The organism is Acinetobacter sp. YH12027 (assembly GCF_013420085.1).
In the GTDB taxonomy this organism is placed as follows: Bacteria; Pseudomonadota; Gammaproteobacteria; order Pseudomonadales; family Moraxellaceae; genus Acinetobacter; species Acinetobacter amyesii.
Genome location: NZ_VOYW01000011.1, coordinates 1 through 57671, shown reverse-complemented (window position 1 = coordinate 57671; position 57671 = coordinate 1). Strand labels below are relative to the sequence as shown.

57 protein-coding genes and 1 rRNA gene are annotated in these 57671 nt (G+C 41.2%); 34 read left to right on the top strand and 24 right to left on the bottom strand.

The features are described 5' to 3' along the window. Positions 1-66 precede the first annotated feature (66 nt). Positions 67-1476 (top strand): ribosome biogenesis GTPase Der, encoded by a 1410-nt coding sequence (der, locus tag FTT94_RS05275; RefSeq protein WP_078189606.1) that lies wholly within the window; start codon positions 67-69, stop codon positions 1474-1476. 74 nt (positions 1477-1550) lie between these two features. On the opposite strand, the gene FTT94_RS05270 is transcribed toward der, so the two are convergent. After that, entirely contained in the window at positions 1551-2120 is a 570-nt protein-coding gene (locus tag FTT94_RS05270) for a hypothetical protein (RefSeq protein WP_180170345.1), read from the bottom strand. 277 nt (positions 2121-2397) lie between these two features. Between FTT94_RS05270 and FTT94_RS05265 the strand changes: the two genes are divergently transcribed. Then, positions 2398-3039 carry a 4'-phosphopantetheinyl transferase superfamily protein gene (locus tag FTT94_RS05265; protein ID WP_180170344.1) on the top strand — a complete coding sequence of 214 codons (642 nt, stop codon included), beginning with the start codon at positions 2398-2400 and terminating at the stop codon, positions 3037-3039. 87 nt (positions 3040-3126) lie between these two features. Here FTT94_RS05265 and FTT94_RS05260 read toward each other — a convergent pair whose 3' ends face one another. Both FTT94_RS05260 and FTT94_RS05255 read right to left on the bottom strand, forming a co-directional pair. Next, complete coding sequence (locus FTT94_RS05260; protein ID WP_180007221.1) at positions 3127-3546, bottom strand: hypothetical protein; 420 nt, start codon at positions 3544-3546, stop codon at positions 3127-3129. 165 nt (positions 3547-3711) lie between these two features. Next, complete coding sequence (locus FTT94_RS05255) at positions 3712-4488, bottom strand: SDR family oxidoreductase (RefSeq protein WP_180170343.1); 777 nt, start codon at positions 4486-4488, stop codon at positions 3712-3714. 104 nt (positions 4489-4592) lie between these two features. Here FTT94_RS05255 and mazG point away from each other — a divergent pair, with 104 nt between their 5' ends. The 9 genes from mazG to yjgA all read left to right on the top strand — a co-directional run bounded on the left by mazG (position 4593) and on the right by yjgA (position 11266). Continuing rightward, positions 4593-5387, top strand: a complete 795-nt coding sequence (gene mazG, locus FTT94_RS05250; protein WP_180170342.1) for a nucleoside triphosphate pyrophosphohydrolase — start codon at positions 4593-4595, stop codon at positions 5385-5387. Next, entirely contained in the window at positions 5365-5796 is a 432-nt protein-coding gene (locus tag FTT94_RS05245) for a ComEA family DNA-binding protein (RefSeq protein ID WP_180170341.1), read from the top strand. Before mazG ends, FTT94_RS05245 begins: the two co-directional genes overlap by 23 nt. 134 nt (positions 5797-5930) lie before the next feature. After that, positions 5931-7400, top strand: coding sequence for a polynucleotide adenylyltransferase PcnB (pcnB, locus tag FTT94_RS05240; protein ID WP_180170340.1), 1470 nt, complete (start codon positions 5931-5933; stop codon positions 7398-7400). After that, the gene (gene folK / locus FTT94_RS05235) at positions 7397-7882 is read left to right on the top strand and encodes a 2-amino-4-hydroxy-6-hydroxymethyldihydropteridine diphosphokinase (RefSeq protein ID WP_180005386.1); all 486 of its coding nucleotides are present in this window, start codon (positions 7397-7399) and stop codon (positions 7880-7882) included. The genes pcnB and folK overlap by 4 nt, the downstream gene beginning before the upstream one ends. 46 nt (positions 7883-7928) lie before the next feature. Next, positions 7929-8738, top strand: coding sequence for a 3-methyl-2-oxobutanoate hydroxymethyltransferase (panB, locus tag FTT94_RS05230; RefSeq protein ID WP_180007226.1), 810 nt, complete (start codon positions 7929-7931; stop codon positions 8736-8738). Positions 8739-8741: 3 nt separating this feature from the next. Then, positions 8742-9590, top strand: a complete 849-nt coding sequence (gene panC, locus FTT94_RS05225; RefSeq protein WP_078192648.1) for a pantoate--beta-alanine ligase — start codon at positions 8742-8744, stop codon at positions 9588-9590. A 22-nt stretch (positions 9591-9612) separates the two neighbouring features. Next, positions 9613-10464 (top strand): RNase adapter RapZ, encoded by an 852-nt coding sequence (rapZ, locus tag FTT94_RS05220; RefSeq protein WP_078189595.1) that lies wholly within the window; start codon positions 9613-9615, stop codon positions 10462-10464. After that, the gene (locus FTT94_RS05215; RefSeq protein WP_067763492.1) at positions 10461-10730 is read left to right on the top strand and encodes an HPr family phosphocarrier protein; all 270 of its coding nucleotides are present in this window, start codon (positions 10461-10463) and stop codon (positions 10728-10730) included. Before rapZ ends, FTT94_RS05215 begins: the two co-directional genes overlap by 4 nt. Positions 10731-10732: 2 nt before the next feature. After that, positions 10733-11266, top strand: coding sequence for a ribosome biogenesis factor YjgA (yjgA, locus tag FTT94_RS05210; RefSeq protein ID WP_078189593.1), 534 nt, complete (start codon positions 10733-10735; stop codon positions 11264-11266). A gap of 176 nt (positions 11267-11442) precedes the next feature. Here the strand turns inward: yjgA and FTT94_RS05205 are convergent, their stop codons facing one another. Beyond that, positions 11443-13083 carry an acyl-CoA synthetase gene (locus FTT94_RS05205; protein ID WP_111884733.1) on the bottom strand — a complete coding sequence of 547 codons (1641 nt, stop codon included), beginning with the start codon at positions 13081-13083 and terminating at the stop codon, positions 11443-11445. 535 nt (positions 13084-13618) lie between these two features. Between FTT94_RS05205 and FTT94_RS05200 the strand changes: the two genes are divergently transcribed. From FTT94_RS05200 to infC, 4 genes are all read left to right on the top strand, one after another. Then, positions 13619-14899, top strand: coding sequence for a D-arabinono-1,4-lactone oxidase (locus FTT94_RS05200; RefSeq protein WP_180170362.1), 1281 nt, complete (start codon positions 13619-13621; stop codon positions 14897-14899). A gap of 57 nt (positions 14900-14956) precedes the next feature. After that, positions 14957-16108: an alanine racemase gene (locus tag FTT94_RS05195; protein ID WP_180170339.1), complete on the top strand. Its 1152-nt coding sequence runs from the start codon at positions 14957-14959 to the stop codon at positions 16106-16108. Positions 16109-16435: 327 nt separating this feature from the next. Further along, on the top strand, positions 16436-18358 hold the full coding sequence (gene thrS / locus FTT94_RS05190; RefSeq protein ID WP_078189589.1) for a threonine--tRNA ligase: 1923 nt from the start codon (positions 16436-16438) through the stop codon (positions 18356-18358). 5 nt (positions 18359-18363) lie between these two features. Then, positions 18364-18912 (top strand): translation initiation factor IF-3, encoded by a 549-nt coding sequence (infC, locus tag FTT94_RS05185; RefSeq protein ID WP_078192643.1) that lies wholly within the window; start codon positions 18364-18366, stop codon positions 18910-18912. A gap of 710 nt (positions 18913-19622) precedes the next feature. Here infC and FTT94_RS05180 read toward each other — a convergent pair. Beyond that, positions 19623-20084 (bottom strand): Hsp20 family protein, encoded by a 462-nt coding sequence (locus FTT94_RS05180; protein ID WP_078192642.1) that lies wholly within the window; start codon positions 20082-20084, stop codon positions 19623-19625. 314 nt (positions 20085-20398) lie between these two features. On the opposite strand from FTT94_RS05180, the gene FTT94_RS05175 reads away from it, so the two are divergent. Continuing rightward, a complete protein-coding gene (locus FTT94_RS05175) occupies positions 20399-21016 on the top strand; it encodes a glutathione S-transferase N-terminal domain-containing protein (protein WP_180170338.1) in 618 nt (205 codons plus the stop codon). Positions 21017-21046: 30 nt separating this feature from the next. Here FTT94_RS05175 and FTT94_RS05170 read toward each other — a convergent pair whose 3' ends face one another. Beyond that, positions 21047-21460 carry an energy transducer TonB gene (locus tag FTT94_RS05170; protein WP_180170337.1) on the bottom strand — a complete coding sequence of 138 codons (414 nt, stop codon included), beginning with the start codon at positions 21458-21460 and terminating at the stop codon, positions 21047-21049. Positions 21461-21641: 181 nt separating this feature from the next. Here FTT94_RS05170 and FTT94_RS05165 point away from each other — a divergent pair, with 181 nt between their 5' ends. Both FTT94_RS05165 and FTT94_RS05160 read left to right on the top strand, forming a co-directional pair. Beyond that, positions 21642-21926: a hypothetical protein gene (locus tag FTT94_RS05165; RefSeq protein WP_078192639.1), complete on the top strand. Its 285-nt coding sequence runs from the start codon at positions 21642-21644 to the stop codon at positions 21924-21926. Between the two features lie 12 nt (positions 21927-21938). Further along, a complete protein-coding gene (locus FTT94_RS05160; protein ID WP_180164422.1) occupies positions 21939-22367 on the top strand; it encodes a YqaA family protein in 429 nt (142 codons plus the stop codon). Between the two features lie 58 nt (positions 22368-22425). Here the strand turns inward: FTT94_RS05160 and FTT94_RS05155 are convergent, their stop codons facing one another. From FTT94_RS05155 to FTT94_RS05145, 3 genes are all read right to left on the bottom strand, one after another. Beyond that, the gene (locus FTT94_RS05155) at positions 22426-23160 is read right to left on the bottom strand and encodes an energy transducer TonB (RefSeq protein ID WP_180170336.1); all 735 of its coding nucleotides are present in this window, start codon (positions 23158-23160) and stop codon (positions 22426-22428) included. Positions 23161-23531: 371 nt separating this feature from the next. Next, positions 23532-24272: an energy transducer TonB gene (locus FTT94_RS05150; RefSeq protein ID WP_180170335.1), complete on the bottom strand. Its 741-nt coding sequence runs from the start codon at positions 24270-24272 to the stop codon at positions 23532-23534. A 102-nt stretch (positions 24273-24374) separates the two neighbouring features. Continuing rightward, positions 24375-25637, bottom strand: a complete 1263-nt coding sequence (locus FTT94_RS05145; RefSeq protein ID WP_180170361.1) for an MFS transporter — start codon at positions 25635-25637, stop codon at positions 24375-24377. A gap of 223 nt (positions 25638-25860) precedes the next feature. On the opposite strand from FTT94_RS05145, the gene rpmI reads away from it, so the two are divergent. Beyond that, on the top strand, positions 25861-26055 hold the full coding sequence (gene rpmI / locus FTT94_RS05140; RefSeq protein WP_065994397.1) for a 50S ribosomal protein L35: 195 nt from the start codon (positions 25861-25863) through the stop codon (positions 26053-26055). Between the two features lie 11 nt (positions 26056-26066). Next, positions 26067-26426: a 50S ribosomal protein L20 gene (gene rplT, locus FTT94_RS05135; protein ID WP_004647525.1), complete on the top strand. Its 360-nt coding sequence runs from the start codon at positions 26067-26069 to the stop codon at positions 26424-26426. A gap of 67 nt (positions 26427-26493) precedes the next feature. On the opposite strand, the gene FTT94_RS05130 is transcribed toward rplT, so the two are convergent. Further along, positions 26494-27468, bottom strand: coding sequence for a hypothetical protein (locus FTT94_RS05130; protein WP_180170334.1), 975 nt, complete (start codon positions 27466-27468; stop codon positions 26494-26496). A gap of 251 nt (positions 27469-27719) precedes the next feature. On the opposite strand from FTT94_RS05130, the gene FTT94_RS05125 reads away from it, so the two are divergent. The 3 genes from FTT94_RS05125 to FTT94_RS05115 all read left to right on the top strand — a co-directional run bounded on the left by FTT94_RS05125 (position 27720) and on the right by FTT94_RS05115 (position 29044). After that, a complete protein-coding gene (locus FTT94_RS05125; RefSeq protein WP_180124069.1) occupies positions 27720-28100 on the top strand; it encodes a hypothetical protein in 381 nt (126 codons plus the stop codon). A 70-nt stretch (positions 28101-28170) separates the two neighbouring features. Further along, positions 28171-28722 carry an AAA family ATPase gene (locus FTT94_RS05120; RefSeq protein ID WP_180007236.1) on the top strand — a complete coding sequence of 184 codons (552 nt, stop codon included), beginning with the start codon at positions 28171-28173 and terminating at the stop codon, positions 28720-28722. 109 nt (positions 28723-28831) lie between these two features. Beyond that, entirely contained in the window at positions 28832-29044 is a 213-nt protein-coding gene (locus FTT94_RS05115; protein WP_180007268.1) for a hypothetical protein, read from the top strand. 84 nt (positions 29045-29128) lie between these two features. Here the strand turns inward: FTT94_RS05115 and FTT94_RS05110 are convergent, their stop codons facing one another. Continuing rightward, complete coding sequence (locus FTT94_RS05110; RefSeq protein WP_180170333.1) at positions 29129-30157, bottom strand: hypothetical protein; 1029 nt, start codon at positions 30155-30157, stop codon at positions 29129-29131. Positions 30158-30316: 159 nt separating this feature from the next. Here FTT94_RS05110 and pheS point away from each other — a divergent pair, with 159 nt between their 5' ends. From pheS to FTT94_RS05095, 3 genes are all read left to right on the top strand, one after another. Beyond that, entirely contained in the window at positions 30317-31297 is a 981-nt protein-coding gene (pheS, locus tag FTT94_RS05105; RefSeq protein ID WP_180170332.1) for a phenylalanine--tRNA ligase subunit alpha, read from the top strand. Positions 31298-31425: 128 nt separating this feature from the next. Beyond that, a complete protein-coding gene (gene pheT, locus FTT94_RS05100) occupies positions 31426-33807 on the top strand; it encodes a phenylalanine--tRNA ligase subunit beta (protein WP_180020962.1) in 2382 nt (793 codons plus the stop codon). Further along, positions 33804-34100, top strand: a complete 297-nt coding sequence (locus tag FTT94_RS05095; RefSeq protein ID WP_004649746.1) for an integration host factor subunit alpha — start codon at positions 33804-33806, stop codon at positions 34098-34100. Before pheT ends, FTT94_RS05095 begins: the two co-directional genes overlap by 4 nt. 327 nt (positions 34101-34427) lie before the next feature. Here the strand turns inward: FTT94_RS05095 and FTT94_RS05090 are convergent, their stop codons facing one another. The 3 genes from FTT94_RS05090 to trxA all read right to left on the bottom strand — a co-directional run bounded on the left by FTT94_RS05090 (position 34428) and on the right by trxA (position 37019). Beyond that, positions 34428-34688, bottom strand: a complete 261-nt coding sequence (locus tag FTT94_RS05090; RefSeq protein ID WP_180170331.1) for a hypothetical protein — start codon at positions 34686-34688, stop codon at positions 34428-34430. A 412-nt stretch (positions 34689-35100) separates the two neighbouring features. Further along, the gene (gene rho, locus FTT94_RS05085) at positions 35101-36369 is read right to left on the bottom strand and encodes a transcription termination factor Rho (RefSeq protein WP_067731074.1); all 1269 of its coding nucleotides are present in this window, start codon (positions 36367-36369) and stop codon (positions 35101-35103) included. A gap of 323 nt (positions 36370-36692) precedes the next feature. Continuing rightward, positions 36693-37019 (bottom strand): thioredoxin, encoded by a 327-nt coding sequence (trxA, locus tag FTT94_RS05080; RefSeq protein ID WP_078192629.1) that lies wholly within the window; start codon positions 37017-37019, stop codon positions 36693-36695. 266 nt (positions 37020-37285) lie between these two features. On the opposite strand from trxA, the gene ppx reads away from it, so the two are divergent. Genes ppx through FTT94_RS05055 form a run of 5 tightly spaced genes read left to right on the top strand, consistent with a single transcriptional unit; the run spans position 37286 to position 42395 of the window. Continuing rightward, positions 37286-38806 (top strand): exopolyphosphatase, encoded by a 1521-nt coding sequence (ppx, locus tag FTT94_RS05075; protein ID WP_168378483.1) that lies wholly within the window; start codon positions 37286-37288, stop codon positions 38804-38806. 33 nt (positions 38807-38839) lie between these two features. Continuing rightward, the gene (locus FTT94_RS05070; RefSeq protein WP_078189570.1) at positions 38840-39664 is read left to right on the top strand and encodes an acetyl-CoA carboxylase carboxyltransferase subunit alpha; all 825 of its coding nucleotides are present in this window, start codon (positions 38840-38842) and stop codon (positions 39662-39664) included. Continuing rightward, a complete protein-coding gene (tilS, locus tag FTT94_RS05065) occupies positions 39601-40977 on the top strand; it encodes a tRNA lysidine(34) synthetase TilS (RefSeq protein ID WP_180055946.1) in 1377 nt (458 codons plus the stop codon). Before FTT94_RS05070 ends, tilS begins: the two co-directional genes overlap by 64 nt. Then, complete coding sequence (gene proC / locus FTT94_RS05060) at positions 40974-41804, top strand: pyrroline-5-carboxylate reductase (RefSeq protein WP_168378486.1); 831 nt, start codon at positions 40974-40976, stop codon at positions 41802-41804. Before tilS ends, proC begins: the two co-directional genes overlap by 4 nt. 27 nt (positions 41805-41831) lie before the next feature. Further along, entirely contained in the window at positions 41832-42395 is a 564-nt protein-coding gene (locus tag FTT94_RS05055) for a YggT family protein (RefSeq protein WP_078189567.1), read from the top strand. 150 nt (positions 42396-42545) lie between these two features. Here the strand turns inward: FTT94_RS05055 and polA are convergent, their stop codons facing one another. After that, positions 42546-45311, bottom strand: coding sequence for a DNA polymerase I (polA, locus tag FTT94_RS05050; RefSeq protein ID WP_180062973.1), 2766 nt, complete (start codon positions 45309-45311; stop codon positions 42546-42548). Between the two features lie 163 nt (positions 45312-45474). Between polA and FTT94_RS05045 the strand changes: the two genes are divergently transcribed. After that, on the top strand, positions 45475-48261 hold the full coding sequence (locus FTT94_RS05045) for a DUF2339 domain-containing protein (protein ID WP_180170360.1): 2787 nt from the start codon (positions 45475-45477) through the stop codon (positions 48259-48261). A gap of 122 nt (positions 48262-48383) precedes the next feature. Here FTT94_RS05045 and FTT94_RS05040 read toward each other — a convergent pair whose 3' ends face one another. After that, a complete protein-coding gene (locus FTT94_RS05040; RefSeq protein ID WP_180005042.1) occupies positions 48384-49307 on the bottom strand; it encodes a mechanosensitive ion channel family protein in 924 nt (307 codons plus the stop codon). Positions 49308-49316: 9 nt separating this feature from the next. Beyond that, positions 49317-50138, bottom strand: a complete 822-nt coding sequence (locus FTT94_RS05035) for a hypothetical protein (RefSeq protein ID WP_180005043.1) — start codon at positions 50136-50138, stop codon at positions 49317-49319. A gap of 100 nt (positions 50139-50238) precedes the next feature. On the opposite strand from FTT94_RS05035, the gene gspE reads away from it, so the two are divergent. Next, entirely contained in the window at positions 50239-51726 is a 1488-nt protein-coding gene (gene gspE, locus FTT94_RS05030) for a type II secretion system ATPase GspE (RefSeq protein ID WP_180170330.1), read from the top strand. 56 nt (positions 51727-51782) lie between these two features. On the opposite strand, the gene FTT94_RS05025 is transcribed toward gspE, so the two are convergent. From FTT94_RS05025 to FTT94_RS04995, 7 genes are all read right to left on the bottom strand, one after another. Continuing rightward, positions 51783-52133, bottom strand: a complete 351-nt coding sequence (locus FTT94_RS05025; protein WP_111884710.1) for a hypothetical protein — start codon at positions 52131-52133, stop codon at positions 51783-51785. Between the two features lie 173 nt (positions 52134-52306). After that, positions 52307-52699, bottom strand: a complete 393-nt coding sequence (locus FTT94_RS05020; RefSeq protein WP_180005050.1) for a DUF4951 domain-containing protein — start codon at positions 52697-52699, stop codon at positions 52307-52309. A 202-nt stretch (positions 52700-52901) separates the two neighbouring features. Further along, positions 52902-53327: an organic hydroperoxide resistance protein gene (locus FTT94_RS05015; protein ID WP_078189560.1), complete on the bottom strand. Its 426-nt coding sequence runs from the start codon at positions 53325-53327 to the stop codon at positions 52902-52904. A gap of 95 nt (positions 53328-53422) precedes the next feature. Further along, on the bottom strand, positions 53423-54247 hold the full coding sequence (locus FTT94_RS05010; RefSeq protein WP_180170329.1) for a carbon-nitrogen hydrolase family protein: 825 nt from the start codon (positions 54245-54247) through the stop codon (positions 53423-53425). A 32-nt stretch (positions 54248-54279) separates the two neighbouring features. Continuing rightward, positions 54280-54798, bottom strand: coding sequence for an anti-anti-sigma factor GigB (gene gigB / locus FTT94_RS05005; protein WP_078189558.1), 519 nt, complete (start codon positions 54796-54798; stop codon positions 54280-54282). A gap of 112 nt (positions 54799-54910) precedes the next feature. Continuing rightward, complete coding sequence (gene gigA, locus FTT94_RS05000; protein ID WP_078192616.1) at positions 54911-55879, bottom strand: RsbU family protein phosphatase GigA; 969 nt, start codon at positions 55877-55879, stop codon at positions 54911-54913. Positions 55880-55977: 98 nt separating this feature from the next. Then, positions 55978-56934: a VacJ family lipoprotein gene (locus FTT94_RS04995; protein WP_180170328.1), complete on the bottom strand. Its 957-nt coding sequence runs from the start codon at positions 56932-56934 to the stop codon at positions 55978-55980. A 537-nt stretch (positions 56935-57471) separates the two neighbouring features. Here FTT94_RS04995 and FTT94_RS04990 point away from each other — a divergent pair. Further along, positions 57472-57671: ribosomal RNA gene (locus tag FTT94_RS04990) — 16S ribosomal RNA — on the top strand; the annotation flags it as partial.

Below are 57671 nucleotides of genomic sequence, written 5' to 3'. Positions count from 1 at the left end.
ATTCTTCCTAAGCTTTCTGATGTTCAGACCAGACCAAACTGGCTGATCTGGAATAAAGGTTAATCTATGAAACCCGTAATTGCGCTCATTGGTCGTCCGAACGTCGGAAAATCAACGTTGTTTAACCAGATAACCAAGAGCCGTGATGCTCTCGTTGCTGACTTTGCCGGTCTGACTCGTGACCGTAAGTATGGTGACGCGACTTATCAAAATAAATCCTTTATCGTCGTTGATACTGGGGGTATTGGCGAAACTGAGGGCGGTATCGACTCGTACATGGCAGAACAGTCAAAAACTGCCATTAATGAAGCAGATATTATTGTCTTCGTGGTCGATGCGCGCGCAGGCCTATTGGCATCTGATGAGCAAATTGCACGTGACTTACGTACGCTAGGTAAAAAAGTTTATCTTGTTGCCAACAAAGTTGATGGTGTACATGCCGAAGCAGCTTTAGTTGAATTCTTCAAATTGGGTATGGGTGAACCACTTCAAGTGGCTGCCAGCCATGGTCGTGGTGTTCAGCAAATGCTTGAAGAAGTGTTAGCTGAAGTGCCTGAAGATGAAAGTGAAGAACAACACGATAAAGACACAGGCTTACGTTTAGCGATTATTGGTCGTCCAAACGTGGGTAAATCGACTCTAGTGAACCGTTTGTTGGGTGAAGACCGTGTGGTTGCATTTGACCAACCAGGTACTACACGTGACTCGATTTATATCCCATTTGAACGTGATGGCCGTAAATACACATTAATCGATACTGCGGGTGTACGTCGTAAAGGTAAAGTGGACGAAATGATCGAGAAATTCTCGATTGTGAAAACTTTACAAGCGATGAAAGATGCGCATGTTGTGGTTATTGTTGTCGATGCACGTGAAGGGATCGTTGAGCAAGACTTGCATTTGATCGGTTATGCGCTTGAAGCAGGCCGTGCGATGGTGATTGCCATCAACAAATGGGACAACATGTCTGACTACGACCGTAAACAATGTAAATTAGATGTTGAACGTCGTTTTGACTTTATTCCATGGGCAAAAATTCACTTAATTTCTGCACTTCACGGTACAGGTGTTGGTGATCTTTATCCATCGATCCACCGTGCTTATGATTCTTCGCATTTGAAAGTATCACCTGCGAAAATCACTCAGATCTTGAATGATGCAACTGATGCGCACCAACCACCAATGGTTCAAGGTCGTCGTATCAAAATGCGTTATGCGCATATGGGCGGACAAAATCCACCGACGATTGTGATTCATGGTAACAAAGTTGATAAAACGCCAAATGACTATCGTCGTTACCTAGAAAACGTGTTTCGTAAAGTTTATAAACTTGAAGGTACGCCAGTCAAAATTGAATTTAAAACCTCTGATAACCCATTTGAAGGTCGTAAGTCGCAAATCGATGAGCGTACGGCGGCACGTAAACGTCGTTATGTTCAGAAGTTCAAAAAAGCGGAAAAGAAATTCAAACGCTAAGTTTAGATGAACAAAAAAAGCCTGCAGATATGCAGGCTTTTTTTTCACTTTATTTATCTAAAAAGATGTAGAAATTAGTTTTTGCACTTTTTAGCTTGGCGGTAAATATCAATATTATCCAGGTTGGCTTGAGCAACTTCCATGGATTGCTGTGCGCTGCTGCTATCCTGTTGTGTATTTTTATTGCCAGAAAAAGCTGTAGCAAATTGTCCCATACGCGCCGCTGTTTCAGATTGACCTGAAAATGCGGATAGCGCGTTGCCAGCAAGACCTGCCCATTTTGAAACTTGATTATTTTGCTGTGCAGACGCTTGGCTTAATGCCAGTTGCGATGCTTCTAAAGTACGTTCAAAGGTTTTACGCTCAACGCTCAGGTCAGTGCAATCTAAGGTTTTTAAATAACTGGTACTATAAACACTATTGTTGGTTTGGCTAGCTTGATTGAAATTTGAGGCATAGCCACGGTCTGCTTGAGCCACGGCATTGGCAGCTTCTTGACGGCTTTGATTCATACGCGCTTCAGCTTGGTCCATAATCGCGCCATTTTTGGCACCCATCACTGCAACAGCTGCATCCAATAAACCTGCTTGAGCGAAACATGGTAGGACACAAAGTGAACTGATTAAGGTGATTTTTCTTAGCATCTGGTTTACCCCGAGTTTTAAATTAAAGTTATAAGAATCTAGAGTATTTTATCTAATTGAAGATGTATTTGAAATATTTATTATACTTAAGTATTTGAATATATTTATAATATTAAGTATTTCTTAAGTGGTTAGAAATATTTTTAAACTGAGTTTTAAAATCTCGACGAGTCAAAGGACCGATGCGCTCATCTGTAATGTGGTGTATTTTGTGTCGGAGTGTCGCATAAAATATAGCGTCATGGACGTAGTGTAAAAGATATTGGATCAACAACTTATGGCGAAAATTCAGCTTGAATATAGTGCAATTACTGACTTCTTTGTGGAGCCGCATGGCTTGAGTCGTCAAGAGGTAATTGCCGTGCGTAAACAAGCCATTTACCAATATCGCAATCAATTACTTGCGCAGCGGCTAAATAGGTCAGTTGAAAATTCAGATTTTTCAAAGTCTGCATTTGGTAAGCCTTTTCTTCCTGATTTTCCACACTTTCATTTTAATCATAGTCATAGCCAGCAGCATTATGTTTTGGCCAGCAGTGAAAAAATCGCCAATATTGGTGTGGATATTGAGGATTTAAATCGAAAAGTTCGTTTTGATGCGATGGCTCAACACAGCTTTCATCCCGAAGAATTGCTTAATTGGGACAGTTGTGAGCATGATCCTGATTTTTGGTTTAAAGTTTGGACCACTAAAGAGGCGGTACTTAAAGCATCAGGTTTAGGGATCCGAGTGAACCTGAATGAACTGAATACGCAGTGTCATCCTGAGCACAATGGTGGGATGTGTAGCCATCCAGCAATTGGCACTTTTGCTTATCAGAATATTCAACTACCGCATGTCATGTTGACGGTGGCATGGCAAAGTGAACAATCTTGCCGAGGCTTTCATTTGCCTAATATTGAGTTGAATGTCTTATAAATCGGTATGAAATAAAATCATCATGAAAAAAGCCCTGTTCTGGCTGAACAGGGCTTTTTTTGAAAATCAATCTAAACTGGCTTTAGATTAGATTTTGCATTTTTTAGAACCTTGGTAGATACCAATGTTGTCGATGTTTGCTTGAGCAGCAGATTTGTTCGCTTGTTGAAGTTCAAGATTACCTGCTTCTGAAGTATCTTGCTCACCAGCCAAGCTGTTTGCAATGTTGCCTGCACGAGCAGCTTTTTCAGAGTTACCACCGAAAGCAGCAAGTGCTCCACCCGCTAAACCAGCAAATTTGCTCAATGATTTGCCTGGCGCTTGAGCAGATGCTTGGATGTTTGCAATGTTTTTGTCAGCAGCTTCTAAAGAGCGCTTAGCATTCGCTTTTTCAACAGCAAGAGTTGCACAATCCATCGCTTTTAATTCTGAAGATGCGAATTGAGTTGTAGCAAAAGCAGAAATTGAAATAGAAGTAACAGTTGCAAGGACAAGTAATTTTTTCATGAAATAATTCACTTTTATTGTTAGAAAATAAACGCCCGAAAGTAATGGGCGGGTGAATATTATTCAAAAAAAGGAATTTTGTCCTGTTAAAATGTGACAATTGTGTAAGTTTGTGTAATTTGCGTACAAATATGATTGCAAAATTAAATGATTAGTAACACGTTGCTATTTGGGTTTTTGTGCAATCCAAATATTACTTAAGCGGTTGACAAATTGCGGGCTAAACTTCGATAAATTAAACAAAAATTTAGCTTTCATCCCCACAGGTGTATGTGTGGCCATTAAGACCGTATCCTTTTTTTGTACCAAGGCATAAATTTGCTGAGCGACATCGCTCGGTTGAAGATTGATGCCCATTTTCTTAATGCTTTGGGCATCCATGTCTTGCACCATCGCGGTTTGAACAAATAAAGGCATCACATCTAAAACGCGAATATTGTATTTTTGCCATTCAATATCCAAGCTTTCAGTGAACCCACGTACAGCAAATTTAGATGTGGCATAGCTGGCTAAATCAGCTTGTCCATAAATTGCTGAAGCTGAAGAGAGGTTAATCACACGAGCAAAATTGCTTTGTTTTAAATAGGGAAATGCCGCATAGCAACCGTTTATCACCCCTTTGACATTGATATCAATCGTACGGTGGTGTGCAGACAGTTCCGTATGTTCAAAGCTACCTGAATACAGAATTCCGGCATTATTGACTAAGATATTCAGCTGACCTGCCCATGCAACAAATTCAGCTAAAGCGCTTTGCCATTGCTCTGGTTGTGTTACATCTAAATGTCCAGCTTTGGCATGGCTACTGAGTTCGGCAGCTAAGGAGGTAACTTGAGATTGGTTAATGTCGTAGAGCCCAACTTTATAGCCTTGTTGTATGAACAGTCGTGCAATTGCTGCGCCAATCCCTTGTCCTGCACCGCTAATAAAAATACTTTGCATGTTATGCTTCCCTGAATTGAGTTGCTCATTCCTTGAGTGAATTTTGAGCATATCAAATTCTGTAATCGAAACAATGTACTGATGAGTAAATAGCTGGAGTTCACATGGAACAATTATTAGCAGTGATGAAAGAATTACGTGAAAAATGTCCATGGGATCAAAAGCAAACCCCAGAAAGTTTGACTCGTTATGCCATCGAAGAAGCCTATGAAGTTGAAGCGGCAGTTCGTTCAGGTCAGAGTGATGATGTACGAGATGAACTGGGGGATTTATTACTACAAGTGGTTTTTCAGTCGCAGATGTATAGCGAACAAGGCGCATTTGATTTTCAAGATGTGGTGCAAGCCATTACAGATAAATTAATTCGCCGTCATCCCCATGTGTTTCAGGCAGAGCAGTTCTCAGCACTCAATGCGGATGATGTGGCAACACTATGGAAACAGATTAAACAACAAGAAAAAGGAGGGAAATTAGCATCAAGATTAGATGAGGTTAAACATGCTCCTGCATTAAGCCAAGCAGATGAAATCCAAAAAAATGTGGCGAAAATTGGCTTTGATTTTCCAGATATTGAAGGGGCTTATGGCAAGCTTGAGGAAGAGCTAGGGGAGTTAAAAGAGGCCTTAGCAGGCAAAAAATCCGACGAAATATTTGATGAATTTGGTGATTGCTTATTTTCTCTAGTGAATGTTGGACGTAAGATTGGCATCTCAAGTGAGATGGCACTGTTAAGTACCATTCATAAATTTAGAAGCCGTTTTGCTTATATTGAAGCACAGGCCACATTACAACAAAAACATGTAGAAGACTTGTCCCTGACTGAAATGGATCAGTTATGGGAACAGGCAAAACAACAATTAAAACAACAGGCTGAATATGTACCACATCCTAAAGAATAAATACTCTACACAATTACTTGTCTTGGTTTTGAGTTTAATGGCAAATTTGACTTATGCTCAAAGCCCTTCGGGCTACGCGGAATGGAAAGCCATGCAGCAAGCTCAAGATCAGCAATTAAAAAAGCAATCTGAGGCCTCGAAGTCCAAAGTGGCAACTGCACCGAGCAATGCCAACTATTATTTGTCACGACCCAGCACCCAACAAAATAGTCGAACAGATCAGGTACGTTTAAATACAGCCTCAGTCGATGAACTGCAGACATTGCATGGAATTGGTCAGAAAAAAGCAGAAGCAATTGTGCAATATCGCAAAAGTAATGGCTTATTTAAAAGCATTGATGATATTCAACAGGTTAAGGGAATCGGTCCTGCGCTGTTTGCTAAAAATAAAGCAAAATTGGCACTTTAAGTGAAGTGTAAAAAAAAGAATTAGGTTAAGCTCAGCTTGAGCATCGAGATAATCAAATTGCCCTTTGATTGTGTTAGAGATATCATTAGCGACATCTTAAGAATTTTACGTTCAGACGTAGGAGACAGCGTCTTTTGCAAACTTTGCGCGCGTCCAAATGTGGTTTATCAACCACACAATTACCTTCTTCCATTTTAGATGTGATTGATGCCTTAACTAAGGCAGGCTATGAAGCTTATATCGTGGGTGGCAGTGTCCGCGACCTAATGTTGGGGCATGCACCTAAAGATTTTGATGCCGTAACTAATGCGACACCAGCTCAGGTGAAAGAAGTCTTCGGGCGACGTTGCCGAATTATTGGTCGTCGTTTTGAGCTGGCGCATGTCTACTCAGGACGTGAACTGATCGAAGTTGCGACCTTCCGTGCGCCGCCTAAAAAAGCCGTGACTTCTGCTGCGGGCATGATTTTACGTGATAATAATTGGGGTACGATTGAGCAAGACTTTGCACGTCGTGACTTCTCGATCAATGCAATGTATTACCAACCACGCAAAGGTGAAGTGCTAGATTTTTGTCATGCAGTAGATGACATTAAGCATAAAACGTTGCGTTTATTGGGTGATCCACAATTACGTTTTGAAGAAGATCCTGTGCGGATGCTTCGGACTTTACGTTTTGCAGCCAAATTAAACTTTAATATTGATCAAAAAATTCTGGATGTCTTTACTCCAGAACTTACTCAATTGCTGCGTGATGTGTCTCCACATCGTTTATACGATGAGTCACAAAAACTCTTTACTATGGGGCATCTCAATCGCGTCTTACCGATGCTGATCGATTTTGGTATTTGGTATCAATTATTTGCAGATATCAAACCAGTCGTAACCCCATTTATTGAGTTGGCTGCAAAAAATACCGATCAACGTATTTCGATTGGGAAAACCATTAACCCTGCATTTTTCTATGCTGTGTTATTGTGGATTCCGTTCCAAGAGCGTTGTACGTTCTATTTAAATAAAGGTGTTGTTCCTGCTGAAGCGCGTGCTCAAGCAGGCTTAGATGTATTGAAACGTCAGGCTACACGAACCATTATTCCTCGCTTTGCCGAAACATTTATTCGTGAAGTTTGGGAAATGCAAACCCGTTTGCTGAATCCAAAACCACAGCAAATTGAAGCACTTTCAGGTCATGCACGTTTCCGTGCAGGCTTTGACTTCTTGCTGCTGCGTGAAAAATCGGGTGATACAAGCACGCAAGGTATGGGCCAGTGGTGGGATGCTTATCAGCAGATGAGCACTGACGAAAAAGAACGGGCAATTAGCCAATACAATCGTCAACGTGCCAAGAGTCGTCGTAAAGCGGCGCATGAAGATGTGGAAACGAAAACTTCTGCACATCAGCAAGTTGAAATTGAACCACTTGTGAATGAACCAGAAAGCAGAAGTCGCCGTCAACGTAAGCCTAAATCACATGCCAACAGTCCAGCGACAGTATCAATTGTTGCAGCGTCAGCCAGTGGTGAAATTGGTGCAGATCATCCGATTTTAAAACGTAAACGTGTGAAACGAGATCTGACTCAGGTTATTTTTGGGCCAACACAATGACGCTGACATATATTGGTTTAGGCAGTAATTTAGGTGATTCCCTGCAGATCCTCAGTGAAGCGGTGCATAAACTTGCGACACTCGGTACTGTAAAAGTCTCACAACTGTATCAAAGCCCACCAATGGGGCCACAAGATCAGCCGAATTATTTAAATGCAGCGGTTGCATTAGAAACTGATCTAGCACCTTTAGCCTTGTTGGATGAATTACAACGCTTTGAACAAGAGTCGGGGCGTGTACGCCTACGCCATTGGGGCGAGCGTACACTGGATTTAGATTTACTGATTTACGGTGAACAGCACATTCAAAATGAACGTTTAACGGTGCCTCATGTTGGTGTTTTAGAACGTGATTTTGTGTTGAAACCTTTATTGGATTTAGATGAGAATCTACAGATTAAAGGACAACCATTAAAAGATTTACCTATTTTGAATAATCCAAATTTAACTGTATTGGATGCAGGAAACTGGGCCCATCTTTAATTTTTGTATGACCACTTGAGAAAGCCGTCATCTGAGGAATATTGAAATGATTAGTCTAAGTGACTTGAAAAAATTTAAAGCGGAAGGCCGCAAATTCTCCTGCTTGACTTGCTATGATGCGAGCATGGCAAAAGCAATGGAAGTTGCTGAAGTCGATAGTATTCTGATTGGTGATTCATTGGGGATGACCATTCAAGGTAATGACTCAACCTTACCTGTCACTGTTGAAGATATGGCATATCACACTGCGGCAGTGCGTCGTGGCAATAAGCATGCGTTTATTCTGACAGATTTGCCATTTATGACCTATGCCACTTTGAATGATGCTTTGGTGAATTCAAAGACCGTAATGCAAGCAGGCGCGCAGATGGTCAAATTGGAAGGTGGTGCATGGTTGTCAGAAACAGTTGAAGTATTGACTCGTAATGGTATTCCAGTGTGTGTGCATTTAGGGTTAACTCCGCAATCGGTTCATGTGTTTGGCGGTTATAAAGTGCAAGCACGTACACGCGAAACTGCGGATCAACTCATTGCAGACTGTAAAGCTGTGGTTGATGCAGGTGCAGCACTTTTACTTTTGGAATGTGTTCCTGCCCAAGTGGGTAAAGAAATTAGTGAATTGTTCCCAAATACACCTGTGATTGGGATCGGTGCCGGTGCAGAAACGGATGCTCAAGTCTTGGTTCAACAAGATATGCTGGGACTGACGTTTAGTCACGTGGCGAAATTTGTTCGCAACTTTATGAAAGAGCAAGCAGGGGAAACGGCAATTGTGGATGCGTTTAAGGCGTATCATGCTGCCGTACTAGATGGTAGCTTCCCTGCCAAAGAACATACATTCCAAATTGAGCTGTAAGACATGAAAACTGAAACAACGATTCAAGGTTTAAGTGCATCGCTAAATCCAGCACGTGCTGCGCGTAAAATCATTGGTTTTGTACCAACGATGGGGAACTTGCATGAAGGTCACCTCAATTTAGTTCGTGAAGCACGTAAACTGTGTGATGTCGTGGTGGTGAGTATTTTCGTTAACCCAATTCAGTTTGGTCCAAATGAAGACTTTGACAACTATCCACGCACTTTGGAACAAGATCAGCACTTATTGGCTGAAGTGGGTTGTGACATCGTGTTTGCACCGACTGTTGAACAAATGTATGGCAACAAACCGCGCTTAACCAATATTAGCGTGGGCGGCATTACCAATGATTTGTGTGGCGAACAGCGTCCGGGTCATTTTGACGGTGTTGCTGTTGTTGTGACAAAACTCTTTAATATTGTTCAACCGAATTTTGCATTCTTTGGGCAAAAAGATTACCAGCAACTTGCAGTGATTCGTCAGTTTGTACGTGACTTAAATATTCCACTAGAAGTGATTGGTGTGCCGATTACTCGTGCTGAAGATGGTTTGGCATTGAGTTCACGCAATGGTTATTTAAGTGCGGAAAATCGTGCGATTGCACCAACGATTTACCAAAGCTTGAAAACGGCTGAGGCAGAATTACATGCTGGAACTCAACTTGCAGATGTGTTAGCGAATATTAAAGCAACATTGACAGCGGCGGGTTTTGTTGTGGACTATGTTGAAGCACGTACACCTGAATTACAGAAAATTGAAGAATTTGATCAAGACGTGGTGTTGTTTATTGCGGCTAAATTAGGCGCAACACGTCTTATTGATAATATGCAGGTTAAATATACTGCAGTTTAAAACGGCTATGGGGTAGCAAGCGATGAAGCGCATTTTAATTGTTACAGGACAATCTGGATCTGGAAAGTCATCTGCATTACAGATACTTGAGGATTTGGGCTATTACTGTATCGATAATTTGCCATTGGCCTTACTCCCCGAAATTGTTGAAAAACTCGATTCAGAAAATAATCTTGAACAATTGGCACTGGGTGTGGATGTCCGCAGTACACGTGCAGATTTACAAGAGTTCGATTTGGTTTTTCAACAGCTACAACGCCATGGCTCAGTCGATATTATTTATTTGACCACGCGTGATCAGGAATTGATTGCGCGATTCAGTTCATCTCGACGTCCCCATCCGTTGGCAAGTCGTTTCAAAAGTTTAAATGAGTGCATACAGGAAGAAAAATCTTTACTGTTGCCGATTCAATTACGCTCGACAGTACATATTGATACTACTGATAAGAGCGTACATGATTTAAAACATACCTTGCTGTCTAAACTCGGACAGGCAGATAATTTAATTTTGATCTTACAGTCTTTTGGCTATAAGCATGGTATTCCACTCGATGCAGATTATGTTTTTGACGTCCGTCATTTGCCCAATCCACACTGGGATATGGAATTGCGTAAGTATTCAGGATTAGATGAGCCAGTTCGTCAGTTTTTACAACAAAGTGAACAAACCAATGAAATGTTCCAAGATATTTATAATTTTTTGGATAAATGGCTGCCGGCATTTGCCGAAGGGCATCGTCATTACATGACGGTGTCGATCGGGTGTACAGGTGGGCAACACCGTTCGGTATATATCGTAGATAGACTAAAAAAAGCACTTGAGGCAAAATGGTCTATTCAGGTTCTACATAGAGAAATGAAGCACTGGTCATGATCGACACAACTGTTGACGTAATTAATAAACTGGGTTTACATGCGCGTGCATCTGGCAAGCTAATCGAAGTCACGACCAAATTTCGCTCGTCGATTCAAATTGGTAAGGGTGGAAAATTAGTAGATGCCAAAAATATTATGTCTTTGCTGATGCTTGGCGCAGGCAAGGGCACAACTTTACGCTTAGTGATTGAAGGTGCAGATGAAGAAAAAGCTTTGTCTGAAATTCAAGCACTGTTTGCAGCAAAATTTTACGAGGCAGATTAAACGTGGCACGTCGACCGAACCGCTATACCGAAGAAGACTTTGAATCCTTAGAAGGACGTGCAAGTAAAACTGAGCAAAAGAAAGCTGTACAACGTATGGCTGCTTTGGGCGAGGAACTTGCAAAACTGAATCCTAAACAGATTAAAAATCTTCCTGTAGAAGAGCGTCTGATCGAAGCACTACTTGATGCACAAACCATTACTTCACATGAAGCGCGACGCCGTCAGTTTCAACGTGTAGGTAAATTACTGCGTAATGAAGATGAAACCATGATTTTATCTTACTTAACCCCGCAGCAAGGTGCGAAAAAAACAGCGCAGCTTCAACGCTGGACTGAACGTATGATTGCCCAAGGTGATCCCGTCATTAAAGAGTTCATGAAAGCACATAATGCTGCTGAACATCATCCTATTCGTCAGCATATTTTGCGTATTCAACGTGATATAGCAAAAAATGTAAGCGAAGAAGAACTGACTGCGTCAAAGTTGAAATTGTTTAACTACATTCAACAAGTGGCTTTATTATCTGATAACTAATGCATGATTAGATAACCAGGTACTTAGATAGCTCAATGATCAGATAATTCAACATGATCTGATCATTGAAGCAAAACGTGAAGTTATAGACTTCACATCAAAAAAAGCGACCTGATTAGGTCGCTTTTTTTGGCTTGAATTTTTCAACATTCAAGCTTGGCTTTTGAGTTTGAATATTAACCAAATTCACCAACAGCGCGCTCTTTAGCCCATTCACGGAGAACGAATTTCTGAAGTTTACCAGTTGAAGTTTTTGGAATTTCGGTAATCACTACATCTTTAGGTACTTTGAAACGTGCAAGATGTTGCTTACAGAATTCGATCAGTTCTTCAGGCGTTGCTTCTTTACCTGCTTTTAATTCAATAAAGGCACAAGGCACTTCTTGCCAACGAGGGTCAGGTTTTGCAACCACTGCAGCTGTCAGTACAGCAGGGTGCTGATATAGAATTTCTTCTACTTCGAGCGATGAAATGTTTTCACCCCCTGAAATGATCACATCTTTAGAGCGGTCAGTAATTTTGGCATAACCGTCAGGTTGGCAGACGGCTAAGTCGCCGGTATGGAACCAGCCACCGGCAAAGGCTTCAGCCGTTGCTTCTGGGTTTTTCAAATAGCCTTTCATTACGATGTTGCCACGGAACATGATTTCACCCATGGTCTGGCCATCATGCGGAACAGGTAACATGGTTTCAGGATCAATGACTTTCATGCCATCTTGTAGCGGGTATGGCACACCTTGGCGAGAATGCAACTGTGCTTGTTCTTGAATGGAAAGATCAGACCAACCAGCTTGCGATGCGCAAAGTGCTGATGGACCATATGTTTCAGTCAAACCATAGACATGTGTGACATTAATACCAATATTACGCATCCCTTCAATAATCGCAGCAGGTGGCGCTGCACCAGCAACCATCACTTCAACGCGATGGTCAAATTGCGCTTTTTTCTCTTCAGGCGTATTGATCATCATTGAAAGTACGATTGGCGCACCGCAGAAATAATCTACTTTGTGTTCTGCAATCAATTTGAAAATCAGTTCAGGGTCAATTTTACGTAGACAAATATTGGTTCCGCCATTGGCTGCCATTGTCCAAGCAAAGCACCAGCCATTACAGTGGAATAGAGGAAGCGTCCACAGATACGTTGCACGTGGCGTCATGCCGCAAGCAATGATGTTACTCGCTGCATTGATATATGCGCCGCGGTGATGATACACCACGCCTTTTGGATTCCCTGTCGTGCCCGAGGTATAGCTTAAACTAATCGCATCCCATTCATCTTGAGGTAAGTGCCATTCAAAGTTGGCATCGCCTTGCGCCAACCAGTCTTCAAATTCGATTTGTCCAATCGGTTGTGCTGTACCTTCAAATTCAGCATCTGCAACATCAATGACATAAATGTCTTGATCGATCAAAGCCAAAGCTTCGGTGGCAACTTGAGCAAATTCAGGGTCAACCAACAGGACTTTGGTTTCTGCATGTTCCAGCATGAAGGCAATAGTTTTTGCATCAAGGCGTGTATTTAGCGTATTCAATACTGCACCCGCCATCGGTACGGCAAAGTGTGCTTCAACCATAGCCGGAACGTTCGGTAATAACACAGACACGGTGTCGTTTTTGCCAATGCCTAATTGTTGCAACTGATGTGCAAATTGACGACAGCGGTTATACGTTTGGCGCCATGAAATATGACGATTGCCGTGGATAATGGCATCCTGATCAGGATAAATATAGGCTGCACGCTCTAAATAACGTAGAGGCGAAAGTGCCACAAAATTTGCCGGGGTCCGTGGCAATTCATCGTATGCGCTAACCATCGTGGTACTCCAAGTCCATGTATATTTGTTTTAAATCTGACTTAACAATAATTCAGTCCGTAGCTTCTCTGCATTTATGCTTTAGTCGAGTATTTACACTAAATTTTTAAGTGATTGAAATTGAATAAAATAAAAACAATAGTCTGACGAAAATGAACCCTGTGGTTCTCAAAATTGATTTTTTAGCATAAATAATTTAGTTGAAAAATATATAGGTGTTGTTGGTTTTTTATACTTATTTGGCAGATATTTCCGTGTGTGATCTTTTTTATTGGTTCGGTTTGAATGACGCTTAACGAATAATGTAGAGCGCCTTGAATAGTCTTTGTGGCTATATAGATGAATTATTTTCTCTTTAATTGATCGTGGCTTATTTGCTGTTTTATAACAATAAACTTAAATTTGAGAAGATACAGAACTTCGTATAATCTAAGTAAAAAATCAAGATGGCTTGTGCATTAACATTGCAAAAGCGGAAATCAAAAATAAAACAATACGGCTAAATACAATAAAAAGTATGGCGACAAGGATGAATATGACAATTCAACACGACATTGCATGGGAAAATTGGTCAGGTGTTCAGAAGTCGATCCCGAAGTCATTTATACAACCGCAAAATCTTGAGCAATTAATGGATGTGGTGCAATCCCATCCTAAGATTCGTATGGTTGGCGCAGGGCACTCATTTAGCCCTTTGGCAAAAACCACAGATACCTTAGTAAGTTTAGATCATCTCAAAGGCATTCTAGATATCGATGCTGAACGCTGCCAAAGTACCGTCCAAGCTGGCACACGATTATTTGATTTGGGTGAGAAGCTTGCGTCTTTTGATCAAGCACTGATTAATCAAGGAGATATTGATCGTCAAAGTTTGGCTGGGGCTATCGCAACAGGAACACATGGTACCGGACTCGAATTACCGTGTTTATCGGCGCTGGTTACGGGTTTCGAATTATTAACCGCGCAGGGCGAATTAATACAATGCAGTGCTGAACAGAACAGCGAAATTTTCCAAGCAGGGCGTGTTTCACTCGGGAGTTTAGGCGTGCTGACGCATGTACAGCTGCAAAATCGGCCGATGTATAAACTCAAAGAACAAACGCGATTATGTCCGCTGAAAGATGTCTTGCAGAATATGCAGCAATGGCAATATGAACATCGACATATTGAGTTCTGGGCATTTAGTCATGCCGATCAGGTTATTTTAAAAACCTTAGATGAGACGGAAGATAACCTTCAACCGCGGAAAGAACAGTGGTTAGATGACGACGTATTACTCAAATTTTGTGCAGAATTGACGCGAATTTTTCCACCACTGAATCCATGGTTACAAAAATTATTGGGTGTTTTTGTCAAACCTTCGATGAACGTAGACTGGTCAAGTCGAATTTTTCCTTCTGCACGAAATACCAAATTTAATGAGATGGAATACCAGATTCCGTTGCAACACGGGATGAATTGTTTAGATGAAATTTTGCATACCCTTCGACGTCATAAGGTGCCGATGTTTTTTCCGCTAGAGTATCGGCTTGTACAAGGCGATGATATTTGGCTCAGTCCGTTTTATCAGCAAGATTCGGCCTCAATTTCGGTGCATCAGTTCTATAAGCAAGATTATCACGCCATCTTTAAGCTCGTGGAGCCGATATTTTTTAAATATGGCGGGCGTCCGCATTGGGGGAAATTGCATAGTCTAAATGCACGGCAGCTTCAAAATGTGTACCCCAAGTGGCAGGATTTTTTTAATATTCGACAAGAATTAGATCCGAAGCAAAAGTGGCTCAGTCCAGAGCTACAGCAATTACTGATTGAATAAGCATCGTGGAAAGTTAAACGTTGAAGACCAATTGAACGATATGAAAAAGGGGATGGCATGGATGTATATTTTCAACAGTTGAATACGCTGTTAAAACAAAATGGTACGGGGATGCCCCAGTTAATCGTGGATGTTGATGCATTAAATCACAACTTGGTGGTCACTCAGCAGCAAATACCACAAAATCTACATACGCGTTTGGTGGTGAAATCCTTGGCGTGTATGGCAGTGCTTCAACACTGTGCTACACAGCTCAAGACACAGCGTTTCATGCTATTTCATTTTGCACATCTAAAAACACTTTTTGAATCGATTCCGCAAGCCGATGTGTTGTTTGGAAAACCGATGCCGATTCAGGCCTTAAACCATGCAGACAAGGCATTTTTGCAGGCAACGCAATCGCAAGTGCAATGGCTGATTGATAGTGAACAGCGTTTAGCCCAATACCTCAAATTTGCTGAGCAGCATCAACTGTGTCTACGCATCAATATTGAAATCGATGTGGGGCTACACCGTGGAGGCCTGAAAACGATCAATGAGCTAAAGGCTGTTTTGGATGTAATCGTTCAACATCCCCAACATTTAAAATTTTCAGGATTGATGGGCTATGACGCACATGTGGCGAAGATTCCACGGCTGATCCAATCTGCTGAACAGACTTATCAACAGTCCCAGCAAAGTTATCAACAATTCAAAGCTTATGTACAACAGCGCTACCCAACCTTATGTGATGAATACACCTGTTGGAATGGTGGTGGTAGTCCTAGTTTTAGTTTTCATTGTCAGCAGAGTGTCTGTAACGAAGTCTCGTTTGGCTCGATGTTATTAAAACCTGCAGATTTTGAACTGAAAAATTTACACGCTTTCCAAAGTGCCTTGTGGATCGCCACACCCGTGTTAAAAGTGTTGCCAAGGACAGAATTACCACAGTTAGAATGGCTCAGTCGTTGGGCAAAATCTCAGGCTGTGTTTATTTATGGAGGCTATTGGCGAGGGGACTATGTTTATCCTCAAGGCAGTCAGCCCCATGCATTATATGGTCGAAGTAGTAATCAGGAACTTGTGCAAATTCCGCAGACAAGCAGCATAGATGTAGATGATTATATTTTTTTACGCCCTACCCAGAGTGAAATGATCATCCCTCAATTTGCACAGCTTTGGTTGTATCAATCAGATCAATTGATCGCCTTAGAGACATTCAGAGAATAAAAAAGCGTCCTTACGTTCTTTGGTTCAATTGTTTCGCAATTTTTTTTTACGTGCGTAACATCAGTTATGAATGAGAACGTGATTATTATGTTGACAGCATAAAGCGCATTTCAGTTGAAATCTGCTTGAATTATCAGGAGTCTTGTAAAAGGAGGCAGAAAAATCAACTTCCATGGGATTAGAGGTTTATTAAAGTTGGCAGGGCGTGTAAAATTTAGGTCGAATTTTATTTATCCACCGTTTTTATCTTTTGGGGGGTCTCCCTCGATCATAATCTCGCGGTGACATGCTCCATTGTACGGGGCATCACTCCTTAAGGATTTTTATATGCCAATTATCACTTTGCCAAATGGCGATCAAAAAGAATTTGATCATGCCGTGTCTGTGATGGAAGTTGCTCAAAGCATCGGTCCTGGTCTAGCAAAAAATACAGTTGCGGGTCGTGTAAACGATCGTTTAGTTGATGCGTCTGATTTAATTACAGAAGATGCTAGCCTACAAATTATCACGCCTAAAGATGAAGATGGTATTCACATCATTCGTCACTCTTGTGCGCACTTGGTGGGTCATGCAGTTAAGCAATTGTTCCCAGAAGCAAAGATGGTCATTGGTCCTGTCATTGAAGAAGGTTTCTACTATGACATCTGGATGCCACGTCCCTTTACTTTAGACGACATGGCAGCAATCGAAGAGCGCATGAAAAAGCTCATCGACCAAGACTACGATGTCATCAAAAAAATGACTCCACGTGATGAAGTGATTAAAGAGTTCACTGCACGTGGCGAAGAATACAAACTGCGTCTGATCGAAGACATGCCTGAAGAAACTGAAATGGGCTTGTACTATCATCAAGACTACTTGGACATGTGCCGTGGTCCGCACGTTCCAAATACTAAATTCTTAAAATCGTTCAAGTTGACTAAAATCTCTGGTGCTTACTGGCGCGGTGATGCGAAAAACGAACAACTGCAACGTATTTACGGTACAGCTTGGGCTGACAAAAAACAGTTAGCTGCGTATATCAAACGTATTGAAGAAGCTGAAAAACGCGATCACCGTAAAATTGGTAAAGCGTTAGACTTGTTCCATATGCAAGAAGAAGCGCCGGGTATGGTGTTCTGGCATCCAAACGGCTGGACGATTTACCAAGTGCTTGAACAATACATGCGTAAAGTTCAACAAGCCAACGGTTACCAAGAAATCCGTACACCGCAAGTGGTTGATTTCACGCTTTGGGAAAAATCAGGTCACGCAGCAAACTATGCTGAAAACATGTTTACGACTCACTCAGAGAACCGTAATTATGCAGTAAAACCAATGAACTGCCCATGTCACGTGCAAGTGTTCAACCAAGGTTTAAAATCTTACCGTGACCTTCCAATTCGTTTGGCTGAGTTTGGTTCATGTCACCGTAACGAACCATCAGGTTCATTACACGGCATTATGCGTGTACGTGGCTTTACGCAAGATGATGCGCATATCTTCTGTACCAAAGAACAAATCGGTACTGAAGTTGCAGACTTTATTAAACTGACATTAGATGTATATAAAGACTTCGGCTTTGAAGAAGTACAAATGAAGTTGTCTACACGTCCAGAAAAACGTGTGGGTGATGACAAACTTTGGGACATGGCGGAAAAATCTTTAGCAGATGCTTTAGATGCTGCAGGCCTAGAGTGGGAACTTCAACCGGGTGAAGGCGCATTCTACGGTCCGAAAATTGAATTCTCACTCAAAGACTGCTTAGGTCGTGTATGGCAGTGCGGTACAATTCAATGTGACTTTAACTTACCAGAACGTCTTGACGCATCTTATGTGACTGAAGATAACGACCGTGATCAGCCTGTAATGTTGCACCGTGCAATTCTTGGCAGTTTCGAGCGTTTTATTGGTATACTTATTGAACACTATGCTGGTTTCATGCCACCTTGGTTGTCTCCAATTCAAGCATGTGTGATGAACATTACCGATTCACAAGCTGAAGCATGTGAGTCAGTCGTCGCTAAACTTAAAGAAAGCGGTATCCGCGCGATTTCAGACTTGAGAAATGAGAAAATCGGCTTTAAGATTCGTGAACGTACTTTAGAGCGTATTCCTTACTTATTGGTTCTTGGAGACCGTGAAGTTGAGGAAGGTACTGTAAACGTCCGTACTCGCTCTGGAAAAAATTTGGGTACTATGTCAATTGATGCATTCGTTGACCTAGTAAAAGCAGCCGTAGCCGAACGCGGCCGGTACATTGTGGAGTAAAAGCGATTAAACAGCCTGACCGTAATCAACAGGGCGGAAAATCAAACCGTCCTGCCTTGAATGATGAAATTCGTGCAAAAGAAGTCCGTCTAGTAGACGAAAATGGCGAGCAAAAAGGGATTGTATCTCTTGCTGACGCTTTGCGTGCTGCAGAAGCAGTAGATCTTGACCTTGTTGAGATTGTTGCTAATGCTGAGCCACCAGTCTGCAAAATCATGGATTTTAACAAGCATTTGTTTGATCTAAAACAAAAGCAAAAAGAAGCGAAGAAAAAACAACATCAAGTACAGGTGAAAGAAATCAAGCTACGCCCTGGTACTGATGTTGGTGACTACAACGTTAAACTACGTGCCATTATCAAGTTCCTTGAAGAAGGCAATAAGGTAAAAATCACGCTTCGTTTCCGTGGTCGTGAAATGGCACACCAACAGTTAGGTTTGGCTCAATTGCAAAAAATTGAAGCTGACGTGGTTGACTATGGTGTTGTTGAACAAACCCCGAAAATGGAAGGCCGTCAAATGGGTATGCTGCTTGGTCCTAAAAAGAAAAAGTAAGTATCCATTAAAAAAGCACTGCATTTGCAGTGCTTTTTTTTGCCTATATTTTGGTTTTTTAATCTCAATGATGTTCAAGGGCACCAATAATTTTTGCTGCGTATTGATTGGAAAATAGAGCAAAATTCATGAATGCGAACTTATGTCTGATGGTATTAAGTAAGTTTCTTTAAGAAAGACAAATTTGATTATATTTTAATTGATATTCAATCGTTGTTTCGATTCAGACGTTTTGAAATGCTTTAATTTAGTTTTAATGTAGGTATAAAGTGAGCAAAGCTTTTTATTGAGCTAACTATGTGAGATCTATTTACATAACACCGGCCGTGAGATGGGGATTTTCAGTACCCTCTAATAGATCTTTATCTTGGTTATATTAGGTCGTATATTCCATGTCATAAAAGCAATCAGAACAAAGTACATTTCATATAAATAGATAGTAATACAGAGTAGGATTATTTTTTGCAAGATACGCCAAAATTTAAAAAGAGTAGATGAACAGCTTGTAAGCCAGACCCACCAAGGATTCATTAAAAACACCTATGGGTAAGATTAAGTTGAGAATAGATAAAAAACGAAACATATAAATTGGAATCGAGACACTATATTCTTGAGATGGCATGATTTTTTATTCTTGTTTGTCATGTTTTGAATCTAACTAATTTTCTTAATATAAAAAAGACCCCGAAGGGTCTTTTTTTTATGAGGGTTTACTCAGCGATATTTTCTTGGACAGGACTTTCTATCAATGCCTTTTTGCCAATTGGAATTTGGCGTGGTAGTTTTTCTTCAGGAATAATACGCTGTAAGTCCACTGTCAATAAACCATTTTCATATAGGGCTTGTTGCACTTCTATATGTTCATCTAAGCGTAAAGACAGTTTAAATGTACGACGAGCAATGCCTTTATGCAGGAATTCCACAGTTGTATCTTGCGCTTCAGTTGGTTTACCTGAAATGCTTAGCACTTGATTTTCTAAGTTTAGCGAAAGTTCATCTTCTGTAAAACCTGCGGTTGCCACCACAATGCGATAGCTATTTTCAGCCGTTTTTTCAATATTGTATGGCGGGTAATTTGGTGTGTCGCTTTGCATGGCATAATCAAATAAATCGTTGAAACGATCAAAACCAATGCTACGACGGAAAAGTGGGTTAAGATTTAAACTACTCATAATTAGAACTCTCTTTAATAAGCAAAGTTGTAACAATAAGAAATGTTCAGTGATGCTTGGCATCCACTGTTCACTAACAAGATCGTTTGATCCTTGTACATGTATCAATATCGGTCTGTGCTGATTTTTTTCAAGGGATTTTTATAAAAAAATTATATTTTTTGAATTTTGTACCTTAAGTGATTTTAAAAGCAAAGTGATAATTCACATTTTAACGTTACTTTGCAGAAAAACTGACAAGCTTTCACTGGATTAAACATGTTATACATAAAGCAAAATGAGATTGCCTTACTGAAAATTAAAAAGGAATATAGATGATTGATCTCTACTATTGGGGTACACCCAATGGACATAAAATTACCATCGCTTTAGAAGAAATGGGTTTGGAATACCAAATTTTTCCGATTAATATCTTGGAAAATGATCAATTTCAGCCAGACTTTTTGAGAATTTCTCCGAACAATAAAATCCCTGCAATCGTGGATCAGAATGGCCCACGAGGAGAGTCGATTTCAGTTTTTGAGTCTGGTGCGATTCTGCAATATCTTGGACGTAAAACAGGTTTGTTTTATCCAGAAGATGAGTTTGAGCGCGTTGAAGTTGAACAATGGTTGATGTGGCAAATGGGTGGTTTTGGGCCCATGTTAGGACAAAATCATCATTTTAGTCGTTTTGCACCTGAACGTATTCCGTATGCAGCTGAACGTTATGTAAATGAATCTAAACGCTTATATAAAGTTTTGAACCATCAGTTGATTGGTCAAAAATTTGTGGCTGGAGAGTATTCGATTGCAGATATGGCTATTCTGCCTTGGGCGCTGCGTCACGAATGGCAGCAAATTCAGTTGGAAGATTATCCATACGTGAAAGACTATATTGATCGACTGACGGCCCGTCCAGCGGTACAAAAAGCCTTAGCAATACACGTTTAAAAAAAAGAGCAGGGAAACATGCTCTTTTTTTTATGAAATGAATAGAAGCTTTTTCCACCAAGGTCTTTGGTTTTCTTTCAGGGTCTTGAGTGAGAAGGGCTGTAAGGCAACAAAGGGGGAGGCTACACCATTTTCGATATAAGGTTTGAACTTGGCACGTAAAAGTGACTGCTCAACCCGCTTATCAATGTGTGTAAGTCCAGAGCTTTTGATTAATTCAGCTTTTTGAACTTCGCCGGTGGCTAAAACATACAATTTAAAACTAAGGTCACGATTTTGATTGCCCAGATCGTCATTGTTGAAGTTAAAGATAGGTCGCTTTTGCCAAATCATTTGATCTTGTGTAATCACGTGTTGTTTGGCAACTTCAGAAGGACTTTGTGCATATAAAGCGGTCAAAATTTGTAATAACACAATAAAACTTAAGCAAAGAGTTTTTTTCATAAAGTGAGTTAAAATTATTCAATATTTGCGTGGCAGATTAGAAGTCTCATGTATAAAAGTAAAGTGCGGAAAGACTCACCTTAAGATTTTAGATAGGACTGAAGAAAATTCTAACGCTGTGTTAGAATGCGGCGCTGCCGAAAAGAACGCGTTGTTGACGGCTTAGTTGGACGATTTTGCGATGAAAGACTTTTTCTTAAATTTTACCCGTATTGTTGAAAATAACCCAAGAATCTATTGGAGTATTATTTTTGGTATTGCAGGCTGCTTAGTGCTATTTGTCGCTGAAATTGTGCATGTTCAAAATATTCTTGCAGATTTACATACCAAAGATCAAAACTTGATGCGAGCTGCGATTGAACCGATTTCTTCACAATATAAATGGTCGAGAATCGTTGTAATTGTTGCAGCAGTGCTTTGGTCAAATTTTGAATATTTGAAGTCGAAGAAAAAATTAGGTCTCTAAGCATTCGTTTCGATGTGGTCGTTTTTAGTTTTATTCTTCGCGGCATTTGGGGCTGCGACCTTACTTCCTTTACAGTCCGAAGCCGTATTGCTCGGCTTGTTGAGCTATGGTCAACATAATCCATGGCTGCTGATTATGGTGGCCAGTATTGGTAATATTCTCGGTTCTTGTGTGAATTGGTGGCTCGGTTTAAAAGTAGAACATTATAAAAATAAAACATGGTTTCCCGTGTCAGAGTCGAAAATGCAGCAGGCACAGGGTATTTATCACAAATATGGCTATTGGTCTTTGCTACTGAGTTGGCTGCCGATTATTGGAGACCCAATTACTTTAATCGCGGGTTTAATGAAAGAAGACTTCTGGCGCTTTGTGTTCATGGTTACCGTGGCGAAAACAGGACGTTATCTCTGTATTTATCTTATATTTTTAGGTTTTTTCTGAGATAAAAAAACAGGGCATTGAAAGATTCAATCCCTGCTTGAAATGTTGCATCTATTATTTATTTACAGCCGTTCACTTTAAACTGAATTTCATCTTTAAAGTTCGACTTTTTGTAGACCCATAGGGTGCTCGCAGTACGTTTAACCGAGATTTGACTATTTCTCAATGCTTCAACGACTTTCTGATCGAGTGCATAAATGCCAGAGCCTTGCTTGATCTTGACCCTTTTCACTTGTCCGTGTTTATCCACTTTAAAGTTAAATTTGACTTTACGATCATGCTGTTTCAACTCATGACTAGTGAGATCTAATTTTGGTTGAGATACATATTGGAATGGCGTTTTCTTATCTGCACTTTGTGCATTCCAAACTTTTGAATCAAAGTTGAAATCACATTCAGGCGTATTGCCTTTAACTCTCAAATTAAACGCTTGATAGCCAATAATGGCTTTGGCTTCACCATTTTCTAAATGTGGTTTGACTTTAGCTTTTTTGACAGCAGAAATTAAGATTCGGTCGAGTTGATCGACACCTGTACTTTCTTCAACACTTGCATCGGTAATTGTACCTTTTGCATTCGCTGTGACACGAATAATGGCTGCGCGATCACGTTGCTTGAGGTCTTCATTGGCATATACTGGTTTTGGAAAAACCGACCAATTTAAACGCGTGGTTAAATGCGCAGGAGCAACTTCAATATTCTGTGCCGGAAGTTGGTGGGTTTTGGTAGAAGCACTAAACGCTGTAGAAAATGGAGCGCAGGCCAAAAGGGTTAAGCACAGATATTGTTTCATAAGTCTATTCTAAGATCACAAAGTGAGTGATGAATGCGTCGATATTGCTGCGCAGTATTTCCTGTATTGGAAATACTGGCAAGGTTTAAATGGAAAATATGCCATTATTTTTTTGACTGATGGGTAATGTCGATCCCAAACAAATCACGTGTTTTTGCCCAACTGATCGCAACTACAGCCATGGTCATACAGCCACCACATAGGAAGATTGGTCTTTGCCGATGAGCTGGATGCTCATGATTCGCGATCCCATGAGGTTTATAGCAGGCATAGTAAATGAAAAAAATGGCGACTTTTATTCATGGTCACTCTAGCAAATGCAGGTAGATATATTTTTATCAAGCTACATTTTATAGGCTAATTTTAATGATTTAATTATTTTCACAATCACTGCTATCGAGACGAATTTGATCTGTAGCTGTCATTTTAAAAAATGGAAACCATGATTTTTTAGATTGAACTGCTGTATGGGAAATGATTTGTTTGATTTGTTCATCGATATATTGATTACCAGAACTTTCTATCAGTGTAATGTCTGGAGTGGTTACTGTATTTTTTTTCATTGTGAATGTTATGGAGATAGACGGACTAGTTTTAGTGAACAGACTTCGATCTAAATAGATAGATTGCAAAGTTCGTTGATATTTAAATGCGGTTTTTGCGCCTTTGTCTTGAGCTTCATAAACATTTGAATGAAGTTCTATTTTGCATTGAGGTGAAATACGACTTGGGGAATCAGTATTTTCTTCAATAGTTTCTAGTTTAATAGGTAGGTCAGCAACAAATGAAGTGGCTTGACCATGCTCTATATAAGGCTTAAATCTTGTATATCTTAAGGATACGCTGATTTTTCGATCCAAAGAATCTAAGCCTGTACTTTTGAGAGTTTCGACTTGAGTCACTTTACCAGTCTCATTTACATATAAACGTACAAGAAATTCACGTGACTTACCTTTTAGATCATTTGCATTAAAGTCAATTCTTGGTGTTCTAAGCCAACTAACATCACTAGATTTTAATTTAACTTCTTTGGGCATGGTGTTTAGGTTAGTATCAGCATAGGAATAGCCACATAAAATACTGCTCAGTAAAATCAATGTTTTAATTTTCATAAAATAAATCTTAAATTATTAAAATAAAGGAGAAAAATAGAGTGTAAATCATCCATAAAAAAAGGGCAAAATGAATATTTGCCCTTAATATGATCGGTAAATTTATTTTTTTAAATTTTCATTACTTTGGGTGATATCTACTTTAAATAAATCATGTGTTTTTGCCCAGCTGATTGCAACAACAGCCATGGTCATACAACCACCAAAAAGTGTCGCCATGATCGTGCCCATGTATTTTGCTGCAAGTCCCGATTCAAAAGCTCCAAGTTCATTACTGCTAGAAACAAACATGCCATTCACCGCAGCAACACGACCCCGCATATTTTCAGGTGGATAAAGTTGCAAAATGGTCTGACGAACCACCACAGACACGCTGTCACATGCCCCGGTCATTGCTAGTGCAAAGAGTGATAACCAAAGATTGCTTGAAAATGCGAATAAAATGGTAAATACACCAAAACCCGCTACAGCCAATAACATATTACGCCATGCATGATGAGTTGGAGGGAATTTGGTCAATGCAATCATAGTGATCAGGGCGCCAATAGACGGTGCTGCCCGTAAGTAGCCTAAACCTTCAGGCCCCACTTTTAAAATATCTTCGGCAAAAATCGGTAAGAGGGCAATCACGCCACCAAAAAGCACAGAAACTAAATCGAGTGAAATCGCCCAAAGGACAATTTTGGTTTTCCAGATAAATCGAAAACCTTCACTTAAACTGTCTTTTAAATTGTCAGATTCAATTTTAGGGAAACTGCGTTTACTGAGCAGATTAATGAGGACGAAGCAGACCGTTAGTAGTGCTGCAACACTGAGCAAACTGGTTTCACGGCCTAAAAATGCCAACATAAAACCGCCAAGCATTGGCCCAATAATCACCCCACTTTGCCAACCAATCGTTGTCCATGTTGCACCATTGGCATAGAGCTCCCGCGGGATTAAAAAAGGTTTAAGCGACGTTGCCGAGGGATTATAGAAACCACGGATCGTTCCAAGCCCAAAAATGACCGCATAAATACCCCAAGACAGTTGGGTGACATCAATTTGGCCGAGACCGTATTGGTGAAATAACCCCCAAAGAATCAGTGGCATCGGTACAGAAAAAAACAGACAAATTTTCATAATGGTCTGTTTATTGAAACGATCTGCAAAGTATCCTCCCCACAAAGAGAGAGCAATAAAAGGAATTGCTTCGGCTAAACCAATTAAGCCCAGTGTTAGCGGGTCTTTAGTGATTTGATACAGTGAGTAAGCAACAATAATTTCTTGAATCAAAATGGCTAAGGTCAGACAAAATTGATTAAGCGTAACAATCGAGAAATCCCGATAACGTAGGGCTGCAAAAGCATCCTGTGCAGGTTTCATAATGGACATTAATAGTTGGCGTGCCGACATTATATAAGCCTTATTGGGCATCGCTTATAAAATCATCGGAAAATCTATATCAGAAAATTAATTAAGTTCGATATTCGGTAGAAAGATTCGCTTTTGTTTTGAGCAGAGATGCTTTAGAATACTCGCTCCCTTACCTGCAGGGCGTCTTTGCAATGGTGCAGACGTGCCGAACAGGTGTTCAAAAGAGGTTCTTATGCCTAAGATGAAAACTCGCCGTGGTGCAGCTAAACGCTTCAAGCCAACTGCAAACGGTTTTAAACGTCACCAAGCGTTCAAACGACACATTTTGACCAAAAAATCTGCTAAGCGTATCCGTCAATTACGCGGCTGTGTAATGGTTCACGTAAGTGACGTTGCTTCAGTTCGCCGTATGTGCCCATACATCTAAGGAGATTATAAATGGCTCGTGTTAAACGTGGTGTACAGGCTCATCGCCGTCATAAAAAAATTCTTGCTCGTGCTAAAGGTTACTACGGCGCTCGTTCACGCGTATATCGCGTAGCGTTCCAAGCAGTAATCAAAGCAGGTCAATATGCTTACCGTGACCGTCGTCAAAAGAAACGTCAATTCCGTGCTCTATGGATTGCGCGTATCAATGCTGGTGCTCGTCAAAATGGTTTGTCGTACAGCCGTATGATCGCTGGCTTGAAAAAAGCTCAAGTGATTATCGACCGTCGCGTACTTGCTGACATCGCTATGCATGACGCAGTTGCGTTTGCTGCTTTAGCTTCTAAAGCTAAAGATGCATTAGCTGCATAAGTCTTTATGACTTAAAAAAAGACCGCTTTTAGCGGTCTTTTTTTATGGACGAAGTTGATTAGACATCTTATTTTTTCGACCATATGGCTAAAAACACAATGATGCCAATTGTGATTGCGGCAAATTTTATAAACTCAAATTGTTTAAAAAGTAAATAAAAGCCATAAAGTAAAGCGAATAGCATGGCAAAAATTAAAACTAAAGAAAAAAATACAACCCATGGTTTTTCAGGCTCTTTATCTGTTGAAGTGTTGGTGGCGGAAAGAGCTTGATCAGATGTTGACTTGAAATAATTAACTTTGGGGTATTTTTTCTGTAGTTTTTTGAGTAAAGCTTTCTCTTCATCATTGACTAAACTTTCGCGGTTGAAATGATTGGCTGTATAGCACGTGACATCTACAAGGTGTTCTGACAGTTTGTACTCATAATCTAATAGTTGTGCATATTCTTCGGTTGTAAATAAATGGATCGGTGAGCTTTCGTTTTTTACATGTTTTAAATTTTGGATAGCAGCTTCGATTGAATTGAGCATTTCAAGCAGACTTAATCCAACTTGAGGTGAAGCTTGATGATTCTCCAAAAGAAGAGGGAGTGAATCATCCTGAAGGTCATAATAATACAAATTATGGATTAGTTTAAATTGAGGCTGAATGTGGGTAGAAAACGGATGTTCAAATAAATCCAGTTGAATGCTATTTACTAAACTGCTCCAACTCGATTTTTTATCAAAGCAAAAGCATTCGTTCCGCTGTTGTTGATTGAGCTCAATCAATGTAAACAGCCCGAATGCGTCATGAAATTGTGTGGAACTTGCACCCCAAAACTCCCGAGGATCACCAATAGGGCTGATATCTAAAATTTTCGTTTCAGATTGGATTTGAACCAGTGCAAAGGCTTGATTTAAATTGTTGTGGAAAACAGCAAGAGGGTAGTTGGTTTTTACAAAGTCAAAATGAGGATGTTGATTAAGTTTTGCATGCTCAAAAAGAAGATCAAATGGATAAAGTGAGCATGTTCTAATCCGCTTTTCAGCCATATACATGATCAAATGATCCACTGAGTCATGTAGTAATGCGTTGGTTTTAAAATCGCGAATCAAGAAAATGTTGCAAGCTTGGCCGCACCATGGGTGCAAAATCTCGTCATAGTAAATCTTCTGGTCAAAAAAGCGTTGAGCGTTATATTGCAAACCCAGAATAAATTGCTCGTAATGATCTAGCATAATGAATCATTTTTTTATTTTTCAATTGTAAGTTATCTTAGCTTGAATTTGATTCAAAAGGTAACGGCCTGGTGCGCAAACAGTATCACTTCCGCCAAGTAGGTGATGATACGTATATTTGGGATGTACATCGTTTAGTAAAACTCAGTCAAAATTTTAAGATTCAGCAAATCCCTGTAAATGACATTCAAGAGTTAAATGAAGCATATTGGTTTCCAAAATCTGTACCGACCACACAGCAAATTATTGAACATCTGCAATTGGTAAATGATGCAGACTTAAGTTATCCCATTATTTTATGTGCCAGTGGTCGAGTGATGGATGGGATGCATCGAGTCGCGAAAGCCTGCATTTCTAATCAGTCACATATATTAGCCGTTCAATTTGAACAAACCCCAAAGCCTGATTTTATCAATATCGATGCAGATCTTTTGGATTATCGTAAAGAATAAAAGTTAACCTACAGATCCAATGCTGTTATCTTGGAGTAGATTCACCAGACTCAAGTAGATCATCATGGCAATGAAAAGAATAAATGTAGTCGGTACATCGGCCACTGGAAAATCAACCTTTTCCAGAGCTTTGGCGGAAAAATTAAGGTTACATTATATTGAACTGGATAACCTATTTTGGCTGGATGATTGGCAGGAGTGTCCTGACGAAATCTTTTTTGCACGTATCGAAGCTGAAATTGCCAAAGCGAAAAATGGTTATGTTATTGATGGCAACTATACTCGGGCGATTCCGGTGAAATGGTCTGAAATAGATACAGTGATATGGCTCGATCTACCATTTCCAGTCAATTTATACCGCTCTGTAAAGCGCGCGATTTCTCGGGCTAAGTCCAAACAAGATCTTTGGCCGGATTCAAATAATCAGGAAAGTTTGTGGCGAATGTTTGGTCGAGATTCAATCGTTTGGTGGATGATTAAAACCCATAAAAAAAATCGTGAAAAATATCTACAGATGATGACTGCACCTGAATATCAACATATTCAATGGATTCGATTAGAGACACCAACTGCAGTTGATGCGTTTTTAGAACAATTGGGCTCTTATGTTTTTGATGTTTAAGTTTTATATTGCAAAAATAAAAAGTGCAGCCAAGTTACAGAAATAATCTTTATACCAAGCTTTGCGCCATGCCTAATGTATGGATAGAAAAAAACAAAAGGAAAATAAAATGTTGGCTGAAATTGTTGGAATGGGTCAAGGCAACATCACAGTAGAACTCGAAATGATTCCCCGCAAAGGTGAGGCGGTCAAAATCATGTATGGTGCAGATGCCGAGCTTGAGGGGGAAGTAGTCTCTATCAGTCATTATATTAATCAACATGCCGATCAACATCGCGTTCGATTAGAAATTCGTCCGTTTAATTATTTAACTACCTCATAATTTTGAGGTCTTTCATATATAAGCATGTTCATAAAAAAGCCCTTCCATGAGAAGGGCTTTTTAGTATTGATCACATTTATACAGTTAAAGTCCGAAGTAATAAGCCAATAAGCAAATCACTACCGTAATAATAATTAAAGTAATCACTCCACCTGCACCGGGTTTATGGGTTGGATTTGGCGTGTGTGCATGTTGAGGATTTGATTTTCTTTGTTCAGTTTTAAAACCATCCAGAGGAGAGCTTTCAACCACAGGAGTTAAGCGTGCAGTTTTATAGTGATTGGCGACTTTCACAATAAATTTTGCCGTTAAATCTTCAGTTTTTTGAGCAAAATGTCGCAAATTTAACTGTTCTTCAGGTGTATAGATGCTGCCATCTGCGTGATAGGGATGCTGAATTTTAGACTGAATATGGCGGTTTAATGCTTCTAGGCGATGTAAGCTGTCATGTGCGAAATCCGCTTGTGCATCCGTTGGCAAGAGTGCAAGTTTTGCGGATTCATTCGATTCGCTGCTTAGATCAGGCTGCGTACCATAATAAGGTGTGCCTAACACCTCCGGCTCAATAAAACCTTCCGCCGGTTTTTGCAAAAATAATTCTGCTTCAGTGAAGTTATGAATATCATCCCATTTTGGTAACTGCATATCCGCTTCGATGCGTTTAATGAGTTTATGGTTCAGCTCATAGCGCCAAAAAGTTTCGCGACGTATTTGTAGTTGTTGGGATACAGGTGCTTCATAGTCATTTTCTGCGTTATACCACTCGGCAAGTTCTTTACCAAAAATCCATGCCTGCTTTTTATTTTTTTCGTGGCTTACAATAAAATGGGCAAAGGGAAGAAGTTCAACGTTAGCATTCGGATTTTGTTCATCATTCAGCAAGCTGGAGCTATGTAAACTTAAGCGTTGTACCCCTTGTTTTTTTAAGCCTTCTAGCCAAATTTGGAAATGTTGAGCCAATAAATGCTGTGATAGCAAATCACGAAAATGGAAACTGTGCTGATCAAAAATGTGGTGATTCAACCAACGTTGAAAACTCAAACCTTGGTTGAGAAATTCATTGCCATAAGTGACGAGTGTGAGCTGTTGTTTCCAGATTGGATCGAGTGCCATAAAGATTGGATCCCATTGATATTGTGTTTATCTTATACTTTTTTTAAAACTTGATGCTAATGCAATTTTAACTTGTGAATGCGCTTCATCATAACGGCTAAAAACTGTTAGAATAAGGGGTTTATATTATTTTTTTAAATTGTTGCTTTGAGAGTTACTATGTCACTGGAAGCCCTGACCACTGAAGCGCTCGCTGCGATTGCAGCAGCAGAGGACCTTGCTACACTCGACCAAGTGCGAGTGCAATTTACAGGGAAGAAAAGCCAGCTCGCGGAACAATCGAAGTCGCTCGGTAAAATGGGCCCAGAAGAACGGAAAGTTTTTGGTGCTCAAATTCATGCCGTTCGTGAATCGATTACTGGCGCACTGACTGCTCGTCAAGCTGAATTACAAAAAGCTGCATTAGAACAAAAGCTTGCTAGCGAAACGATTGATATTACTTTACCCGGCCGTGGTCAAACGGTGGGTAGCATTCACCCTGTGACTCAAGTTCAAGAACGTATTTGCCAATTCTTTACCAAAGCTGGCTTTACTGTTGCGACTGGTCCAGAAGTTGAAGATGATTATCACAACTTTGAAGCATTGAACATTCCGGGTCATCACCCTGCACGTGCGATGCACGACACTTTCTATTTTGATGCGAATCATTTACTTCGTACGCATACCTCAGGCGTGCAAATTCGTACGATGGAAAATCAGCAGCCTCCAATCCGTATTGTGTGTCCTGGTCGTGTTTATCGCTGTGACTCGGACCAAACGCATTCTCCAATGTTCCATCAAATCGAAGGTCTGTATGTGGCTGAAAACACTAGCTTTGCAGAACTTAAAGGTTTGTTAGTGAACTTGCTAAATGAATTCTTTGAAAAAGATTTGAAAGTACGTTTCCGTCCATCTTATTTCCCATTTACAGAGCCAAGTGCGGAAGTGGATATCATGGATGAACGTGGTAAATGGTTGGAAGTTTTGGGCTGCGGTATGGTGCATCCAAACGTTTTACAAGCCGCTGGCATTGACCCAGAAAAATACAAAGGCTTTGCCTTTGGTTTAGGTGTAGAACGTTTTGCAATGTTGCGTTATGGCATTAATGACCTACGTATGTTCTACCAAAATGATGTGCGTTTCTTACGCCAATTTGCTTAAACAGTTTTATACCTCTCCCTAACCTCTCCTGAAAGGAGAGGGGTTGTCCATCATGACTTAGGGTTCGTCTTCTTTCTCTAAAGGGGCGCTAGAGGGGATTAGAAATTTAGATATATAGGTTTTTATAAATGAAAATTAGCGAAAATTGGTTGCGTACATGGGTTAACCCAGCCATTGATAGCGATACACTTTCTGACCAACTGACCATGTTAGGTTTAGAAGTTGATGATTTATCTCCTGCTGCAAAACCATTTACTGGTGTAGTAGTCGGTGAAGTTTTAACAGTAGTTCAACATCCCGATGCTGACCGTTTACGTGTCACTACTGTAAACATCGGTTCAGGCGAGCCGTTACAAATCGTTTGTGGAGCTCCAAACGTACGTGTAGGCATGAAAGCTCCTGTAGCAACCATTGGTGCAGTACTTCCGGGCGATTTCAAAATTAAAAAAGGCAAGCTTCGTGGTGTTGAATCACAAGGCATGCTGTGCGGTGCGTCTGAAATTGATCTTGAAGATAAAATCGACGGTCTATTAGAGCTTCCTGCCGATGCACCTGTTGGTGTAAATGTGCGTGAATATTTAGATCTTGATGACAATGTGATTGATATCAGCATCACGCCAAACCGTGGTGACTGCTTCAGTATTCGTGGTATTGCACGTGAAATTGGTGTGATTAATCAACTCCCTGTGACTGCCCCTGAAATTAAAGAAGTTGCTGCAACAATTACTGATGAGAAGAAAGTTGTTGTTGAAACTGATGGTTGCCCACGTTACTTAGGTCGAGTGATCAAAAACGTCAATACCAAAGCACCAACTCCTGAGTGGATGGAGCGTGCATTAGCTCGTGCAGGCATCCGTCAGCACAGTATTTTGGTCGATATTACCAACTACGTTTTAATGGAATTGGGTCAACCTTTACATGCATTCGATGGCGGTAAAGTTGAAGGGGCAGTTCGTGTACGCCAAGCAACAGCAGCAGAAAAGTTAACGTTGTTGAATGAACAAGAAGTTAAATTATCTGAAAACGTGATGGTGATTGCGGATGATCAAAAAGCCTTGGCGATTGCAGGGATCATGGGCGGTCTAAGTTCAGCCGTTTCTGACGATACCACTGAAATTTTCCTTGAGTCGGCGTTCTTTGATCAACTCTATATCGCAGGTCGTGCACGTAGTTTTGGTTTGCATACCGATGCATCTCAGCGTTATGAACGCGGTGTAGACTTTGAATTGCCGATGACTGCAATGCATCGTGCTTCTCAGCTTATTGCTGATTTAGCTGGTGGTGAGTTTGGTCCAATTACTGTTGCTGAAAAAGTAGAGTTATTACCAAAACGTGAAGCCATTGAACTGAACCAAGCGCAAGTTGATCAACTGCTCGGTTATAAAGTTGAATCTGCATTTATTACGGATGCTTTAACGCGTTTGGGTTGCAATGTCACTGTGAAAGCAGAAGGTGAGTGGACTGTTTTACCACCATCACATCGTTTTGACATGGCGATTTATCAAGACCTCATCGAAGAAGTAGCACGTATTCACGGTTACGACAATATTCAAATTAGCTTGCCGGTGATTGATGTCAAACTAGCGAAATACCAAGACCAATTTGAATTGGTTCAGTTACGTCAAACTGCAGTGGCTTTGGGTTATCAAGAAGCGATTAGCTTTAGCTTTGCTGATGCGAAACTTGAGAAACAATTGAATCCACAGGTTCAACCACTAGCGCTTGCAAACCCGATTTCTAGTGATCTTGCAGTGATGCGTTCAACCTTATTATCAAGTTTGATTCCATGTGTGCAATACAACGTGAACCGTCAGCAAAATCGTGTTCGTTTCTATGAGCTTGGTCTACGTTTTGATTATCAAGGTGCGAACAGCATTCATGATCTCAAACAGATACCAACCTTTGCACTAGTTGCAACAGGTTCGCGTACGACTGAATCTTGGCATGGTAAAGCACAGCCAATGGATTTCTTTGACTTTAAAGGCGATGTAGAAGAGATTTTAAATTCTGCACGTTTAAATGTTGAATATGTACGTTCAGAGCGTACGTGGTTGCATCCAGGTCAATCTGCTGAAATCTTAGTCAATGGTCAATCAATTGGTTACTTCGGTCGTTTACACCCATCTTTAGAAGATGAGTTGGATTTGGCAACAACTTGGGTAGCTGAGTTGGATCAATCGGCTGTTTTGCAAACTTATGTATCTAATTTTACAGAATTATCACGTTTTCCGTCGGTTCGACGTGATATTGCGCTTTTAATTAGTGATAAGATTAATGTTAGTGAAATTCAGCAACTTATCGAAAAAACCGGCGGTGAGCTTTTAGACGCAGTTTGGTTATTCGATGTGTACACTGGTCAAGGTGTCGAAGAAGGCAAGCGCTCATTGGCATTTGCAATTCAATGGCAACATCCAACACGTACATTAGAAGATGCTGAAATCAAAACCGGTATGGATAACATACTTCAGGTGTTGGAAAACACTTACCAGGCGACATTGAGGGCTTCATGACAGCATTAACAAAAGCAGAAATGGCTGATCATTTAAGTGAGCTCACGAGTTTAAACCGTCGTGAAGCAAAACAAATGGTCGAGTTATTCTTCGATGAGATTAGCCAAGCGCTAATCTCTGGGGAACAAGTTAAACTCTCTGGTTTCGGTAACTTCGAGTTGCGTGATAAACGTCAACGCCCAGGCCGTAACCCGAAAACGGGTGAAGAAATTCCGATTTCTGCCCGTCGTGTAGTGACCTTCCGTGCGGGACAAAAATTCCGTCAACGTGTTGGAAATGAGCAGATCGATTGATCTGCTTTTTTTTGCCTTTGATTTAGGAGGTGCAGTGTTCATCATCTATCGCACAAGTCATGTTGAAGAATATTCGTTTTAAAATGAGACGATATAGTTGAGTTGAGTTGAGTTGAGTTGAGTTGAGTTGAGTTGAGTTGAGTTGAGTTGAGTTGTCGTAGAGGTTGATTGTGGCTTTCCTTTAGCTAAATTGTCAGTTTTTATTTTTCAATAAGCATGGGCTTAGTATTTTGAATTTTAGCTCTTTTTATGAACTAGGGTTTAAAGTTTGAAGCAATAAAAAAGAGAGCCATAGGGCTCTCTTTTTGTGCTGAATAATCGGTTAGATTATTGAGCTTCAGAAGCAGCAGCAGTAGCTTCAGAAGCAGCAGCAGTAGCTTCAGAAGCAGCAGCAGTAGCTTCAGATGCAGCAGCAGAAGCTTCAACAGCAGCAGCGTCAGACGCAGCTTCAGCTTCAGAAGCAGCTTCTACAGCTTCAGATGCAGCTTGGTTAGCGTCAGCAGCAGCATCTTCAGTTTTTTTAGCACAACCAACGAAAGCTAAAGTAGTAGCAACTGCAGCAGCAATAGCGATTTTTTTGAATAACATGGCATCACTCTCTAAAATATGAGATTAAAAAATAACCTGCGTTAGTCTGTTGTGTGCTTTTATTATGCCTAATTTGAATAGGTATTAAAAATGCATAGAGCAGTCTAACTGGTCTGCGTGTATGCTATCACTGAGTATTTTGAAATGCTACTAGTGACTTTGAAAAAACCGTTAAAAATAGGTGAAAAACGGCCATTTTTTAACAGAAAATAACAATTAAGAGAAAGTTTTATATTGGCGAAATAGCAAATAAACTACTAAAAAGAATAGGGTTTTTTAAAATATATTTTTTATAATCAGAAGCTTGAAAATAAGTTTACATGGAAATCCATCAAATGTTTCTTTGTGTAACCAAAGTCAACCAAATAAAAAGGCCATCGTTATAGATGGCCTTTTCAGTCAAACATTCAACTTAGTTGGATGCTTTACGTTTCATTTGATCAAAGAAATCATCATTGGTTTTGGTTTCTTTCATACGATCAAGCAAGAATTCCATCGCTGCAAGTTCGTCTTGTGTATGAAGCAATTTACGTAAAATCCAAACTTTACGGAGGTTATCTTCAGACATTAGGCGCTCTTCACGACGTGTACCTGATTTTTTGATGTTCATCGCAGGGAACACACGTTTTTCAGCAATACGACGGTCTAGGGTAATTTCTTGGTTACCTGTACCTTTGAATTCTTCGTAGATCACTTCATCCATCTTACTGCCAGTTTCAATCAACGCAGTTGAGATAATTGTCAGTGAACCACCTTCTTCAATATTACGTGCTGCACCGAAGAAACGTTTTGGACGTTCTAAAGCATGGGCATCCACACCACCAGTAAGAACTTTACCAGATGAAGGGATTACAGTGTTGTAAGCACGTGCTAAACGAGTAATTGAGTCAAGCAAAATCACTACATCTTTTTTGTGTTCAACAAGACGTTTAGCTTTTTCAATCACCATCTCTGCAACTTGAACGTGACGAGCTGGTGATTCATCGAATGTTGAAGCAACCACTTCACCACGAACAGTACGTTCCATTTCTGTTACTTCTTCAGGACGTTCGTCAATCAGAAGGACAATCAAGAAACATTCAGGATTGTTACGAACAATCGACTGAGCGATGTTTTGTAACAACATGGTTTTACCCGCTTTTGGCGGTGCAACGATAATTGAACGTTGACCTTTACCAATCGGAGCAACCAAGTCGACCACACGCGCAGTTAAGTCTTCTGTTGTACCATTACCTAATTCCATTACCAATTGTTCGGTTGGAAATAAAGGTGTTAAGTTTTCGAAAAGAATCTTATTACGTGAGTTTTCGGGTGTGTCGTAGTTAATTTGATTAACTTTTAATAATGCAAAGTAACGTTCGCCTTCTTTAGGTGGACGAATCGTACCTGTAATAGTGTCACCAGTACGAAGGTTGAAGCGACGGATTTGTGATGGGCTCACATAGATATCGTCAGGGCCGGCTAGGTAAGAACCCGCTGCAGAGCGTAAGAAACCAAAGCCGTCCGACAGAATTTCTAGAACGCCATCACCAAAAATCTCTTCGCCGTTCATTGCGTGGCGCTTTAAGATGGCAAAAATAATATCTTGCTTACGGTTACGAGCCATTCCTTCGAGGCCCATAAACTCGGCAATCTTGATGAGTTCGCCAATCGGTTTTTTCTTGAGTTCGGTTAAGTTCATAGGTGGTCAGATAGAATCTAAAATTCTGAGGTACAGGTTGGAAAAGGGAGCAACAAATGTGCCGCGATCATGCAAGAAACGATAGCAATTGGTTTGCACAAAACAATTCAGAGATCTGATTCGTTATATGAAGAGAGATGTGAAAAACAATTCTGTTGCCGAGCGGCATTTTATGTGTTGTGTTGTAAGAAAATGACAGGATTTGAGATCCTTAATTTCTTGAGTAAACAATATAAGAGAGAACACAGCATTTGTCAATTTATCAACCAAAAAAATACGCTGTGTAAAACAGCGTATTTTCGAGTGTTATTATCGAAAAAATATTAGATGTTTTCTTCGATGAAAGCTGTCAATTTAGATTTTGGTGCGGCACCGACTTGGGTTGCTACAACTTCGCCGTTTTTAAACATTAATAATGCAGGAATGTTACGGATGTTGTAGTTTACAGCTGTTTGTTCGCAAGAAGTTACGTCTACTTTAACGATTTTAACTTTGCCTTCAAACTCAGTTGAAAGTACTTCAAGTACAGGTGCAATGGCTTTACAAGGAGCACACCAACCTGCCCAGAAATCTACAAGTACAGGAGTATCAGACTCTAGTACATCGGCTTGGAAGTTTTCATCAGTTGTATTTACGATATTGCCAGACATGGATTTTGCTCCGGAATTAATTTTTAAGTTGACTCTATGTTTATAAGTATTACATAGCCAACTATAACAATGTAGGGGGTTATGTAAATTTTCGACCTGAATGGTCAGTTTGTCTAATGGATGATCACGATGCCGATGATCGTGTATGACTATCATTGCTTCAGATAAAAAATCGATAAGTTCCGCCCGAACTACTCATAAATGGCTTTTAAATTGCATGTATGTGAATTAATCTAAGCACAATTCTGAACAGGTTTTTTTGAATAATGTCTGATTTTTTGATTGATGAAGAATTACTTGCTGCTATCGATATGGGATCGAACAGCTTCCACTTGGCTATCGCACGCGTAGACCATGGTGAAGTGAAAAAAGTTGCATCAATGTCAGAAAAAGTACAGCTTGCCGCAGGTCTAGACGAAAATAAAAATTTGACTGAAGCCGCACAGCAACGAGGATTAGCCTGCCTAGCACGTTTTGTGGGGCGTTTAAATCCTGTACAAGCTAACCGTTTACGTATTGTGGCGACTAATGCCTTGCGTCAAGCAAAAAATGGTCATGAATTTATCCAAAAAGCCGCTGAAATTTTACCAAAACCAATTGAAATCATTGCTGGTCGTGAAGAAGCCCGTCTAATTTATTTAGGGGTTTCACATACTATGGCAAATAGTGGTCGCCGCCTTGTGATTGATATCGGTGGGGGTTCAACAGAGTTGATTATTGGTGAAGAGTTTGAACCGATTCATACAGAATCTGTGCAAATGGGCTGTGTCGCTTTTACCAAAGCGTTTTTTGCTGATGGTGAAATTAACCTGAAAAGTTTTGATAAAGCGGTAAATGCTGCTCGCAAGGAAATCGCAGGCATTGCCAACACTTATAAAGCTGCGGGCTGGGATACTGTTGTCGGTTCAAGTGGCACGATCAAAGCATGTCGTCAGATTTGTGTCAATATGGGCTGGAGCAACGATCAGGAAGAACTGACACGTGACGGTTTATTTAAACTCAAAGATAAATTGCTTAAATATAAGCATGTCAATGAAATGGAATTTGATGGTCTAAAAGAAGACCGTCGAGCAGTTTTGCCAGCCGGCATTGCCATTTTGTATGCAGTCTTTGATGTGCTGAATATCGATAAATTGGTTTATTCTGATGGCGCGTTACGTGAAGGCGTGATGTACGACCTCTTGGGACGTTTCCAACATGAAGATGTTCGTGACCGTTCTGTACATGCGTTGATGGGGCGCTACAACGCAGATATGAAACAAGCTGAACGTGTGGTCAATACCGCTCAACAACTGTTTAATGGTGTGGCGACCGCACTGAATTTGACCAGTGATGACAGTGATTTACTGCGTCGTGCAGCGTATTTGCATGAAATTGGCTTAGCGATCAGTCATAGTGGATACCATCGTCATGGTGCTTATTTACTGCAACATTCGGATATTCCGGGTTTCTCACAAATTGATCAAAATCATTTGTCGCATTTAGTGGCGCATCATCGTCGTAAGTTACGCAGTGATGCACGTGTCGATGTGATGAAAGTCGGTGGTAACAAACTTGTTTACTTATGTCTATTGCTTCGTTTAGCAGTTTTATTAAATCATAGTCGCAGCGATGAGATGCTTCCTGCCATTGAATTAAGCGTGGACAATGCGCAACAATGGCAACTTAGTGTTTCTGGTGATGCCAAACAGTGGCCTTTGTTGGTTGCAGACTTGCATGATGAGCAGGTGCAATTTAAGCATTGGGATATTGAACTGAATATCCAGTCGGAACAATTTATCAATTAACAGACCAGTTAAGTTAGGGATAATGATCGACCTATGAAAAATAAAGCAGCTCAATCTAAAGCCTGGACTACGGTTCAGATCGCACGTCATCCTGAACGTCCGCAGTTTTTGGATTATGTTGGCGAAATTTTTACAGAGTTCGATGCTTTGCACGGTGACCGCCTATTTGGTGATGACGGCGCGATGATTGGTGGTTTGGCTCGTTTAGATGGTCAGCCTGTGATGATTGTAGGTCAGCACCGTGGTCGTAGTACACGTGAAAAATTACAACATAATTTTGGTATGAGTAACCCCGAAGGTTACCGTAAAGCACAGCGTTTATTGGATATGGCCGAGCGTTTTAATCTGCCAGTCTTTACCTTTATTGATACCATGGGTGCGTACCCAGGTGTGGGTGCAGAAGAGCGTGGTCAGGCCGAAGCGATTGCAACTAGCTTAGCTCAGCTTTCTTCACTCAAAGTGCCTGTAGTGGCAACGGTATTGGGTGAAGGTGGTTCGGGTGGTGCGCTCGGTATTGGCGTGGCTGACCGTGTGATTATGCTATCTCACAGTATTTATTCAGTGATTTCACCTGAAGGCTGTGCATCTATTTTGTGGAAAACTGCAGAGAAAGCAGAACAAGCAAGTGAAGCATTGGCATTGACGGCAGATAAATTGCAGAAGATGGGCATTGTGGAATACGTGGTGGACGAAGCGGAGGGCGCACATTTAAACCCTGAAAAAGTCATGCAGGATTTGAAAGTGGTCTTGAAGCAAGCTCTAGAAGAACTGCAACCAATGGATGCAAACGAACGATGCGAAGCGCGTTATCAGCGTTTAATGAAGTTTGGCAGCGACAATTTAGGGCTGACTGCTTAAGTCAAATTCAGGCGCTGCCTGAACAAAGCCGATTTTTAATAGGATGTAGTGGTGGCATGGATTCCATGTTGCTGCTGCATCTTATGTCGTTTTTGTGCCCTGAAAAAATACGGGTGATTTATATTGATCACCAACTACAAGCGTGTAGTCATGCTTGGGGCGAGTTTGTACGCGCTCAGTGTGCAGCGCTGAATCTTCCATTCATCATACAAAAAGTTCAGGTTGCGCAAGGTAACCTTGAAAATCAAGCCCGCTCAGCCCGCTATCAAGCCTTTGTCGAACATTTACAAGCAGATGAAATATTGGTACTCGCGCATCATCAGCAAGATCAAGCTGAGACACTGATGTTGCGGCTACTTTCAGGTGCCGGTGTCCATGGCCTTGCTGCCATGAAAAAATTCGATGTGCGTGAAGATTTTACATTATGGCGTCCGCTATTAGATCTTTCACGTGAGCAAATTTGCCAATGGGCAGCACAGCTGCATGTGCAAAATATTCAAGACCTCACCAATTTTGATACCGACTATGACCGTGCGTGGAGTCGTGAGATTTTGTGGCCGTTACTCAGCGATCGATTTCCTAAAATGCAGCAAGCCTTGAGTCGAACCAGTTATTTGATGCAAGATGCTGATGAAATTTTATATGAGGTGTTGCAGCAAGATTTAGCGGCCTGTGGTTCATCGCAAATGTTATCTTTGGCTGCTTTACAACAGCTCAGTCAGGCACGTCAGCGTCAGTTGTTATCGCACTGGATGAAAGGTGAGGGGCAATATCGTCCAAGTTTTGAAATGGTACAGCGTTTATTTTCAGAAGTGATTGGCTCACGCGAAGACTCGCAAGCGGCATTACACTGGAATGGGTTTTATTATCTGCGCTTTCAACAGCAACTTCATCGGATTGCCAAAGCGGATTATCTTCAAACTGACCCCATTCAAGAGGTTGAGGTTATAACTTGTGTTGCAGGTCAGTGCCACAAGTTGCCTGCCGGACATTTTGTGATTCAACCCTCAGAGGTTGGCTTATCACCTGAATTATTGGGGCAGCAACTGCAGATTCGCCCACGTCTTGGCGGCGAAAAAATTCATTTGTATGGTCGTGTCGGAAGTTGGCCGTTGAAAAAAGCCATTCAGCAGGCGCAAATTTTTCCATGGCAGCGTCATACTATTCAAATATTAAGCCGAGATAATGTTATGCTAGGCGTCTTTACGCCTCAGGGCTTTTGGTTGGCACAGTCTGAATTTTGTACTCAAGCTGGCTGGCAACCGACATTATCTCTTAACGCTAAATCTGCAATATCGGATCTTCAATCATGAGCGCAATTCTAAATTGTAATATCAGTTTCATTGGTGGCGGCAACATGGCACAGGCTTTAATTGGTGGCCTAATTGCACGTGGTGTCCCGACGACACGTATTACAGTTTCAGATCCCGTAGAAAAAGTACGTGAGCTTTTGGCTGAAAAAGATTTGCATGTGACCGATGATAATGTTGCGGCAATTCGAGATGCTGATATTGTACTTTTTGCCGTTAAACCTCAGGTGTTGGCAAAAGTTTTGGCACCATTACAAGGGTTGCTAGAAGGGAAGTTGGTGATTTCAATTGTTGCAGGTGCAGAAATTGCAACGATTTCAAAACTATTAGGCACAGAGCGTATTGTTCGTGTCATGCCAAACACACCTGCTTTAGTTCAAACCGGTGCGCATGGTTTGTATGCAGGTGAAGCGGTTTCGGCTGAAGATCGTGATCTTGCAAGTCAAGTTTTGGCTTCAACGGGTTTAACACTTTGGGTAAACTCAGAAGCGCAAATTGATGCGGTAACAGCTGTTTCTGGCTCAGGTCCTGCATACTTTTTCTATATGATGGAAAGTATGATCCGTGCAGGTAAAAATATGGGCTTGGATGAAAAAGTAGCTACAGCACTCACCTTGCAAACTGCATTAGGTGCCGCACAAATGGCAATTACCAGTGCTAACAGTCCTGCGGAGTTACGTAAAAATGTAACCTCTCCAAACGGTACAACACAAGCCGCGATTGAAGTGTTTGATCGTGCTCAGATTTCACAAAATATTCAGGCCGCTTTAGCCGCAGCGCAAAAGCGTAGCCAAGAGTTGGCACAAGAGTTAAGCGAAAGCACCAAATAATTCGATTTGATTTAGGAAAGTTCAAGTATGGGCTCTGCTCAAATTTTTGGAATCATTATTAACGTTGCAATTTTGCTCGTATTTTTCCGTTTTTTAATGCAGCTTGCTGCGGTCAGTCCATATAATCCTGTGGTTTTGGCTACAGCAAAAGCAACAAAAATTGTCGATATCTTTAGCCGAATTTTCCCAACTTTGGCCAAAGGTCGAGTCAATACCGCAGCTTTGGTGTTGGTGGTGATTCTGTATTTGTTAAAAATGTTTGGTTTGATGTATTTGTCTGGCGTGGCAGTGAATAGTCCATTCCATCTGATCATTATGACCTTTGTGACCATGATTCAGGATTTAATCCGTTTCTGTCGTTACTTAATTTTTGCATCGATTATTTTGAGTTGGGTCGTGATGTTTAGTCAGTCACGTTCGCCTTATATTGAAGTGGTTCAAGAATTGGCAGAACCGCTACTTGCACCATTCCGTCGTATTCTTCCAAATATGGGGATGATTGACTTGTCGCCAATTTTTGCGATTTTGGCATTGTTGGTTGCGGAAACCATTATGAAGCAAGTCGCAATTGCATTATTGACTGGTCTTTAATCTGAGCTAAGACGAGTTGAATAAAAAAGGACGCCGAGGCGTCCTTTTTTGTGGATTTAAATTGAGGTCTAAAACAAGAAATTTCTTATTTAGTAGCAATATCTCACCTCCATCCAACCTTCCTCCTAGAGGGAGAAAGGCGTGAATGAATTAGTGCGCTTCGTCCCAGTTATTGCCTTGACCGACTTCCACGATCAGTGGAACGGAAATTTTCAACACAGACTGCATCACTTCAGTCAGTTGGGCAGAGAGTTCATCGGCAATTGCAGCATCAACTTCAAACACCAATTCATCGTGTACTTGCAGTAACATTTTGGCTTGATCTTTCGGTAAGATTTTATCGACGGCAATCATGGCCAATTTAATAATGTCCGCCGCAGAACCTTGTAGCGGCGCATTGATCGCTGCACGTTCAGCACCTTGTTTCACCATTTTGTTGCTTGCCATAATGTCTGGTGTATACAGACGACGACCTAAAATGGTTTCCACAAAACCTTGTTCACGTGCGACTTGGCGAGTACGTTCCATATATTCCAAAACACCTGGGTAACGTTGGAAGTATTTACCAATATAGTTACGCGACTCTTCACGAGTGAAACCTAATTGACGAGTCAAACCGAATTCTGACATGCCATAGAGCAGACCGAAGTTCACCGCTTTGGCTTGACGACGTTGGTTGCTGGTCACTTCGTCGAGTGGAATACCCAAAACTTCTGCCGCAGTCCGTTTATGTACATCTTGCCCATGATTGAAGGCATCGACCAAGGCATGATCTTGCGAGAAATGCGCCATTAAACGTAATTCGATTTGCGAGTAATCGGCTGCCAATAAAATGCGACCTTCAGGTGCAATAAAGGCTTTACGGATTTGACGTCCAATATCTTCACGGACAGGAATGTTCTGTAAGTTTGGATCGGTAGATGACAGACGACCTGTAGCCGTTAAAGCTTGGTGGTAACTGGTATGCACACGATGTGTGTCATTATTCACTTGTTTTAACAGACCATCGGTATAAGTGCTTTTCAGTTTAGAGAGACCACGATATTCCAAAATTAAGTCGGTAATCGGATGGTCGATTTTTTCTAAGACACTTTCACTGGTACTGTACTGACCTGTAGAGGTCTTCTTACCGCCTTTTAAACCTAATTTATCAAACAGAATCTCACCAACTTGTTTTGGTGAGCTGACATTGAAGCTTTGACCCGCAAGATCGGTAATTTCTGTTTCTAAATTTTGAATGGTATTGGCAAATTCCACACCGAGTTGGTCGAGGAAGTTCATATCTAGCTCAATGCCGTTTTCTTCCATAGAGGTTAGAACACGGGCAACCGGCATTTCAATATTGTGCAAAATATTGATCAGTTCCGGATGGGCTTGTAACTTTTTATCGAGTACTTCATACAGACGATAGGTCACATGGGCATCTTCTGCGGCATAATGGGCTGCAGTTTCAAGCTCAATTTGGTTAAAGGTCTTTTGTTTTGCACCTTTGCCCGCCACTTGTTCGAACGTCGTTGTGAGATGACTTAAATACAAACGCGCGACGTCATCCATTCCATGACGAGTTGCCACAGAGTTGAGGACATAAGAGGCTAACATGGTATCGAAATACCAACCTGCCAAATGAATACCATGATTTTCTAAGACATGTGCATCATATTTGAGATGATGACCAATTTTTTGTACGTCATTATCTTCAAGTAAAGGTTTGAGTTGATTCAGAATTGTGTCGCGATCAAGTTGTTGCGGCGCACCTTCATAATCATGCGCAAGCGGCACGTAATAGGCATCATGTGCATCTAAAGCCACCGAGAAACCTACAATCTGCGCCACGCGGTAGTCAAGGCTAGTGGTTTCGGTATCAAAGGCAAAACGCTTTTCAGTACTTAGACGCTTGAATAACACATCCCAATCTTCTTGGGTCAATACTGTGTGATAACGTGCTTCACCGAGTAAATCATCAACACTGGTTTTGTCCGCTTGATCTTCCACTTCGGGTGCATTGGCTACAGTCGCCGTGGTGTTGATGGCTTTGGCTGCTTGTTTGTAGGTTGCACCATTTGGGTTGTTCGGATGATCTAATGACTGCAGTTGGTTACGGAATTCTAGTTCAGTATATAAATCACGAAGAGCTGGAATATTTGGATCAGCAAGTTTCAAATCTTCGTATTTAAGGCCCATGTCGAGGTCGCAAACAATGCTCGCCAGTTGGTGGTCAAGAGTAATCCCTTCGACATTGTCTTTAATGTTTTGACCGACTTTACCTTTAATACTGTCAACATTTTCTAAAATGCCGCCAATCGAACCGTACTCGGTTAAAAGTTTCGCTGCTGTTTTTGCGCCAACACCGGGCACACCACGGATACCATCAGAGGCGTCGCCCATCAGCGTGAGGTAGTCAATGATTTGATTCGGCCACACCCCAAATTTTTCAAAAACGCCTTGAACGTCCATCGGTTTGTCTTTGAAGCTGTCTTCTAAAGTGACACGCTCAGTAACGAGCTGCGCCATGTCCTTGTCACCGGTGGAGATCAAAACTTGATGACCGGCTGCTTCAGCGCGTTTGGCTAAAGTTCCGATAATGTCATCGGCCTCAGCGCCCGGCAACATATGCAGCGGAATCCCTAGAGCACGAATTAATGCATGAAGATATGGAATTTGTTGTGATAATTCTTCGGGCATACTTGGACGGTCACCCTTATAAATTGGGGACAATTCATGACGGAAGGTTGGTTCAGGTGTGTCGAAAATAACGGCCATATGCGTCGGTTGGATACGACGCATTAATTTTTGGATGGCAGAAATGGCACCTCGGATTGCATTGGTATGCAAACCGGTTGAAGTGGTTAATGGTGGCAGTGCATGGTAAGCACGAAATAAAAAGTATGAGCCATCGACCAAGACAAATGGTGGCATTGATAATTTCCTAATCCTAAAAACGGTTTTATTGTACGTGATTTTTTGCCCGCACGCAGAGTCTAGATTGTATATGTAACTTACCGAATCACTGATGAATAGTTTTAATCCATCCGTCGGGCTCATGTATCATCAAAACATTCAGGAAAATGACGAAGCAGGTATGCTGAAACAGAATAATGAACTCAAGATGATTTGGTTGATGACGCTGATTATGGTAGGGATCGGGGCATGGTACTTAGACATCCGTATCTTGAGTTATATCAGTGGTATCGGTTTTATGCTCAGTTTGATGAATTATGTCGATGATTTACAGCACGGCGCTGATGCACTGAGTTCATCAAAACAACCATTCCAAGTGACATCAAAGGTTCCGTTATATATTGCATCGTTATTAACGGTCGTTGGGCTGTTAACAGAACTGGGATACTTGGTTGCGATTGGGATTAGCCTGTGGGTTTATTTTTTTCTGCGTTGGCTGAAACGATTAGAACGTCAGCTGCATTTATTGCAAGGACGTGCGCTCCAGTCGCAATCGATTCATGCAGCTACTTCAATATCAGCGCCTACAATAGACCGTCCTGAAAATTTTGATTCTGACGATACACCATCTGTACATCCCGCGACGGAAATTGGTACAGCTAGACATCAGGCAACATTCAATTCATCGTCTACTAATACACCATCCAAGATTGCGCCAAATCTATCTAATCAAATTCAGCAATGGCTTTTTCAAGGCAATCCCGTGTTGAAAGTGGCGGTATTGGTCTTGGTGATTGGCGTGGTGCTCTTACTTAGATTTGCCACAGAGCATTGGCAACTAAGCTTGGCCATGAAATTGCTGATTGTGAGTTTGAGCAGTGCTGGTGTTGTCGGACTGGGTTTTTGGCTACAAACCAAAAACCGCAGTTTTGCCTTAGCGCTAGAAGGTCTAGGTCTTGCAGCGCTGTTTTTGACTTTATTTTTTGCCTATTACAATGCCGTGATTCCGGGCTTTGGCATGGCCTGTGTACTGTATGCTGCACTTATGGCATTGACGATTTGGCTCAGTCTGAAACAACAGTCAGTTGAACTGGCGATCATGGCAATGCTGATCGCCTATCTTGCGCCATTTACCTTGCCTGTTCGTGATGCAACTGCAACGGAATTCATCGCCTATTATCTTGTGATTAATATTGCTGTTGCGGTCATGAGTACATTAAGACCGTGGAAATATCTGAATCAAATCGCTTTTTTGATGACGGTAATCATGGGTGGTGGATATGCTTTTTACCACGGATACACCACCGAACGTCAGATGATGAGCGTGCTGGTTTTAGCCCATGCCGCGATTTTTATCTGGCTTGGTTTTCGTTTTAGTCAGTTATTGGCGAAACAAGATCTTGCGCATTTTCAGCTTAAACCTGCCTTGGATATTGCACTGATTTTTGCTGCACCAGTGCTTGCTTATCTGGCATTGTATTTGATGTATTTTGAGGAAACCGTATGGCAGGCGGGGTATAGCTTGCTATTTGCAGCGCTTTTTGCCGCACTGTATAGCATCAGTAAACGTAGTGCTGTGATCCCACTGATTGCACAAAGTTATTTGAGTTTGACCTTAATTTTCTTGGCATTGATTCCACCGATAGTATTGAAAGAGCAGTGGAGTGTGGTCGGTTGGGCAGTTGAAGGTGCATTGATATTTATATATGCCCTATACAAGCAGTCCAATATCAGCCGTTATTTAGGCATGGCGCTCTTGGTGATGGCGGGTTGTTCAAGTCTGTATTATTTGGTTCAACTGCCACATTTCCCTGCACAGATGTATTGGGGCGTGTGTTTGAGCTATTTGGCGGCCATTATCGTGACGCATGCTGTTCCTGCATTTCATAAACAGCTTTCAAGTTCGAGTATTGCCTTTCAATGTGTGCAAATGCTCTCAGCAACCACCATGTTCATCATGTTGCTCTTAGATTGGCTGCAGACTAGCCATCAATTGGCCTTGAGTCTATTGATCGTCAGTGTGGCTTATCTGTTGGTGAATGAAGGCTTGTTAAAACGAAAAGCTTCGTGGAGTTGGTCCATCATTAAATGGACGGGTCTAGTGCCTGTTTATGTGATGGGGCTGTACCAAGTTATTTCAGTGAGTGAGAACGGTCAGTTACTTTGGCATTCAACGATGGAGCAGATGTATTTTGCATTCGCTGGGCTGAGCTTGACGCTGCTTTGGCTACGACCATTACTCGGTGTGCGTGAAGAAAAAGAGTGGGTCAGTCTCGGAATTTTGAGCAGCTTGGCGTGGACCAGTCTGACGCTGATACCCGGTATGCCGTATATCAGTGTGGTAATTTTGCCGCTATTATTTTGTGCATGGTGTTATTGGCAAGCCAAAGAACCTGTCTGGAAAATGTTTTGGCAAGCGCGTAGCAGTTTGTTTTTGGCTTTGAGTTGGATCATCAGTTCGCAATTATTTAGTCAGCAGGCTTTTGTGGGATATATCTTGCCGATACTGAATCCTTTTGATGCAGTGAGTTTGCTGTTGTTAGCGGCTTTTTTATGGATGTTGAATCAACAGTTAAAAGCCGGTTTAGATCGTAGCTTGGCTGCCGTGTTGAGTGTTCTTGGGCTACTTTGGTTAAGTAGCTATGTTGTGCTCCGCGCCTTACATATATATCTGGATACGCCTTATAACAGTTTAGACATTTGGAGCGATGCGACCATTCAGCTGAGTTTTACTGTGCTGTGGGTGTTATTGGCTTTGGTGAGTATGCGCTTTGCCACTCAGCGCCAATTACGTTCAGTTTGGCTACTTGGTGGCAGTATTTTGGTCTTGGTGACGTTGAAATTGGTCTTGCTGGATTTATCTCATGTCGGCACTCTCATGCGAGTGATTTCATTTATGGCCGCAGGTTTTGCCATGCTTTTGATTGCCTATATTGCCCCCATGCCGAATGACAAGATTGAACCATGATGAAGTTCTTAAACGTACTAGATCACTAAGCTGTAGAGGTCGTTGGCTATAAATAGTAGATAATAAAAAAGCCCTGCACATTTGATGATATGCAGGGCTTTTTATATCAATTCTATAAACCATTATTTGAGTTGAGGCTCTCGTTGGATTTCTTGTGTATTGGCATATTGATCGACGTCAGCATCGCTTGCTTGTGTAGAAAGCGGGTGGTCAACAAAACCCATTTTCGGGACAGGGATTTCAATTTTATTTTCGACAAAGGCATTTCGAATCCGTTCCTGCATTTCATCACGGACTTTCAGGAAATTCTCTCTTTGACACCAAATAGCAAAAAGCAGCTCAATGGAAGATTCACGAAAGGCAGTGACGGTCACGGCAGGTTTAGGGTCGGCCAAGACCAATGGATATTTACTGACGGCATCTAATAGAACTTCGCGAACTTTGATGATGTCTTCATGAAAGTTAATCGCAAGGGTAATTGGAATTCGCCGTATTGGAAACTTAGACAAGTTATGCACAGGTGCCCGAATCAGTTGTTCATTCGGCAAACGGACATAGACATTGTCTTGCGTGAGTAATTTGACCGACAGTAAATCAATCGAGATCACTTCACCTTCAATGGTATGCCCGCGAATCAGTGTTAATTGAATGGTATCACCGACTTCAAAAGAACCTTCACCGATCAAGAACATCCCGCTGATCAGGTTGGATGCGGACGTTTGCGAGGCAAAACCCAGTGCGACCGTTAAAATACCCGCTGCACCCAAGAACACGCTGAGTTTAAAGCCGGCTTCTTTTAAACTGGCCATCACAAAGATTAAAAAGATGAAATAGAAAATCCCGCGACGCCAAACCAACTGCTGATGGGCATTGAAACGCATACCTACAGTACGAATAAAGGTATTCGAGATAAAACGGGCAATCAGAAAGCCGATGACTGCCAATAATACAGCCACCAATAATTCCGTCAGCCGATCAGTATTGAGATTGGCGACCATTCCTTTTAGGCTGCTGGTAATTTCTGTCGAAATATTTAAATCTGCCATGGCTCACCGTTAGAAAAATGAATCAAACATATTGAACAGCACATTGGCTGACTCGCGTGGCGGATGCAGATAAGTCACGTCACCGGCTTGTGGCGGTGTACGGTTTTCAATTTTGACCCGCGGCGGTTTGTCATGACCCTCATGCACGACCCGAATTTGTGAAGTCCATAAACGTCCTGTACTTTCACTATAAAATAATGGCAAAGCCGGTACAGGGACATTCATACGGTCAAAGCGAATCTGTTGATTACTCACGTTATGAAACTCAATAGGGGTTACAGCACGAAAAGCACGAGGTTTGAGTTGTTTAAGTTCTGTACGACCATCAACTGCTGTGGCATAGCAAATTTCACCCATTCGATGATTCGGACCAAACCAGGTATCTTTTGGTAGAATAACAGGTATATCAAACAAGGGTTCTCTAAGACCTTCGACAAAGCCAGCAATCCACAGCGGTGTGCTTATATACAGTGTTCCGCGCTGTCCCGCAGGAATATAAATCGGATCGACCGGTTTAATCACCACAGAACGATCGGCCAAACGTGGCATGATTTGAATTTTGTCATGCGTTTGGCGGAACATATAACGTTCCATTTTAATGGGTTGTGGAAAACCAAATTCAGGGTCTTGTATCGGATGCCATTGTTGCTCATAGTCAAACTGAAAGGTCGGGCGATGATATTCCATACGCCACTCTTGCATGCCGCGCGTCACACGAAACAATAAAGACCCAAACTGCCAACTGCGCGGGTGATTCAGTTCAAATTGATATTCCCCCCACCATTTACGTTTTGGGGATTCCTTTTCAGTTAAATCATTTTCTAATGGCAATGCGTATATCCCTTGTCCTGATAAATCCTAAAAACAGACTTCACGCTGTCAGATGCTTAGAGTACACTCAAAACAACTTTTTTCATCATTATAATGCGTGATGCAAGTACTTAAACAATTACAAATACCATATAGTTTTGCCAAACGTCATGGCGTATTGCTTCGATATGAGGGTGATCAAGCTTTTATTGTACGTCGTGACAGCACGCCACTGTTGGCTTTACAGGAAGCACGTCGCTATTTAGGGCATCCTGCACAATATCAATTATGTAGCGAGCAAGAATTTAATCAATTACTCAGTGCAAGCTTTGCCGGAGACACCGGTGAGTCTCAACAAGTGGCAGCGGGTCTGGAAGATCATCCTGATTTACTTAGCCTTGCGGACTCTGTACCAGAAGCTGAAGATTTGATGGATCAGGAGGATGATGCGCCGATTGTACGGTTAATCAATGCCTTATTGTCTGAAGCGATCCGTGTCGGGGCTTCAGATATTCATATCGAATCTTTTGAAAAAAAGCTGTCTGTCCGCTTACGTGTCGATGGTCAGTTACGTGAAATTGTGCAGCCACGTCGTGAACTAGCACCACTGTTGGTGTCACGTATCAAAGTCATGGCCAAACTCGATATTGCAGAAAAGCGAATTCCACAAGATGGTCGTATTTCACTACGTTTGGCGGGCCGAGAAGTTGATGTTCGTGTATCAACCTTACCATCTTCCTATGGTGAACGTGTGGTGATGCGTTTACTCGATAAACAAGCTGGGCGTTTAAACATGACCCATTTGGGCTTGATGCAGCATGACTATGATCGATTGAAACAACTGGTACATCGTCCGCATGGCATTATTTTAGTTACGGGACCAACGGGTTCGGGTAAAACCACAACCTTATATGCGGCATTGTCTGATCTAAATGATGGTTCAAAAAATATTTTGACTGCGGAAGATCCAATTGAGTATCAACTTGAAGGGATCGGGCAGACGCAGGTCAATACCAAAGTGGATATGACCTTTGCTCGTGCATTAAAAGCTATGCTTCGCCAAGACCCAGATGTGGTGATGGTCGGTGAGATTCGTGATTTAGAAACTGCTGAAATTGCAGTACAGGCATCATTAACAGGCCATTTAGTACTTTCAACGCTGCATACCAATACAGCAATCGGTGCAGTGACCCGTCTTAAAGACATGGGGATTGAACCTTTTCTACTTTCAAGCTCACTGATCGGTGTGGTGGCACAGCGTTTGGTTCGAACCTTGTGCCGTCACTGTGCGACTTGGCATGATGCCGATGATTTTGAAAAAGACTTATTTAAGCATCTCGATACATCGACCGAATTAAAATTGCCACAACCTAAAGGCTGTGAACAATGCTCGCATACTGGATTTACAGGGCGTACCGCAATTTATGAAATCGTTCCAATTGATGAGCAAACACGTCGCCTCATTCATGGTAATGCTGCTGAGTTTGAGTTAGAAAATCATGTACGTGCAAATGCGGGTTCAATACGTGATGATGGATTGCGTAAAGTTTTGGCAGGTAAAACCACCATTGAAGAAGTGCTCAGAGTGACGAATGAAGCGGCTGAATAGTCAGTGTAAAATATAAATAAAGCCCCGAAGCCTGTGCATGGACTCGGGGCTTTGCTTTAGTTAATCTTTTCAAAATGAATAACAGCATCGTATGCTTTATCTGTCAGAGTGAGGTGAGTTGCATCACTGAGTTTCATTTCAATGCTATTGCTCTCTTTATATTTCAAAACATCATGGCTCACTTCGGCCATACCTGATGTAGTACTAGAAGTGCGCTCAGTATTATTTTTATCGAGCCAAAATTCGTCTTTAATTTGGTAGTCATCGCCTTGTTTGCTAATGGAAAGTTTGCGTAGGCTCTCCGTGTCAGGTGTTTGTTTCCATTCTCCTGAAAAATCAGGCGCAGGTGTTTGGCTACATGCGGCTAAGGCCAAGCTTAGAAAAAGCATCGAAAAGTATGTTTTCATTGTAAAGTCCTGAAAATGATTTTAATTTTTTTATGGATGTATAGTTAATTATAGTTTGAATATTAAACATTTTTTTAATTTTATTCATTATTCTTTCTATCGAATATCTCATGATTTTTTATTTCTAATTTGACTAAAAACAGCCCAAAAATATGGGCTGTACAGTCTTTCACTTACCACAAACTGACAATTTTCTTCATTAATTCAGCACGAATGGGCGCGGTTGGGTTACCTGCATTGCGCTGCGTTTCATTTTCATAAAACTTTTGCCAAGTTTGAACTATCTCTAAAGTGACATCTTGAGTTTTAAGCTTTTCAACGTCGGCTTTGGTGATATTGGCTAAGCGCGCTGCAGCACCTTCTGGGCCTGTACCCCAACCAATGATGCCTTGACCATAGGCAGGTAAAGACATGTTGTTCGGTGTTGGCGGTAGCGCAAGACGTTGAATATCTGGATTGACCAAGGATTTAATTTGAGGACGGACTTTTTCAGACAGGGTTAATTCGGCAAAACTTAGTGTGGATGCGCTGATTAGCAATGTACCGATAAGGAGAGATTTAAGCATCATAGATCAACAAATGAATGTAAATAAGAATCGTTATATATTTTAGCAAGGTTTTGGCGGCTGAATAAGAATATTTAAATGTATTGGAAATGGATAAGATTTTATTTTGAGCTCAACTGTAGATTTGTAGAAGTCAAAAAGTTCAAAGCACTATTTTATAAGAAATTAAAACAGTGCTTTGTATAGATAGCTGAAAATGGATTTAAGTCAAAACATTTAAAGTGACATTAATATTGTTTCGGGTCGCATTTGAATAGGGGCAAACAATATGTGCAGCATCGACCAATTTCTGTGCCTCGCTTGCATCCATACCCTCAAGATGAATATTAAGCGTCACTTCAATACCAAATCCTGTTGGAATAGGGCCGATACCAACATCACCTTCAACATAGGCAGCAGGGGCAATCGAAATTTTATCTCGGTTAGACACAAATTTCATTGCACCTAAAAAACAGGCTGAATAACCAGCGGCGAAGAGTTGTTCGGGATTTGTACCATTACCTGTACCCCCCATAATTTTCGGCACAGCCAATTGAACATCTAAATGACCATCGGACGTCGTTGCACGACCATCACGACCACCAGTGGCTTTTGCATGGGCTGTATAAACTGCTTTTTCTAAAGTCATTTTTCTAATCCCTCAGATGATGGTTCAAAATCATATCGTGGGGGATTTTGTTTAAATAATATTCAGTTTTTTTGTAATTTTATACAGAGTGAAAATCAATATTGAACCAAAACACGGTGCTGCATCAGTGGCATTGATGCACGAATCTGCTGCTGTTTGTCTAAGTCAAAGGGAACCGTAAGTAGTTGAGCGCCTTCTTCTGCGGTGATTGCTAAAATTTGACCACGGCTGTTGCTTGCTCCAGCATGCCCCCAAGTTTGACGTTTTTCACCATGCCAACCTTGTTGTGCGGCTCCTAGTACAGCACATTGGCTATCCATAGCACGGGCTTGCAGTAAGAGCTGCCAGTGCATTTCACCCGTGGTATAAGTAAAAGCTGCAGGCGCCGTTAAAATATTTGCACCTTGGCTACGAAGTTTCAAAGCCAGTTCAGGAAAGCGCAAGTCGTAGCACACCATCAGGCCAATATTGCCAAAAGGTGTTGTTGCAACTACGGTTTCAGTACCAGGTTCAAAAAATTTTGATTCTTGATAGCCACCGACAGCGTCACCAACTTGCACATCAAATAAATGAATTTTGTCATAACGTGCTTCGGTACGTTCAGGGCTGATACACAGGCTGACAGTACGGACACGGCCATCTTGAATGATTGAACCATCTGGACGATAAGGGCATGGGAGTGTGCCCGCAACAATCCAAAGTTGATAACGATGTGCGAGTTGTTCTAGTCGCTGCTGAATACTTTCAAATTGCGCCGCGGTTTCACGTTGTTTACCTGCGGCAAAGCAGACAAAATTTTCGGGGAATACAATGAGACTCGCACCTTGAGCCTGACTTTGTTGCATCAATGATTCGATCACTTTGAAGTTATCTTCAATGTCATTTTGAGAATTCATTTGTGCAACGGAAAGTAAAGTCATGCGAAGAGGGTCTCTGCTGTGATTAACCTAAATTAGACATTTTGCTGCTTGGGTTGCTCTAGATTGTCCTGCTCTTTTTGCAGTTGTTTGACCAAAGGCTCAAACATATTTTGGTTGCTATCATTTAGTTTCATCAGCGTTTTGTGTGCATCTAAAACCGTATTCAGCATATTGCTATGGGTAATGTGTTCTTCCATAAGTGCGCGAGTGCATACACTTGGATCACCACAATAATTCAAAATAACAAACACCTGACCTAAACCCATGCTATTGGCAAGCGTTGTGATATCAGAGTTTGTAGACAACATTACCGCTTGGATATGGTGAACTTGTTTGAGCTTCAAACCCAGTTTAGCCAAAATGCCAAGGACAGTACTATCGATAAATGTCGTTTGGGTTAAATCAACGATTGCACCGACGACATTTTGTTGCTGTTCAATTTTGTTTAATAACTTGTCTAGACTAATACAAGATTGGGCACGCACTTCGCCAATAAGCTTAAAAATATGCGTTCCGTTCAAGCTTGCATATTCAACATGACCTGTTGACATATAAATGCCATTTGCAGAGAAGGATAGTAAATTATCCCATAGGGGCACAGCTTACTCAAGTAGCCGAGTATGATCAGAAAGTCGTATTCGGTTTAAGTGATTGATTTCGTGATTAATTGATTCGACGTAAACTTAGGATGGCAATATCATCAGCAACATGGTCTGGTGCTTGAAATGATTGATTTTGCAAGTGATAAACCAATTGACCTAGCTGTTCATTCAATCCACCGTCAAAAGGTTCAAGTGCGCCATCCGAGCAAATTACAAAGCGAGAATAACGATTTAAGGTAAATTCAAACTCTTCAACTTCTAGATCTTCAGTTAAGCCGAGTGGGAAGCTGCTGGTATTTAAAATTCGTGCGGGAAGACCGGGTTCAAATAAAATGGCCGGCGGATAATGGCCTGCACTAGACCATTTCAAGACATGCGTATCGAGATTGAGTATCCCCGCAATCATGGTAATGTGCTTTTCAATATTTTCTTGAACCAACATGCCATTGAGCTTTTTGATGAGTTCTCTCGGGGTTTTTGAACGACCGTGGAAAGCAGCCATCCAAGAGGTCAGTAAACTACTCGTCACCCCATGACCAGATACATCTGCAAGATAAAACATGATTTCTTTATCGCTGATTTTCCAGTAATCGTACCAATCACCGGATAAATAGGCTGAAGGCTGGAAGAATGTTTCAATTTTATAGTTGTGGAGTTCAATCGGGTTGGGCAGTAAACGTTTTTGCAAATCTGCAGCAGAAGGGAGATCACGGCTGTCTTGATTGCGTTTGTATTGCGCATCAATTTTAGTGAGTGCCACCTGAAGGTTGGTTGGAATATGGTCCCACACCCATCCTGCTAAAGCACCTTGTTGCCACGCTTGAGCCAATGCAGCGCCCTCATGCTCAAAAGCGAGCACAATGGTAGGAAGTGTCCATTGGTGATTTAAAAAGTCGGCAACATCAGCAATTGCAATGATCGTTGGATCATACAAGTCTAGATCTTCAATGTTAATCATTTGTACGCTAGGAAGCGCATCAAGTACCTGATCTAAATATGGAATATCACGAGTAGGTTGAATGAAATACATAAAGAATTAGATGAATCCTTCGATAGACAATAAGTGTACTATAGCAAGCTAATGATGGCTGGAGGGAAAAACCACACCAGCCAATTGAAAAATTTTATTTATTCAGTTGTTACCGTGTCGGTATCATCTGAACTGCTGTCATCAATGAAATCGGTAGAATCATCAGATGAAACATCTGTTGAATTATCTTCAGATTCATCAATATCGTCATCTTCTTCATTAATAAATAAGTTTTCTTCAGCGATCCCTTTTTTCTCAGAAATTGAATAATTCAGGCGTTGTAAATAGATGTCGCGAATTTGAGCATATTTATCGCCTTGTAATACACCTTCAATATCCAGTAATTGAGCGCGAGTATCGATTCCACGTAAAGTTTGCTCAGACCAATACGCCACATCATGACCATCAAGCATATATTTCTGTGGACGTCCTTGACTATCTACTGCTAGACCGACGGTTTGGCGCAATGTGCTTGGACCAAGCACTGGTAGAACAATATAAGGACCAGAAGGAATACCGTAATAACCTAAAGTCGCGCCAAAGTTTTCATCTTCTGTTTCTAGACCTAGACGGCTTGCAGGGTCAGCAAAGCCTAAAGTTGTCAGTGTATTAACAGTAAAACGCCCCAGACTTTTTGCGGCACGTGTCGGTCGTCCTTGGATGAGTTGGTTAAACGCATTCCACGGTTCGCCCAAATTTTTACGGAATAAACGATAAGATTCACGAATATCCTTAGGAGTTTTCGCTACATATTGCACAGCAGCAGGGCGAGCAATATGGACATCTAAATAATCATTAAATGCGTAAACTTTCCGGTTGATCGGCTGAAAAGGGTCTTTATCTTCTTCTGATTGTGCTGCATTGGCATTTACAGATAATTTTTTTGCAACTTCAGATGACTTGACCATCGCAGCATGCGCAAGTTGTTGTGTTTTTGATTTATTGGCAGCTTCAGAGTCTTGAGCAACAGGTGCTGAAGACTCGTCATTTGCAAATACAGGTGTTGTTACGACAAGTGACAATAATCCTGCATATAAAAAAGAAGTTTGGCGCATATATAGTCCTGACGCTTTTAGCGCGGCAAAATGTTTGCCGTATAATAAGTAAAAACGTTCAAATAATCCTGATTTATTACTATTAAACCAAATTTGATCAAAATATGAATGAAAAAATGTAATTTGAGTGAAAAATGTGCGCTCAAAATAATTATTTTAAAAAAAGTGTTGCGTTGGATCAGAAATGCTGTAGAATGCACATCCATCGGCGGTGATGAAGATTAAAACTTCTGATAAAACAATGACTTAGTTGAATTGATTAAGTTGGGTTTTATTTAATAAGTTTAAAAATAATTTGAATTACTGGTTGACTCTTTAGAAATAAAGAGTAATATAGCCGACCTAGCTTGCTGGTGACGAACCAACAAGAAGATCATTAAGAGATTATGAAGAACAACTTGTGTGGATTTTTACTGGTTGATCGATCGAAATTATTTTCATTGATTGATGGTAGAAATTACTCGAAGTTTATTTGAGCAAATTTTTGTCAGTAATTGATGAGCCAAGATTGGTACCCTTTAAGGTACTATTGATTTTAAACTGAAGAGTTTGATCATGGCTCAGATTGAACGCTGGCGGCAGGCTTAACACATGCAAGTCGAGCGGGAATAGGTAGCTTGCTACCGATTTCTAGCGGCGGACGGGTGAGTAATGCTTAGGAATCTGCCTATTAGTGGGGGACAACATTTCGAAAGGGATGCTAATACCGCATACGTCCTACGGGAGAAAGCAGGGGA

What these genes read in the sequence shown, in the direction of transcription:
- FTT94_RS05270 (WP_180170345.1), bottom strand. Translation starts at nt 2,120, where the DNA reads ATGCTAAGAAAAATCACCTTAATCAGTTCACTTTGTGTCCTACCATGT.
- mazG (WP_180170342.1), top strand. Translation starts at nt 4,593, where the DNA reads ATGGAACAATTATTAGCAGTGATGAAAGAATTACGTGAAAAATGTCCA.
- FTT94_RS05200 (WP_180170362.1), top strand. Translation starts at nt 13,619, where the DNA reads ATGACAATTCAACACGACATTGCATGGGAAAATTGGTCAGGTGTTCAG.
- der (WP_078189606.1), top strand. Translation starts at nt 67, where the DNA reads ATGAAACCCGTAATTGCGCTCATTGGTCGTCCGAACGTCGGAAAATCA.
- FTT94_RS05180 (WP_078192642.1), bottom strand. Translation starts at nt 20,084, where the DNA reads ATGAGTAGTTTAAATCTTAACCCACTTTTCCGTCGTAGCATTGGTTTT.
- FTT94_RS05115 (WP_180007268.1), top strand. Translation starts at nt 28,832, where the DNA reads ATGTTGGCTGAAATTGTTGGAATGGGTCAAGGCAACATCACAGTAGAA.
- FTT94_RS05160 (WP_180164422.1), top strand. Translation starts at nt 21,939, where the DNA reads ATGTGGTCGTTTTTAGTTTTATTCTTCGCGGCATTTGGGGCTGCGACC.
- rho (WP_067731074.1), bottom strand. Translation starts at nt 36,369, where the DNA reads ATGAACTTAACCGAACTCAAGAAAAAACCGATTGGCGAACTCATCAAG.
- FTT94_RS05045 (WP_180170360.1), top strand. Translation starts at nt 45,475, where the DNA reads ATGCTGAAACAGAATAATGAACTCAAGATGATTTGGTTGATGACGCTG.
- tilS (WP_180055946.1), top strand. Translation starts at nt 39,601, where the DNA reads ATGCGAAGCGCGTTATCAGCGTTTAATGAAGTTTGGCAGCGACAATTT.
- gigB (WP_078189558.1), bottom strand. Translation starts at nt 54,798, where the DNA reads ATGTCAACAGGTCATGTTGAATATGCAAGCTTGAACGGAACGCATATT.
- FTT94_RS05025 (WP_111884710.1), bottom strand. Translation starts at nt 52,133, where the DNA reads ATGAAAACATACTTTTCGATGCTTTTTCTAAGCTTGGCCTTAGCCGCA.
- gigA (WP_078192616.1), bottom strand. Translation starts at nt 55,879, where the DNA reads ATGTATTTCATTCAACCTACTCGTGATATTCCATATTTAGATCAGGTA.
- FTT94_RS05245 (WP_180170341.1), top strand. Translation starts at nt 5,365, where the DNA reads ATGTACCACATCCTAAAGAATAAATACTCTACACAATTACTTGTCTTG.
- FTT94_RS05165 (WP_078192639.1), top strand. Translation starts at nt 21,642, where the DNA reads ATGAAAGACTTTTTCTTAAATTTTACCCGTATTGTTGAAAATAACCCA.
- FTT94_RS05040 (WP_180005042.1), bottom strand. Translation starts at nt 49,307, where the DNA reads ATGGCAGATTTAAATATTTCGACAGAAATTACCAGCAGCCTAAAAGGA.
- gspE (WP_180170330.1), top strand. Translation starts at nt 50,239, where the DNA reads ATGCAAGTACTTAAACAATTACAAATACCATATAGTTTTGCCAAACGT.
- ppx (WP_168378483.1), top strand. Translation starts at nt 37,286, where the DNA reads ATGTCTGATTTTTTGATTGATGAAGAATTACTTGCTGCTATCGATATG.
- FTT94_RS05265 (WP_180170344.1), top strand. Translation starts at nt 2,398, where the DNA reads ATGGCGAAAATTCAGCTTGAATATAGTGCAATTACTGACTTCTTTGTG.
- FTT94_RS05055 (WP_078189567.1), top strand. Translation starts at nt 41,832, where the DNA reads ATGGGCTCTGCTCAAATTTTTGGAATCATTATTAACGTTGCAATTTTG.
- FTT94_RS05175 (WP_180170338.1), top strand. Translation starts at nt 20,399, where the DNA reads ATGATTGATCTCTACTATTGGGGTACACCCAATGGACATAAAATTACC.
- FTT94_RS05215 (WP_067763492.1), top strand. Translation starts at nt 10,461, where the DNA reads ATGATCGACACAACTGTTGACGTAATTAATAAACTGGGTTTACATGCG.
- FTT94_RS05205 (WP_111884733.1), bottom strand. Translation starts at nt 13,083, where the DNA reads ATGGTTAGCGCATACGATGAATTGCCACGGACCCCGGCAAATTTTGTG.
- panC (WP_078192648.1), top strand. Translation starts at nt 8,742, where the DNA reads ATGAAAACTGAAACAACGATTCAAGGTTTAAGTGCATCGCTAAATCCA.
- polA (WP_180062973.1), bottom strand. Translation starts at nt 45,311, where the DNA reads ATGCCACCATTTGTCTTGGTCGATGGCTCATACTTTTTATTTCGTGCT.
- thrS (WP_078189589.1), top strand. Translation starts at nt 16,436, where the DNA reads ATGCCAATTATCACTTTGCCAAATGGCGATCAAAAAGAATTTGATCAT.
- trxA (WP_078192629.1), bottom strand. Translation starts at nt 37,019, where the DNA reads ATGTCTGGCAATATCGTAAATACAACTGATGAAAACTTCCAAGCCGAT.
- rplT (WP_004647525.1), top strand. Translation starts at nt 26,067, where the DNA reads ATGGCTCGTGTTAAACGTGGTGTACAGGCTCATCGCCGTCATAAAAAA.
- FTT94_RS05110 (WP_180170333.1), bottom strand. Translation starts at nt 30,157, where the DNA reads ATGGCACTCGATCCAATCTGGAAACAACAGCTCACACTCGTCACTTAT.
- FTT94_RS05150 (WP_180170335.1), bottom strand. Translation starts at nt 24,272, where the DNA reads ATGAAAATTAAAACATTGATTTTACTGAGCAGTATTTTATGTGGCTAT.
- FTT94_RS05145 (WP_180170361.1), bottom strand. Translation starts at nt 25,637, where the DNA reads ATGAAACCTGCACAGGATGCTTTTGCAGCCCTACGTTATCGGGATTTC.
- pheT (WP_180020962.1), top strand. Translation starts at nt 31,426, where the DNA reads ATGAAAATTAGCGAAAATTGGTTGCGTACATGGGTTAACCCAGCCATT.
- FTT94_RS05015 (WP_078189560.1), bottom strand. Translation starts at nt 53,327, where the DNA reads ATGACTTTAGAAAAAGCAGTTTATACAGCCCATGCAAAAGCCACTGGT.
- FTT94_RS05090 (WP_180170331.1), bottom strand. Translation starts at nt 34,688, where the DNA reads ATGTTATTCAAAAAAATCGCTATTGCTGCTGCAGTTGCTACTACTTTA.
- FTT94_RS05155 (WP_180170336.1), bottom strand. Translation starts at nt 23,160, where the DNA reads ATGAAACAATATCTGTGCTTAACCCTTTTGGCCTGCGCTCCATTTTCT.
- FTT94_RS05255 (WP_180170343.1), bottom strand. Translation starts at nt 4,488, where the DNA reads ATGCAAAGTATTTTTATTAGCGGTGCAGGACAAGGGATTGGCGCAGCA.
- FTT94_RS05020 (WP_180005050.1), bottom strand. Translation starts at nt 52,699, where the DNA reads ATGCTTAAATCTCTCCTTATCGGTACATTGCTAATCAGCGCATCCACA.
- pheS (WP_180170332.1), top strand. Translation starts at nt 30,317, where the DNA reads ATGTCACTGGAAGCCCTGACCACTGAAGCGCTCGCTGCGATTGCAGCA.
- rpmI (WP_065994397.1), top strand. Translation starts at nt 25,861, where the DNA reads ATGCCTAAGATGAAAACTCGCCGTGGTGCAGCTAAACGCTTCAAGCCA.
- FTT94_RS05170 (WP_180170337.1), bottom strand. Translation starts at nt 21,460, where the DNA reads ATGAAAAAAACTCTTTGCTTAAGTTTTATTGTGTTATTACAAATTTTG.
- FTT94_RS05095 (WP_004649746.1), top strand. Translation starts at nt 33,804, where the DNA reads ATGACAGCATTAACAAAAGCAGAAATGGCTGATCATTTAAGTGAGCTC.
- FTT94_RS05130 (WP_180170334.1), bottom strand. Translation starts at nt 27,468, where the DNA reads ATGTATATGGCTGAAAAGCGGATTAGAACATGCTCACTTTATCCATTT.
- FTT94_RS05010 (WP_180170329.1), bottom strand. Translation starts at nt 54,247, where the DNA reads ATGACTTTACTTTCCGTTGCACAAATGAATTCTCAAAATGACATTGAA.
- proC (WP_168378486.1), top strand. Translation starts at nt 40,974, where the DNA reads ATGAGCGCAATTCTAAATTGTAATATCAGTTTCATTGGTGGCGGCAAC.
- panB (WP_180007226.1), top strand. Translation starts at nt 7,929, where the DNA reads ATGATTAGTCTAAGTGACTTGAAAAAATTTAAAGCGGAAGGCCGCAAA.
- rapZ (WP_078189595.1), top strand. Translation starts at nt 9,613, where the DNA reads ATGAAGCGCATTTTAATTGTTACAGGACAATCTGGATCTGGAAAGTCA.
- FTT94_RS05260 (WP_180007221.1), bottom strand. Translation starts at nt 3,546, where the DNA reads ATGAAAAAATTACTTGTCCTTGCAACTGTTACTTCTATTTCAATTTCT.
- folK (WP_180005386.1), top strand. Translation starts at nt 7,397, where the DNA reads ATGACGCTGACATATATTGGTTTAGGCAGTAATTTAGGTGATTCCCTG.
- FTT94_RS05195 (WP_180170339.1), top strand. Translation starts at nt 14,957, where the DNA reads ATGGATGTATATTTTCAACAGTTGAATACGCTGTTAAAACAAAATGGT.
- FTT94_RS04995 (WP_180170328.1), bottom strand. Translation starts at nt 56,934, where the DNA reads ATGCGCCAAACTTCTTTTTTATATGCAGGATTATTGTCACTTGTCGTA.
- FTT94_RS05070 (WP_078189570.1), top strand. Translation starts at nt 38,840, where the DNA reads ATGAAAAATAAAGCAGCTCAATCTAAAGCCTGGACTACGGTTCAGATC.
- FTT94_RS05120 (WP_180007236.1), top strand. Translation starts at nt 28,171, where the DNA reads ATGAAAAGAATAAATGTAGTCGGTACATCGGCCACTGGAAAATCAACC.